Origin of the sequence: Peptoniphilus duerdenii ATCC BAA-1640 (assembly GCF_000146345.1) — a bacterium.
GTDB lineage: Bacteria > Bacillota > Clostridia > Tissierellales > Peptoniphilaceae > Peptoniphilus_B > Peptoniphilus_B duerdenii.
On record NZ_GL397071.1, the window covers coordinates 97,219 to 139,045 of the forward strand.

General features: G+C 37.4%; 15 protein-coding genes and 1 tRNA gene. 2 read left to right on the plus strand and 14 right to left on the minus strand.

The window, feature by feature from the left end; translation table 11 throughout:
- Positions 1 to 600 precede the first annotated feature (600 nt).
- From HMPREF9225_RS00445 to HMPREF9225_RS00510, 13 genes are all read right to left on the minus strand, one after another.
- Positions 601 to 1,545 carry a hypothetical protein gene (locus HMPREF9225_RS00445; protein ID WP_008900937.1) on the minus strand — a complete coding sequence of 315 codons (945 nt, stop codon included), beginning with the start codon at positions 1,543 to 1,545 and terminating at the stop codon, positions 601 to 603.
- Positions 1,546 to 1,555: 10 nt separating this feature from the next.
- Positions 1,556 to 2,959 (minus strand): MBOAT family O-acyltransferase, encoded by a 1,404-nt coding sequence (locus HMPREF9225_RS00450; protein ID WP_008900938.1) that lies wholly within the window; start codon positions 2,957 to 2,959, stop codon positions 1,556 to 1,558.
- A 460-nt stretch (positions 2,960 to 3,419) separates the two neighbouring features.
- The gene (trmB, locus tag HMPREF9225_RS00455; RefSeq protein WP_008900939.1) at positions 3,420 to 4,058 is read right to left on the minus strand and encodes a tRNA (guanosine(46)-N7)-methyltransferase TrmB; all 639 of its coding nucleotides are present in this window, start codon (positions 4,056 to 4,058) and stop codon (positions 3,420 to 3,422) included.
- A gap of 317 nt (positions 4,059 to 4,375) precedes the next feature.
- Complete coding sequence (locus HMPREF9225_RS00460) at positions 4,376 to 4,879, minus strand: type III toxin-antitoxin system ToxN/AbiQ family toxin (protein ID WP_040551238.1); 504 nt, start codon at positions 4,877 to 4,879, stop codon at positions 4,376 to 4,378.
- A 469-nt stretch (positions 4,880 to 5,348) separates the two neighbouring features.
- Entirely contained in the window at positions 5,349 to 6,200 is an 852-nt protein-coding gene (locus HMPREF9225_RS00465; RefSeq protein ID WP_008900941.1) for a class C sortase, read from the minus strand.
- Positions 6,193 to 7,077 carry a class C sortase gene (locus tag HMPREF9225_RS00470; RefSeq protein ID WP_040551239.1) on the minus strand — a complete coding sequence of 295 codons (885 nt, stop codon included), beginning with the start codon at positions 7,075 to 7,077 and terminating at the stop codon, positions 6,193 to 6,195. Before HMPREF9225_RS00470 ends, HMPREF9225_RS00465 begins: the two co-directional genes overlap by 8 nt.
- The gene (locus HMPREF9225_RS00475; protein WP_008900943.1) at positions 7,070 to 7,951 is read right to left on the minus strand and encodes a class C sortase; all 882 of its coding nucleotides are present in this window, start codon (positions 7,949 to 7,951) and stop codon (positions 7,070 to 7,072) included. The genes HMPREF9225_RS00470 and HMPREF9225_RS00475 overlap by 8 nt, the downstream gene beginning before the upstream one ends.
- Positions 7,952 to 9,610: 1,659 nt before the next feature.
- Entirely contained in the window at positions 9,611 to 10,837 is a 1,227-nt protein-coding gene (locus HMPREF9225_RS00480) for an MSCRAMM family protein (RefSeq protein ID WP_040551241.1), read from the minus strand.
- A 19-nt stretch (positions 10,838 to 10,856) separates the two neighbouring features.
- Positions 10,857 to 13,043 (minus strand): pilin N-terminal domain-containing protein, encoded by a 2,187-nt coding sequence (locus HMPREF9225_RS00485; protein ID WP_008900948.1) that lies wholly within the window; start codon positions 13,041 to 13,043, stop codon positions 10,857 to 10,859.
- 609 nt (positions 13,044 to 13,652) lie between these two features.
- The gene (locus tag HMPREF9225_RS00495) at positions 13,653 to 29,165 is read right to left on the minus strand and encodes a SpaA isopeptide-forming pilin-related protein (protein WP_008900950.1); all 15,513 of its coding nucleotides are present in this window, start codon (positions 29,163 to 29,165) and stop codon (positions 13,653 to 13,655) included.
- Positions 29,166 to 30,992: 1,827 nt separating this feature from the next.
- Positions 30,993 to 33,116 (minus strand): 5'-nucleotidase C-terminal domain-containing protein, encoded by a 2,124-nt coding sequence (locus HMPREF9225_RS00500; protein WP_008900953.1) that lies wholly within the window; start codon positions 33,114 to 33,116, stop codon positions 30,993 to 30,995.
- 168 nt (positions 33,117 to 33,284) lie between these two features.
- The gene (locus tag HMPREF9225_RS00505) at positions 33,285 to 34,622 is read right to left on the minus strand and encodes a butyryl-CoA:acetate CoA-transferase (RefSeq protein ID WP_008900954.1); all 1,338 of its coding nucleotides are present in this window, start codon (positions 34,620 to 34,622) and stop codon (positions 33,285 to 33,287) included.
- 195 nt (positions 34,623 to 34,817) lie between these two features.
- The gene (locus HMPREF9225_RS00510) at positions 34,818 to 35,759 is read right to left on the minus strand and encodes an RluA family pseudouridine synthase (RefSeq protein ID WP_008900955.1); all 942 of its coding nucleotides are present in this window, start codon (positions 35,757 to 35,759) and stop codon (positions 34,818 to 34,820) included.
- 68 nt (positions 35,760 to 35,827) lie between these two features.
- Here HMPREF9225_RS00510 and HMPREF9225_RS00515 point away from each other — a divergent pair, with 68 nt between their 5' ends.
- Positions 35,828 to 36,517: an MltG/YceG/YrrL family protein gene (locus tag HMPREF9225_RS00515; RefSeq protein ID WP_008900956.1), complete on the plus strand. Its 690-nt coding sequence runs from the start codon at positions 35,828 to 35,830 to the stop codon at positions 36,515 to 36,517.
- Positions 36,518 to 36,561: 44 nt separating this feature from the next.
- Positions 36,562 to 36,637: transfer RNA gene (locus HMPREF9225_RS00520), tRNA-Thr, on the plus strand.
- 609 nt (positions 36,638 to 37,246) lie between these two features.
- Here the strand turns inward: HMPREF9225_RS00520 and HMPREF9225_RS00525 are convergent.
- Positions 37,247 to 40,615 carry an S-layer homology domain-containing protein gene (locus HMPREF9225_RS00525; RefSeq protein ID WP_008900957.1) on the minus strand — a complete coding sequence of 1,123 codons (3,369 nt, stop codon included), beginning with the start codon at positions 40,613 to 40,615 and terminating at the stop codon, positions 37,247 to 37,249.
- Positions 40,616 to 41,827: the final 1,212 nt, after the last annotated feature.

Consider the following 41,827-nt stretch of genomic DNA (forward strand, 5'->3'; position numbering starts at 1 on the left):
AGACAGCGGAAAATTTCTTAACGCCGAAAGCAAAAATCACTTGTGGTGGCAATGGCTCTCTCTGTAGGAGGATTGTGATTAAGGATTCTATGGGTAGGTCGGAGGAAGGTATTGAATTTATTATTAAAGAAAATTTAGGAAAGATTTATTTTTGTAGCGGAAGCAATCTGCTTCCATAGCCGAGCAGTCGAGTTCTGCAAATCAGCCTTCACTTTGTTCGTCTTCTTTGGAACTTTTTGCACGAGACCTGCTACGAAATCTAAGATTTCGGCTAGGGCTTCGAGGCTCTGCATGGAATTAGTTAAGGAATGATTTGATTTTAGTGAGGTCAGTTTTTTATTAAATTATTTGCATAGACTTGACCTTCGGAGGTTATACCCATTCGACTCGCTACGCTCGCTCAGGGTGACGGTAGTTGGGTGGATATTCTCTTTAAAATTCCAGTGGAAGACAGTCATCCTTAGCGGAAGAGGCAAAGGTTCTGTAGTCAAACGGGTATAACCCTGGTGAGGCTAAACATTGATGATTGTTACACCTTACCACAAAACAAAAAAGGAAGACATGCATCTTCCTTAAATTTCTTTATTCATTATCCAATATCTAATTCTTATCCATCCACTCTACAAAAAACTTACTAAACTTCTCCGTACCTTCTACATTCAAATGCCCTGGATCATAGAAATCACTCTCGACCAATCCAATCTTATCTTTGTCGCCGTTAAAGTCGTAAAATTCCAGTCCTTTTTCCGCACACAATTTCGAAAACTCTTTTAAATTTTCGCTATACACTGTTTCATCGTAGACTGGCGTCTTTATTAGTCTCAGCTTAGCTCCATTTTTCTTACAAAGTTCGGAAATTTTTACAATCGTAGCTACTTTATCCTCCATGAATTTTCCAGAAGCAAGTTTAATCGCCTCTAGATTTTCTTTCTTCATGGTTTTGTCCTTAGAAAATGATGGCGACTGCCCGGTGAGCTTCACGTATCCATTCAAATCGTCGTGGTACATGCTGTATTTAAAATGCCAGTCCTCATCCTTTAGCTCGTCCCATCTGGAATGGTACATGAGAAGTGGAAACAAGGTGTGCAGCTTCATTTCTTTTGGCACCGCTTCGGTAATCATGCGGATCTTGCGAAGTCCAAATGGAAAATAATCCGTATAGGAATGCACCGTTGCCTCGTCGGTTTCCGTCTTGGAAAGGGCGTCGAAAATATCCAGGTACACCACCTTTGGATGAGAGATGGAAAGCGCCGAATCGATGTAGAAATAGTTCGCCTCAAGCGGTTGCTTTTGGGATGCGAGAATGTAACTCGTTATGCCCTTTTCCTTTAGCATGCTAGGCATTACGGAGCAATATGCGTGGGATGTGCCGAAAAACATGATGTCGTAATCCTTCTTTTCATTGAAGTATCCGCCGATTTTATTTCCCATATCCCAAGGTTTGTCCAAGGACTTTCTCATAAGAACCCTATTTGCAAAACTAAGAGATGCTCCAAGGACACAGATAAATATTAAAAAACATATGAAATTACGCAATCTTTTCATAAAATCATTCCTAAAATTGAAAATAGATAAACATGGACTCAGAAAAACCTACGCCGTAGATTCCAAAAATCACCACAATCATTATCAGTGCGAAGAATATGGCACCTTTAAAGATTGTCGGAGCGTGCATAAAACGATCCTTCACGTCCACAGAATTATATTTTAAAATATCCACCACAAGGAGGATCAAAACCGCCACCAAAAGTGCATAGAGATTGGCTATATTAAGCCCAGCGTCCGTGATTGTTGCACCATTTGCAGAAAACATCCTTCCGATAAATGTAAATGCGTCGGAAATGGTCTTTGCACGGAAAAATACAAACGCAAGCACCACGAGGACAAAGGTCACAAGTCTAGAAATATTCCTAGAAATTGTCCCTTCCTTGTTTTTAAAACGCGAAATGAAATGGCTGCATACATTTAAAATCCCGTGAATCAAACCCCACATAAGAAAAGTGTAGTTCGCCCCATGCCACAGACCGCTCACAAGGAATACGATCATTATATTTACGTAGTGCCTGAAGCTGCCCCTTCTGCTGCCGCCTAGCGGAATATAGAGATAATCCTTAAACCAAGTGGAAAGAGATATGTGCCATCTGCGCCAAAAATCCACTATGGACACTGCTAGAAATGGCTCGCGGAAATTATCCATAAGTTCGATTCCCATCACCTTTGCAGAACCCTTCGCCATAATCGAATAACTGTAGAAATCGCAGTAGATTTGAATAGAAAATAGTAGGGCTCCGAGCATCATAACCGTACCAGTGAAATCCATTGAGCCGAAGACCGTGTTTACGAATATGGCAGCACGATCAGCGATTACAAGTTTTAAAAAAAGTCCGTAAAAGATTAGAAGAAGACCTTCTACCAAGTTACAAACGCAGTACTCTCCATGATTTCTGATCTGCGGCAAGAGATTCTTCGACCTCTCGATAGGACCAGCCACAAGTTGCGGAAAAAATGACACGAAAAGCGCGTATGTTATGAAATTTCTCTCTGCCCTTAAATCGCCGCGATACACGTCCATTGTATATCCCAGAGCTTGGAAAGTGTAGAAAGAAATCCCAACTGGTAGTATAAATAGCGCCTCTGTAGACGTACTCCCACCAGAGATGCGATTGAAAATATCTATAAAAAATCCATAATATTTAAAAACAAATAAAATCCCGAGGTTTAGCACAAAAGAAATAGAAAGGAAGAGTTTTTTCTTTCCATAAGAATCCATGAGAATCGCCGCAAAGTATGTAATCACAGTGGATAGAAGCATAAGAGCAGCGTACTTAACGTTCCAGCAACCGTAGAAAAAATATGACGCTAGAAGCAGATGGATGTTCTTGAATTTCTTTGGAAGTGCAAAGTATAAAATAACCACAATCGGGAAGAAAATTGCATAAGAAATTGAATTAAAAACCATAAAACCTCCAACTATAAGTGTATAATATGGTCGGTTAAAAAGCTAGTTTTTTTGTTATGTGGTGGAATGTTTGGATTATCTCACTTGTATTTACTTGACCTTCTGAGGTTATACCCGTTCGACTCACTTCGTTCGCTCAGGGTGACGGCAGTTGGGAGGAACATCTACATAGAAGTCTCAAGGAAGACAGTCATCCTAATTAGGTTATATGCGGATTGTTTCACTTGTAGCGGAAGCATTTTGCTTCCACAGCCGAGAGGCTCTACAAAGGGAAACTCTTTTGATTGACAGAATTTCTAAAGGTCTGTCTCTATGTATAGTCATCCTGAGCGAAAGAGCCGTAAGGCTATGCAGTCGAAGGATCTGACACATATTTGACCAATCTTCTCCAAAAAAACTGTAAATTTTTCTTTTAACTTATCTTTTCTCCCCCAAAAAACAAAAAAGCACTTTAAAAGTGCTAATTTATCCTCTCGAAAATCCCATATAAAATTGGTTTCTCAATACTTCTCCACTTGCTCTCATACTCCGTCACAATATTGTCTGGAAAATCCTCAAGCTTCATATCAAAAGTCTTGAACACGCATTTAAAACCGCATTCGTCAAAATAATCAAGACTCGCTTCGAAGAGGTCCCTGTCGTCCACCTTTAGGTAAATCTTGCCACCAACTTTTAAAAACTTCTTGTACCTCTCAAGAAAAAGCGGATAGGTAAGCCTTCTCTTCTGTTGACGAGGCTTCGGCCACGGATTGCAGAAATTAATATAGATCGTGCTCACCGCATCCTCGTTGAAAACTTCGTCAATCTTTTCAATATCAATGGCAACCGCCCTGACATTGTTAAGTTCATTGTCCTTTATCTTTCTTGCAGCATAGATAAACGCATTGGTCTCCTTATCAAAAGCCACAAAATTCACATCAGGATGCCTAAGCGCCATCTGTCTTAAAAACTCGCCCTTGCCAGCGCCAAGTTCCACCCTGATTTCATTATTATTACCAAAAATCTCTTGCCAACGGTCCTTCAAACCCTCAGTTTCGAAAAACACATACGGGTTCTCCTTCATCTCCGGAATGGCAAAATGTTTCTTTCTAAGTCTCATATAATCACCAAGTAGATTATATAGATAATGGCAGCTAAATTCAAGAAAAAGATGGGTATTGTTATTAGAAGTAATCACGCGATGCTTGTCATCAATCCAGAAACACCCCCTCAGGCGTAGCCGTGCAACCACATAAATTTCGATTCAAACTTTGTAGCGGAAGCTATTAGCTTCCATCAACATCGATACTACATTAGCTCAACTCAGCCGTAGCCGTACTACAACATTCCAACTACATAAATCTCCAACCTTTTATCCAAACAAAAAAAACAAACCTATACTTGATTTGTGTTTTTATTAATATAATTCTTCTTAAACTATTTCATATATCTATTGGCAACATCTTCAAGTAAAGAAAAATCACAACAACGACTTTTTACCTTCAACTCAAAAGAGTTTAAAGAGCTGTCATCTTGCGTCATTTTTCTATAAAGTGAATACGCTTTGCTTGTAATATTTAATTTATTCGATCTGATCCACCTAATTTGTTTACTTAATAAAATCTGGTAATTCTTATCTTTTACGGAATTAATATCTATTTTAAAATAAGTATTATTAACTAAAGGTATCATATTATTTAAATTAATAGCTCCCAGATTTCCAGAATCAATTTTTATAAAATCAATATTATTCTTCATAGTGATATGCTTTCTTTTAGGCGAAGATAGAGGCGCAAAATAATTAATAGAACTATCAGCAGTTGATAAGCTCAAAATAATGCCCACATATGGTCTATCAATACCATGGTTAAATAGAACTTTATCATCAAAAGTTCTTAAATAGTTTAAAAATTTACTATCTACTGTAAATAAATTTAACATTCTATCCCCTTTATAAAAAAAGCGGCTTGCAATTAGCAAACCACTTTTCCTTTTTTAGTTCGCATTTTATGGCTGCGTACACCGCTTTTTTAGTTCGCATTTAATGGCTGCGTACACCGCTTTTTTAATTTCGCATTTTATGGCTGCGTACACCGCTTTTATTACAATTAAAATATACCATAGATATGTTTTTCTGTCAATAAAATGGTATCTTGTATGATGATCATGGTTTCATATTCATCCCATATCCCATTACATCAATCATTAATACATAACCACACCAGGGTTATACCCGTTCGACTCCAATGACTCAGCCTTCGCTTCGCCATTTCCGCTCAGGGTGACTGTCGTCCTTTAGACTTTTCCTGTAAATGGAAGCAGGTTGCTTCGCTACAAAAATCACCCACCCTTTCTCCTAAAAATAAAAAATACCCCTAATTATTACAAAAATTAGGGGCAAAATCATATTCTATTTTCTTCGTCTTCTCTTTCTTCTCCCACTATTACCGCCGACAAACCTTACTAGTTTCAAAACAAAAACTATCAAAAGTACTATAAGCACAGCGGTAACTGCGAGGATTCCATTTTTGAGTCCCTTCACACCTGGTGCGGCTTCCACATTATCATCCGTCACATCTGCTTTCGCCACGTCCTCTACCAATTTGCAGTTGACGAGTAGTCTCTGTTTTCTTGGTGGTGTAAGCGGATCACAAGTTAGTAGAGTGAGTATCTTCTTCCCTGGAACAGAATCCAGTTTCTCCCATTCCCAAGCCTCGATGATTTCTTTGTCCTCCACCTTGTATTCCAAGGTCTTATTCGGCCAACTTAAATACACAGAATCTCCTGCGGTTAGTTTGTCCAGATTCCAAAACATAATCGCTTGGTAGTATCCTCTGTGTCCCGCGATAACAGCCCTAGTTCCAGGCTTTTCGCTTGGCAAATCCGTTCCCTCAATATGGGCAACTCCCATGGCGAGGTGCTTCTTGGAAGCATCCAGGTACACAGGCTCAGTCACATCAATCTTCGGTATGCTTAGATACGCAAACACCTGGTCCTTGTCCTCTAAAAAAGAATAATCTGAAGCGTAGTCGTCTGTAGCGAATGGATCCACGATATTTACTTCACCATTTAAAGATTTATTATATTTTTCAATCTCGCCTAAGGTATGATTATCTAGCTCCATGCCGCTACTCATAAATTTCTTGTAGCCACTAGACCCGGCGATGATGTCCTTGGAAAGTTTAAAAAAACCATAAAGTGGAATCGAAATCCCCAAAATTATCAAAAGATACCCAAGAATAACCTTGTTTCTCTTATTCATCTTTCTTCTCCTCAATCGAATCCATGTATTCCCTGTACCTTCTAAGCGCCTTTCTATAATCAGATCTAGAGTAAAGCATAAGCACGAATAGCACCACAGAGAACGGAATCGTAAACGCAAGCATGTCCCTATATTCCAAACCTAGGGAAATAAGCGCACGCGAATCTTCCTTCACAGGAGCCACATAAGGCACGCGATGTCCCCTCACAAGAAGTCTGTGAGAGTTAATCATGTAAGGCGTACAGGTTAGTAGTGTCGCATAATCCTTGTCATCCACCACTAGCACCGGATCAAAATTGGAAGGCTCCACCGTCAAAATCTGGTCCACCTCGTAGGCAAGCACAGTCTGAATATTGTGGACATAGAAAATATCACCCTTTTGAAGTTTGTCCAGATCTCTAAAAAGTCTCGCAGAAGGAAGCCCCCTGTGTGCAGTTAAGACAGTATGAGTGGACTTACCACCAATAGGAAGACTCGTTCCTTCCAAGTGACCAACGCCCTTGTTAAGCACGTCAAAACTAGTACCGGCATAAATCGGAAGATTCGTGTCAATCTTAGGAATTTCCACAAATCCGAGCTTCTCCTTGACCTCAAGCATACGAGCATACTCGGCAATCCCTTCCTTTTCCTTTTCAGTATAAGGGTCAGCGAGCCTAGAAGGGTCCAAAACCCTATTGTAAGCTTCAGCAAGTTCAATCCTTCTTAAAATCTCATTCTGATCGAGGGACTTCGCATTCTCAGTGAACTCGAGAATCTGGTTATTCGCCTCAATTCTATAATAATAATTGGAAACCAAAGGGTACATCATGATGACAAAACCAGCGATGAAAAGAATAACAAGTGGCCAGATCTTCTTCTTACCAGTAGACTTACTCATTGCCATCACCTCTCTTGTCCTCGTGATTCTTAAGAATCAACACATACCTCTTCGTCTTCCTCTTGTAATTGTAAATCATCAAAAGCATAAGCACGATAAACGCTATATCGCCCATAAACATATACTTATACCTGAAGTGAGTCTTGTTGCTTAGAATAAACGTATCGTCAATAGCCTCATCATAAGGAACCCTATGACCCCTCACAAGAAGCCTGTGAGTATTGATCATAATCGGCGTACAAGTAAGAAGCGTCGCATAATCATGACCAGGCACGATCAAAAGATCACTGAAATTACTAGGCTCAACCACAAGAATCTGGTCCACCTCGTAGGCAATAGTCTCCTTCAAATTGTGAATGTAGAACCTTTCACCGAGCTTTACATTCTTAAGATCAGAAAAAAGCTTCGCCGTAGGAAGCCCAGAATGAGCAGTGATAACCGTATGGGTAGAATTGCCACCAATAGGCAGACTCGTACCCTCCAAGTGACCAGCCGCCACCTGAAGCACATCCTCAGAAGTACCAGCACGAATAGGAATATCCACATCAATAGAAGGGATCTGAATATGACCAATCTGCTCATGAAGCTCAAGCATGCGGGCGTACTCAGCACGACCCTGGTTGTGGCGCTCCTTGGCATAAGGATCCTCAGACACACTATTCACCAAAGAATCATTAAAAGCCTGAGCCAGATCAATCCTTCTCTTAACCTCTTCATCAGACAGTTTACTCTTTTCACTATCGAAGTTAGATACCTGTTGCGTAGACTCCACACGATAATAGAGCCTAGAAACCGTCGGATACATCAAAACTAAAAAACCTAAAATAAAAATTAACTTAAAAGGCCAAGTCCTTTTTCTCTTACTCTTAGCCATAATCCTCCTAAAATCTATACAAAATAAAAATAATTAACTATACATATTTTACCATAAAGGTCCACAATAAAACCAACATGGTGAAATAAAAAAAGGATTTTGTCGTAGATTGCGATGTTTTATTTAAAACACCCTCCCACTTGGTCATCCTGCAAAAGCGTCAACCCTCCCACTTGGTCATCCTGAGCGAAAGAGCCGCAAGGCTCTGAAGTCGAAGGATCTGAAGTCGAAGGATCTGACACATATTTAACCCATCTTAGCCAAAAAAATATTAAAAAAAACATCTAACTAATCTAATCATACATTTCTGACCCCACCAGGGTTATACCCATTCGACTACAATGACTCAGCCCAGGCTTCGTCATTTCCGCTCAGGGTGACTGTCTTCCTTTAGAATTTTTGTGAAACAATGTAATTAGGTGGTCGTCACCCTGAGCGAACGAAGTGAGTCGAACGGGTATAACCTCCGAAGACCTAACATTGGCAACTACAACCGTAGCGGAACCTTCCAGGTTCCACAGCCTAAGGCTACAATGAACTTCCCAACTGCGGTCATCCTTCAAGAGCGTACTTCTTCCCACTTGGTCACCCTGAGCGAAAGAGCCGCAAGGCTCTGAAGTCGAAGGATCTGACACATATTTAACCCATCTTAGCCAAAAAAATCATCCAAACTTGACCCCACCAGGGTTATACCCATTCGACTACAATGACTCAGCCTAAGCTTCGTCATTTTCGCTCAGGGTGACTGTCTTCCTTTAGAATTTTTATGAAACAATGTAAGTAGGTGGTCGTCACCCTGAGCGAGGAATTTATTCCGAGTCGAACGGGTATAACCTTCGAGGACCTAACATTGGCAACTACAACCGTAGCGGAACCTTCCAGGTTCCACAGCCGAGCAGTCGAGTTCTACAAATCAGACTTCGCTATGCTCATCCTCTTTGGAACTCTTTGCACAAGACCTGCTGCGAAATCAAAGATTTCGGCTAGGGCTTCGACGCTACAATGAACTTCCCAACTGCGGTCATCCTGCAAAAGCGTCAACCCTCCCACTTGGTCATCCTGAGCGAAAGAGCCGCAAGGCTCTGAAGTCGAAGGATCTGACACATATTTAACCCATCTCTGCCAAAAAAATCATCCAAACTTGACCCCACCAGGGTTATACCCGTTCGACTCCAATGACTCAGCCAATGCTTCGTCATTTTCGCTCAGGGTGACTGTTTTCCTTGAGAATTTTTGTGAAACAATGTAATTAGGTGGTCGTCACCCTGAGCGAGGAATTTATTCCGAGTCGAACGGGTATAAGCTATATTTAACCAAGTCTTCGCAAATAATTCATCCCAAACATAACCCCACCCATACTCGAGATCCTTCGACTACGACGGCTATGCCGTCTCCGCTCAGGATGACTGGTTTGGCGGTTACCCCAAAAACCAAAAAACAGCAGTCGAGTTCAACAAATCCCTTCTTCAAAAACCAAAAAAATAACAACCCCCTACATACACCAGTACATAGGGGGCAAATAACATATTGATTAAAATCCTGTGCTATTTAATTTTCCAAAACATAAACATAAATCACAATCACAAATCGCAACCGCAATCATAATCATAACCAAAAATCACAATCACAATCGTAATTCACAATCATAACCCATATTTACTATTTATTTTCCTTAACCAAAACACCGCCCCAAATAGAGCATATAACCCCGAAAATCGACATCAATATCAAACTAATGTCACCAGTCTTCGGAATCCTTCTCGGTTTCTTTGGCTTATCCTTATCTCTCGGAGGCTTCTTTGGTTTCTGTCCACCTTCAGGAGGAGGTTTCGGCTTGTCCTTTTCCGGAGGAGGTGGAATTGGCGTATTCTTAATCACCAAATCATTCACAAGAGAATTCTCATCAATAACAAAAGATTGGAGTTCGCCAAGAGGCTCATAGCCCCCAGCCGGCTTCACTTCCCACACAAAGTAGGTACCAAAAGGAAGATTGTCCACAGAGAAGTATCCGTCCTTGTCAGAAACAAGCACCAAATCCTTTCCATTAATCTTCACCCTCTCGTCGTAGCCGTTCACCCTCTTCGTAACGATGAAACGCACGCCCTCAATAGGCTCCTTCGAATCAGAATCAATCTTTCTAAACCTCTTGCCACCGTCAGAATCCTTGTAGTTCACCACCACAACCTTGGTAGTGCCACCATTGACGACGAAACGAGTCCTTGCATTTTTAATCCTGTAACCCTCCGGCGCTTGCACCTCTTCGAAAAGATACTCGCCGAGCTCGATACCTTTAATCGAAATCTTACCATTGGAATCAGTAATAAGGTTCGACTTCACCAAAGTCTCCTCGCCATTTACCACCTTGTAGAGGTTGAACACAGCCCCAGCAAGAGGCACATCATCAGCAGAAACCTTTATAAGTTCTACATGATTATCAGGAGGCGGAACCTCGTGGCGACCCTTCGGCATGATGGTCACGTCGTTCGGACTATTTTCGTCAACATAAAAGACAAAAGGAAAAATCTCAACCTTACCATTGTCGGCAACCCTAGCATAGTAGGTCCCAGATTTTAAACCCACAAGGCTCGCAACGCCATTAGCATCGGTAGTAACAGTATAAGGCTTCTTATCGATCTTATTTAGTTCATCGACGGACTTTTTATTTAAGTCCTTCACCAACTTTTCCTTAGCGTCATCAGAAGTTACGATCTCATCCTTAATCTTCCAGATGACGATCTCTCTATTAGCCACCTCATCGACCTTGCGATTATTGCCAGTTAAATCAATAGTAAGGCTCTTAGCATAAACAGCACCTGAGATAATAACCATGCTAAAAATTACACAGCCAAGAAGTAGCTTAAATATTCTATTATTCAATTTTAGCACGGCTAACCCTCTTTCTTAATTAGTTTTCTTCAGCAGTTCTCTTTCTCATAGCGATGAAAGCACCAGCCATTAGAGAAATACCAACAACAGTGAAAATAACAGTACCGATACCACCAGTTTGTGGGATAGTAACAAGTTTATTTTCGATTCTTTGAGCTTTAGTAGTGTCAGTTTTTGAAGAATCGATCATTTCATTTTCTCCTGTTAAATTTAAATTATTGTAAGAATTTGCATTTACTGTAAATGGATATTCTCTACCACCTGATGGTAATGAGTATCCTTGTGGAGCTACAATTTCGTGTAGTTTGTAGGTAGCAAAATCTAGTCCAGTTATTTCCATATAACCGTCAGTGTTTGGAACTAATACTACTAGGTTTGCAGCTAGATTATCTACTGTTCCGTAACCGTCTTTCCATTCGTATTGAATGTTTGCTTTTTGTTTTGCTTCTTTTACTTTTCCAGCTAATTCATTTATATCTTTTACTGTTTGGTTTTCAGCATCCTTTTGTTGTTCTGGAGTTAGTTTGTTGTATGCGTCAACCTTGTCTTGAAGATTCTTTTCAGCTGTTGCTAGAGCTTCTAAATCTGTTTTCTTATCAGCGTCTGATTTATAGTATAGGTATTTTCCTGCTTCATTTTTGATTAAGAACTTTCCACCAACTAGACGTTTGAATTCTGATGTGTTATCGTCTGTCTTTACGAATCTAATACCACCTGATGTTACTGTTACTTCTGGAGGTGTGATTGGGTTTGGGTTAGGGTTTTTCTTATTCTTTATAACAAGGTTTCCTTGAGTATCATGAGAATAATTAGGAACCCATCCCTTTACTTCTTGTTCTACTACTCTATATTTTTCATCTTTATTAAGTTTATCAAATTTACCTGAGGTAGTTGTTGAATTTAAAGTTAAAGTCTTGCCTGATACTTCAGACCATGTATTTGTTGCTTGATCCCATTTTTCTAGTTTAAGAGTGATAGTCATATCTGCTGGCCATGTTTCTGTTCCAGTTCCATCTCCACTAACAAATGATTTGTTTACGTTGATTTCAGTTTTACCTTTTTCTGGAATTGGGTTTTTGTCTCCTGGTTGTGGAGTATATCCTGGTTTATTTCCATAATGGAATGAAACAGTGTTTGTTTCTGGGTCTACTGGACCTGTAAGTCCGTTAAGAGTTGCAGAATATTTTAAAGTGAATTCTACTTTTTGTGCAGCTTCTTTAGCTACCTTGTTGTATACTGTAGTTCCATCAATAAGTTTTACACCGTCACCATTGTTTAGTGTTTTTTCTAATACTTTTTTGATACCATTGTCTGTTAGTTTTAATACAAAACCGTTGTCAGAATTTTCTATTGTATAATCAGCAGCTACTAATCCTAGATCAGTTTTTTGATCTCCATAAGTTGCACTTACAGCTAAATCTTTATTGTAAGTTAAACCTTCGCTCATTCTATCTGACCAAGCTAGCATAACTTCTTTAGATCCTGCTGGGATTGGAGTTTTAACAATGTATGGTACCTTTGCACCCTTGTCTAGTGTTAAAACTTTCTTGCCTGTTGAATCTGTAATTGTTACATTGTGTGATTCTGATGTTTTGTTTGCAGTATTTGCTGTTTCGTCTAATTCCTTACTTGTTGTTTTGTCTGTTAATTTGTTCTTTGGATAGATGTGTACATTATCCATTTTTTTACCATCTTTATCATAGATTGGTAATGTAATCTTGAATGGTACAGCAAGAGCTCCTGTGTGGTTTGCTGGAACTTCAGATTCTACGAAGTAGTATGTTCCGTCAGCTAAATTATTAAGTGTTACTTTTCCATCTTTGTCTGTAGCTTCAGTCTCTACTCCTTGAACACCATTAAATAGAGTGGTATTAGCATCTATTACAGCCTTTACTTGAGCAGGTGTTTGAGGTTTTGCTTCGTCAATCTTAGCAAGTTGAGCAGTGTTTACTTTGTAGTAAGTAAATTTAACTCCTGGTAGACCTGTTGGATTTTTACCATTGAAATACTCATTTAATTTTTCTTGAGTTAATTCTTTACCGTCATGGTCTTTAGCAGTTACACCTTCAAAATCATCCAATTTTAATTTATGGATAGTTAGGTTGGTTCCTGTTACTGTAGTTTCAGCTAGTGCTGTTAATGGAGCGAATGCACCTAGTATCATCACTAATGCTAGAATTAGTGACATAAGTTTTTTCTTGTTCATAATAAACTCCTTGTTTATAATTTTTTCTGGGATTGGGTCCCAGTACCCATTTTACATCTAAGACTATCGTCTTAATTAAACTGGGTTAGGGTCCCAGCACCCTTATATAAATGATCCCTAAGGACCAAATATTCCTTACATCTCGGGGAATCCCCCATTTTTCTTTCCATTTATCCAAGGAGCAGTGACGATGTTTCGCCACCGCCCTTGTTATTATTGTGTTGTGTGTTTTTCCGTTACGTTTTTTTGAGTTTATCCCTTGCAACTGCCGTCACCCTGAGCGAGCGTCAGCGAGTCGAACGGGTATAATCTATTTAACCTAGTCTAGACAAATAATTCATCCTTACTTAACCTCACCTTATTTGAGATCCTTCGACTGCGACGGCTATGCCGTCTCCGCTCAGGATGACCGAGGGGAAGGAATTTTCCGTTACGAGAATTCATCCGTACTTAACCTCACCAGGGTTATACCCATTCGACTTCGACGGTTTCGCTTCGCTTCCCCGTCTCCGCTCAGGGTGACTGTCTTCATTGAATTTGCTTCCGCTACGGAATTCTCTTCATCGAATGCTCTTTCACTATGGAGGGTACCTCTGGTTATCTTTGTAATCATTCATCGAAAACCAGCCCCCTTCTTCTCCTGTAGCTTAGATAAGCAAGACCAATAAGTGACATCCCTATACTAGTAAATATGAATGTACCCATACCACCAGTACTTGGATATTCCGCCTTCTTATTTTCAACAACTATTGGAGTTTTTGCGTCTACATATGCTCCCTTGCCTGCTGAGAAATTATTTAAATCTACAGTATAAGTTATTTCATCATATGTGGTTTGATCACTTATCATTTCAACCTTAAAGTTAGCAGGTTTTTCATCAGTGAAGGTACCAGTAACTTCAATTACTAAGGCATCTGTTACATCAATATTTGTAGACCAGTTTTGATATGGTATTTTATATAATTCTATTAAGTTTTGTTTATATAAGATATTACCTGAATTATTTGTTGAATCAAATTCTTTATAGCTTTGACCTGTTAATGAATCTATAGATTCATTTTGTTTTACAACAGCTGTCTTTACACTATTTATTGTCACATTTTTATTAAATGGATCATTTACTGATCTTATATAAAATTGAGTACCATAAGGATCCATATTGAATTTATGTCCAGGGTTTATTATTAGTCTTTGCTTAAATGTCTTCTTTGTCTTATCAACTTCTAGGACTTGACTTGTTATTAATCCCTTTGCGCCCTTTGTTAAGGATGCCTTAGATGGATCTTTTTCAAGTACTTGAACTTTTCCTTTTTCAAGTTTGAACTCTTTGATATAACCAGGGAATTTACCATAGTCTTTTGGCGCCTTAGTTTCTTTAAGAGCGTAGTATCCGTCTTTTGTAACTTCTAATTTGAACTTACCATTTTTGCCAGAAGTTACAGTCATCGGAACTTCTGTTTCTTTATCGTTTACAGTTTTCTTGACCTTAATGGTTTCGTATGTGCCATCTTCTTTCTCTTTGTATTCAACTTCAAAGACTGCACCCTCTAGCTTCTTAATATTATCATCAGCATCAATTTTTTCAAACTCAATTGGCTTGTTGTTTACAATCTCAATTGGAACTGTTCCGTCAACTTCTTCCCAGATATCGCCAGTTGTTACTGAGCTTCCAGTATTAGATACAGTGATTTTTCTGTATATCTTTCCAGATTCGTCAACCTTGAAGTAGGTAACTGCTTCTGTCGGTTTTATATATCCTGGAGGACTTGTAGTTTCAACGACCTTGTAGTAGCCTTTTTCAAGTTTTTCGTAGGCAACAAGGCCATCTTTGTCAACAGCTTTTGCATTTCCAATTGGATTCCATGTTGTGTTTGGATTTTTTGCTGTACCACCATTTTTGAAAAGTGAGAAGTAAGCGGCATCTTTTACGATACCCTTAGTATCCTTTATTACTTCGCCTTGTTCGTTTAATGCTGGTTTAATTACATTGCCATATGGGTCAACCTTCTTGAACTGAATCTTGTTAGATGGGTTAATTGCACTTATTGTTAAATCAGCAGATGCTGTATTTGTATTGTCAAAGGCATAAATCGCATCCCATCTGTATACAATTGGATAATTAGATACATGTTCTCCAATGTAATTTCCCCAATAGTCGTAATAATAGTAATACTTACTATATAGGCCAGATACTCCTTTATAGGATAGAACTTGTTTTTCAGTTCCAGTTGCTTTCATTCGACCAGTAACTTTTATTATCATTGAACCTTTAGGTCCAAGATTACCTATATTGTAAGTTACCTTTTTATTTGCTGCAACATCTTCAGGAGATGTACCACCACTCCTTACTAGATTAGAATCAGATTCATTTACAGCAAAGGACTCTGGCATAGATTGGTTGATATAATACTCAGAGTTATACCTTAACTTGTAGTAAGTCAATTGTAAATCATCAACAGCTACATTTGGAGTGTATGTGAAATACTGGTCTTTGTTATTGTATTGTCTATCTCTATTTACATAGAAGTAGTGAACAAACTCGCCTGTTTTTGTGTTATATTGTGTAATCTTTGATGCTAGGCTGACTGTAGCGTTATCGTAGGATTCTTCAATTGTATCAACAACATATTTTATATTTATGTTGTGATTTTTTGCAGAGTTTCCAACACTTAATCCAACTTGAGCATTTGGATCAGAGTTTCTTACTTTTGCTAGGCTAATATGAGCCGCTAGTTTGTTTTCGAAGTTCAATAACTTATATTGTTCAGCATATTTTGTGAATGTGTAAGTTATTGTTCCTGCTTCTTTGTTATAGTCTGCCTTGGCAATAGTACCAACTCCATCGGCAAATAGGTCTAGGTTAGAAGCGCCATCTGTTCTAACACCTTCTAGGTCCATGTTTTCAGATAGTTTTAGTACAAAGTAGTCTCCAGGTTTTATCTCGATACTTGGATCGAGTTTAAATTCATTGTCAAATTCTAAACTTTGTCCAACGTGAGGTCTGATTACCTGATTTCTTTCATAACCTGTGGCTTTTTCATCATCAGCATTTGGTCTTACAACTTTTAGTTCAGATTTTTCTATACTAATTTTGCTTGTCAAGTCTTGACCTGTCCTTGCTATGTCGCCAGCATAAGGGTCTAGGTCTTTACCGCCGACTGTGAAGTGCCATACTTGTCCAGTATTTATGTGACCAGATGGGTTTTCGATTTCTTTTAGCTCGTAGTTACCAATTGGTAGGCCATCAATTACAAGGATACCGTCTTTATCTACAGTTCCATCATATTTAGCTTCAGCTAGAGGATTACCATCTTTGTCTTTCTTACCACTTGTTCTAATAGCTTCGAATTTTGCTCCAGGAATTAATTTTCCTTCTTTATCTGTAGTTTCTCCCAAAGCCTTTCCATTTTCGTCAAGCTTCTTAATAGTAACTTTACCTTTACCAGGAGTTTCATTTAGAATCTTACCCATGTTCTTAGCAGTTGCTGAAGTTACATAGTCCACTAGAGCTCCACCTGATGAGCTGGCATTACCATATTCTGCTACATATCCGCCTGGCTTGTATTCAAGTGAGATATAACCTTGGGCTCCTGAAATAATTCTACCCATTGGTTTTTTGGTTTCGGGGTCAAGATAGTTGGCTTCTTTTAGTGGGATTTCTTTTGGATTTCCCTTATCATCATTAACCGTACTTAAGATTAGGCAAGTTTCAATGTCAAACTTTTCAGTTTTAACTAAGTCGCTAAAATTATAGACCGTGTTAGTTTTATCGCCTTTTATCTTAGCTTTTGCTGTATTAAGAGCTATTTCCTTTTCATTATTAGGGTCTACTATTGTTAAGTCTACCAAATTAACTTCTTTTTTAGTGTTTGGATTGATAATCTTTCCAGACCTTGTGTCAATTTGTTTGATTGTAAACTCTAGTAATGGGCCCTCTATAGGTTTATAACCTTGAGGAGGTGTAACTTCTAGCAGTCTATAACGACCTGGTTCTAGTCTTCTAAAACCAAAGTAACCGTTGAAGGCTGATGCTACATAGGACTCATCACGGTCATACCAGAAGGAACCTTCCTTCTTTTGTAGTTTAAATACTGCACCTTCAAGCCTATTTTTGTTGAAATCTTCTTGTGACCCGTCAGTTTTTAACTTGGCGTGCTTAGAGAAGGTGATGTTGTAAGTTTCATCTTCGTTGGTAATTGTCATTCCTTCTTGAGGCACTGTCTTGATTACATCTGAAGAATACAATTCACTGATATTTGCCTTGGTTTTTGAAGTTTGAATTGGAGTAGTATTTTTAGGATTGTTTGGATTTTCTTTGTCAGTTGCTAATACAATTCTACCTGCATCGTAGTCTTTGCCAGAAATTATTGCACCCTTTCTTAACCAAATATCATACTTCCCATTGTCAGGATTACTATAGAACCATGTCTTTGCTTTATCTGCTCCATATATACTTTCATAATACTTATAAAGAGCTTCCATACCTTGTTGGTAGGCTGCGTCTCTCTTAACTTGGTTACCATCTTTATCCACACCAATATCACTGTCATACTTCCAGCCTAGTTGGCCATTTTCATAAGTCCTTTGAGCAAAGATTCTTTCGCCTCCATAGAAGTCTAGCTTTAATTCAATATCACCAGGGTCTTTGATGTTGTCATCGTAGAAGCCTTCTATATCGATGAAATAAACTCCATCATTAGATAGGTTGATTTGGTCTTCGTCAAATCCCCAGTCAAATGGTCTCCACCTTGCTGTGTTAACTACTGATACATTTGTTTTTCTTAAGTCGTAATCTTTTAGGATTTCATCTACATGTGGATTTGCTCCTGGATTTGTAACCTTATAAGTTGTCCTGTAGGCAGTCTTTACACCACCACTGATTGTTTTTGGAGGTGCTGAAGGTGTATCCCTTTCTTCTCTCTTAGTTGTAGGAGTTATTTGTACGTTGACCTTACCATCGCATCCTCTAGTATCTATATAGATCCTTTGGACGAAGGTCTTATTGATAGGGTCAATATTCTTAATTATTGACTTGTATTTAATTTTATCATTTGAAGTAGTATTATCTCCTGCCTTTACTCCATCAGATGATAGGAATGAAGTAGCAGTGTACTTAGGACTATTTTGTGTAATGACAAGTTGTCCGCCTTTTTCTTTTACTTCAAGCCTCCAAGGAGCTGCTGGCTTCTTGTAACCTGCTGGAGATTTAGTTTCTGTCAACAAGTATTTGCCAGGTTTTAGTCTTACAGGTTTCTTTTTTTCTTTATCTTCAAAGAATCTTACATTACCTTCTGCATCAGATTCTGCGTATACTTTTGTAAAAGTTTCGTCGTCTTTAGTGTAGTCTTCGTTTGTCTTTTTAAGTTCAAAGACTGCACCTATAAGAGGTGAATCATCTGAGCTCTTCTTAAAGATCTTAAGTTCAATACCAGTTTGCTTATTAGTGATTTGTGCAAATTTTCCAGATGGTATTTCAACTTCTCCATCAGTAGGAATTGATGTTCCGTCAGAAGTAAAGCTTGCAGATACAGTAACTGCAGAGTTTGGCATTGTAAACTTGTTGTCTGTAATTGTAATAGATTCATTTGTTTCTACATTAGTAACTGTGTATGAGCCTAATTTAAATCCATCATTAGCTACAGGTGTAAGATTAACAGTATCTCCTGGTTGTGCAACTACCTTATCTGTCTCTACATAACCATATTTTGTATCGGCTATTTTTACTTCATAGGATCCTGATTGAACTTCTTTAGTTGTAGTGTAGACTTTAACATCTGATCCTGGCATTATGAAGTAGCCAGTTCTTGGCCCAGTCTTTACAAAGTCAACTTCTTGTTCACTAGAATTCCTTACCCCAATTCTCTCTAGAGCATAGGAAGAGTTTTCCATTGTTACACTTACTTCGACTCTTTCGCCAGCCTTAGCTTTTGAAGGTTCCACTTTGACAGATCTTTCCGGTTTATTATCCTCAATATAAACATTAAATTCGTCAGTTTGTGAAGTTTTAACCTTAAAGAATGCTTTTAGGTAAACATCTTGGTCTGGCATTGTAAAGCTAGGGTTGTCTTTATAAAGAGTTGCTAGTGGAGTTCCAGTTCTATTTTGAACTTCAATTTTTTCAAGTTCATATCTACTATCAGGATTTACTGTTATTGTTACCTTATCTCCTGTTTTTGCAGAAGAAGCAGATGCTGTTATAGAGCCATGATCTGAGTTAGGAACAACGTTTATACTAAATGTTTTATCTTTCCAGATTGCTTTAACTGTAGTATTTGCATTAACAGTAATAGATGATTCTGGTTGATATTCTGTTCCATTTACTTCCCAAGCTTTAAATTCCTTGTTGGCTGGAGCTGTAAATCCGCAAGCAGGCAATACATAAGCCTTGCCCTTTTCAACAGGTTGGTCTGCCATGTTTCCAGTTCCGCCGTTCTTGTCAAAGGAAACTATTACAGTTTCAACAGGTTTATCCTTCCAAGTTGCATAAACTATTGAATCCCCTCTTACTGTTATTGTGTCACCAGGATCGTAATAGTTATCAATGTACCACCAAGCTCTAAATATTTTGCCTGCTGGAGCTTTAAATTCGTTTTGTGGCAACTTGAAGTTGTTGTAATAACGTAGATCAGCTTCAAAAGGTCCCATGGCTCCTGATCCGCCCCACTCATCAAAGCTTACTATGGCTTTGTTTGGATCCCTTTCAAATGTAGCCGTTACATTGGCATCGGACCTACCCATGGTTAAAGTTAACTTTCCATTTTGAACATAATTGTTCCACCAACCATTGTTTACATAGATGTTCTGTAACTTATAGCCTAGGTCTGGTTCTATTTCTAAAGTAAATGCTTCATTTTCTTTTGCTTGTTTTTTAACACTTGTAACCTTACCATTTTTGATATTAGGATCAATGTTTATATTGTAAGATGGAATTTTCTTAAATGTCGCAACTATATTTACATTTCCTTCTGGCATAGTAAAGTGATAACTTGGATAGCTAGGATTATACTTGCTTATATCATTAAATTTAATATCAGCTAATTCATAACCATCATTTGGTTGAGGATATATTGCAACTTGTTCTCCAGCTTTTATACCTTTAGTTTTGCCAACTTGGCCTCCAACTTCTACTTTAAGATTACCATTGTTGTCAGTAGTAGATGTAGTTATTGTGTAGGTTTGATTTAGGTTTTTGTAGTTAATGTCAGCGTCACTGTTATAGGTTTGGCCTATCTTCATATTCTTAGGATATGTCCCGCCGTCTCCTAATGGGAAGATAGTTGCTCCTATACCTACAAGTGAACCAGGAGTATAAGATTTTTCTATTTCTACTACAATAGGTGTAGTAATAGTTCCGTTGTTTTGGATGATCATATTGATGATCTTACCACCATTATAATTATTTGAAGCATCACTATATTTCAAATTTCTAGGAGTACCTACAATATTATCAATAGTAGATCCATTTCCTACTGCTTGAACTCTTAAATAGCTAAAATCACCTTTTACTAGGCTTGATTTTCCAGGGTATGAATGGAATTTTAAAACCTGTTTAGTAGTAACATCTGGGTTTACGTTAATCAAAAATCTCTGTATAAACTTATGGTTAGTTTTGTCTATAGATATTATCTTTGTTTGAGATATTTGTTTGTTGTCGGAATAATTAAATCTTTCTTCGTAATTTGTCGGAGAATTTGATCTTGCAGGATCAACATCTTCCCAACCGCCAGCTCTTACTGGTGCGCCTACTATTTCATTTCCTATTTCTAGGTTTTCAGGACTATCTTTACCTAGTACTGTTTCTGCTAAGCTTCGTTTCAATTGACTAGAAGATAAATTGTTGTATAAATTGGTATTTAATTCTTCTATTGAACTTACCATTGCAACACTACTATCTTTTACTATGGATAGTTTCGTATTTGCTTCTACGCTTTCAGGTTCAGCAGATCTTGAAGCTGTTCCTTCTTCGTTATTTGTATTAGTAGGTTTAGCTACTACTTTGATGAAAACTTTACCTTTGTCTGTTATTCTAACTTCCCAATCCTTGTTAGCTATTTCATAGCCTGGAGCTGCATTTGTTTCTTCTAACTTATAGGTACCTGGCTTTAGTTTGTCGAAAGATATCATTCCGTCAGAACCTGTTGTCATAAATCTTTCTTCTTGTTTACTACCATCGCTTTTTTTAGGTCCTGTTAGTTTAAATTCTGCTCCTTTGATAGCTTGTCCAATATTATCTTCTTTGACTTTCTTTAATTTGAAACCAAAAGTTTTTTCTTCGTTGGTTACGTCTAGGGAGTTATCTGATATATAAGCTCCTTGGATACCTGTAGCTTGATCTAGTACAGGACCAGCTTCTTTTATAATATTAACTCTTTCGTAGTAGTCGGACTTCCAATAAGTTACACCATTTTCAGTCCAGTCCATTCCTGTACCTACTCCACCAGTGGAATCTGTGTATTGAATTTTAACATCCACTACTATTGGAGTTTCTGTAGCTGGGAAGTCTAGGCTTAATCTATTTGGTTCACCGTATCTACCTGCTACTGATTTTGCAGAGTCTTTAACAGAATCTGTTATGTCTACTGCTCCGTATTCAGCAAGTCTGATATCAGAGATTTCGCCTGTGACAGCTTTGTTAAGTTTAAATACTTGGTAGTCTGTTCCTGCTACGGCATTTCCCTTGTACCAATCCATGTTTTGGTATTCTGTTTTTTCTCTGTGGATTGTTCCATTAGTAGAATCAATACTATTAGCTTCTGGGTTTAGGACATATCTTTGAATGACGTATTTTTCACTTGTGTTGATACCAACTATTCTTGTTCCCATTTTAAATGGTGTTGGGAAGTTGCCTGTCCAGTCTGTTCGTCTATTGTCATATAGGTTCCAACCTTCTAGGCTTCTGTCTCTTACGTTAACCCAGTTAACATTATTTTTTTCTAGGATTGAATTAATTGTAGTAGTTGAACTAGATGGATCTCTATGGTTATAAACTTTTTTAACAAGGTTACCATCTTTATCTTTAGAAATAACTAGAACCCACTCTTTATCAAGTTTCCTATAACCTGTTGGTGCTTCAGTTTCTTCTATAACATAGGTTCCTTCTGTAAGACTCTTATCAAAGTTTACAACACCTTTTGGGTCGGACACTTTTTCATCGGTATATCCTTGTTCGCCCTCTTTAACTTGTTTTGTAATTTTAAACTTAGCACCTTGAAGTGGTGTACCGTCAGATTTTTTCTTATATACTTTGAATTCTTCTCCAATTGGCTTGTTAGTTACAGGTATTATTATTGTGTTTTTGCCCGAAAGCTCAGCACCAGATCCACCAATTTCTCTTATAACTACATTTCCATCGTCATAGACAGCAACTTGCCACCTTCTATTTGATTTGGTGAAATTTTTTGGAGCTTGGATTTCTTCAAGGGTATATATGCCTGGCTCCAAGTTGTTAAATTCAACTATCCCATCAGCACCACTATATCTTTTAATGGTCGCTGTGCCATCTGTGTCCCTTAGTTCAAAAATAGCATCTGCTAAAGGTTTGTTATCTGCTTCATTTGTTTTATTGATTTTAAATGAGCCTGGTTTGTACTTTTTATTTATAAGTTTAATCTTTTGAGAGTAGAAAGTAGGAATTTCTTTTCCTGTTTCTGAACCTAGGGCCCAGTTGTAGTTACCCTTTTGGTAAGAACCTGTGTGTCTACTTCCATTGGATAGGTAGTAACCAGACCATAAGTCTTTAAATCTCTGTTCATCAGTAACTTTAAAGGTTTGAACTATTACATAGCCTTCTTTACCTGATACTCTAGGTACTTGAATTTCTAGAGGGTGTCTTTCATGACCATAGTCCATAAGTCCTTCGTGGGATTTTAAGTATTCTGGTCTATAGGTAACCCTTACATCTCCGCCAGACTCTGAGAATCCCATAGCAGGATTTACATTTGATTTTGAATAAACTCTAGAGTAGTTTGAAGTGTCTTGCTCTGGTCTAATACCGTAGGATAATGGCATTAGTTCTTGTTTTCTTGCTTGGTCTCCATATACCTTGTAGACTTTTAAGTCTTCAAATCCAAAGGCTGGATATCCATCTGCTTTGTAGTATTCCAAACCTGGTCTTGGCTTTTTCATTGAAAGCCAATCTAGTCTAATTGTTCTTTGACCGCTAGACATATTGGTTGGGTTGTAATAAGAAACAGCCCTTAGGTAGATGTTTCCATCATCGCCCTTGTAAATGTCTGTAATATATTCACTTGTTAGTGGTCCAGATCCACCTTGGGAGTCGTAAGCATAATAGTCAGTCTTTACATTGAATTTTAATGTCTTATTTGTAGTACTAGCATCTGAAGCATCTGGGTCTACTACTATCTTAAAGTCATAACCATTAGTCTTGTTTGTTTGAGTAGCATAGTACTTGTCTGGAATAATACCTACTATATTAATTGAAGCGTTTACGTTAGAGTAATTATCTTCAAAAACATAAGTTAAAAGATTGGTGTCATAGTTAAAGTATGGTTTTGCTATTAAATTTCCATATCCATCTTTTAGGTCAGGTATTTCATATACATATCTCTTGAAGTCAAGGTTACGGTCAAATTGAATTTTAAACTTTCCACCCTTGACGGCGTTTTGGATATTATAAGTACCGCTATACCTATAGGATTCTATACCATAGGCTTCCCAAATGCCTTCTTGCCAACCAATACGGCCATCGTCTGGTTGACTTTGTTTTTCTTGGAGGGTCATGGATTGGTTAACAACTGTAGTTTGTGCTTTATCCTGGTCTTGTCCAATTTCCACATCTTCTAAGATATAGTCCACACCATTTATAGGTGTACCATTGCCATCTTTAAATTTAGCCTTATAAGTTACCTTGCCATCATCTGTTACAGTTGCTTCAAATATAACATTGGACCTCTTGTAACCTTGAGGGGCTTTCTTTTCTTCTATAATATACTTGCCTGGTGCTTGCTTTCCAAAGGACGCAAGACCTTTTTTACCTTCTTCATTAGAAGCATGAACATCTATTATAGGATTATTGTCGGCATCCTTTAGGGTAAATGTAGCTCCAGATAGTCCATCTATTCCATTTTCATCAACTTTTGTAACTTCAATATCTGCTTTTTCGAATTCTTCGTTGCTAATATTTAAAGTTACTCCATCATTTGTAGGATTTGTTGATGCAGGATCTGATGACTTTGTTGATAAGCCAATTGTTTCTTGAATTTTTGCTTCGTTTGCAACGCTTTGGTTATCTGTCAACCAGTCATAGGAAACTGTACTTGTGTTAGTTCCACCTGTTGCCTTAACTTTTACTAGGAATCCCCAGTCATTATTAAATCTTGCTGTTGGAAATTTAACTTGGTAGCCAGTTTTGCCTGTGAATGGATCTGTTACATCGGCTTTACCTGTAATATCATTAGTTACATTTTTATTTTGTACATCTGAGCCTGATATACTACTTGCAGTTTGGTTTTGCATAGCAGTAACTACATTCGCTCTTAGATTGTAATTTTTATAATTAGAATTTGGAGCTACGTCTATAACTTCTACAGATGTAATTTTCCCTCCACCTGCTAGGTTAAGGTCTAATCTTGTATCTTTATTTGTGCTTCCATCAGATCTATTTGCTTCTGGTTTTAGGTAGATATAAAATTCTACATTTCCATTTTGGTCAATGCTACCATAGTGCATTGCATTCATATAAGATGGATATGATGGGTAGTAGTTGTGTCTGGCTAGAACGGTTGCAACTTTACCACCTTGCATAGAAATGTTATTTCCTTCTACTGACACTTTACCATCTGAGGATACAGTGATTTGTTTTGCAGTTTGATCTAATTTGTATCCTTTAGGCGCTTCGTTTTCTATAAGGGTGTAAGTGCCTGGACTTATGTTTTTAAAACTTGCTTTTCCACTTGCATCTGTTTGTAAAGTGATAGTTTCCTTTGGACTTTGGAGTGTGAATTTCGCTCCAGAAAGTTTCTTTGTAGGGTCCTTGCTATCAGTTTTTATAATTGTAAAGTCAGCATCCTTTTCATCTGTAGATTCTGTCATTACGTTATAGATGTGATAAGCCCCATCTTGTAGTGAATAATAGTTGTACTTTTCCTTATAGGAGTAAGTCTTTCCACCAATAGTTGGTCCTTTAGGGAAGGTTTGTACTATATTTGGAGTTATTTTAACTTCTTTTATTTCTTCCTTTTGCGTTTCTGGGTTTATTTCTTTTATTATTTCCCATTTCTTAACAGCTGGAAGGTCGAATTCTCTACTAGCTTGGCCTTTTGTTCCTTCGCTAACTGCAATTGGATGTGCTAGAGCATTTCCATTAGCATCTTTAACTTCTATTTTTTGCTCTGGCATCTTTCCATTGCCATCTATACCAGACCATGTTTGTTTTATTTTTATTGGTTGATATTTGCTGATGTTTACGCCAGAAAGTGAATAGCCTGCTTCTGAGTCAGTTATATCTGTATTGAATTCATAAACTGCAATTCTACCTGGAAGTTGTTGACCTGATGGATTAGCTTCCTTTTTTGGAATTGATGTTATTTTAGACTCTTGTGCATCAACAGATTGTTTTATAACCATCTTACCGTCTGCTTCGTTTAGACCATAAACTGCCATCTTTGCTGATGTTAGTTCTTGGTCCCCTGTTAATTCTCTCTTAGCAATTGGAAGACCGTTGTTTTTGTCTCCTGTGGACACTTGGTCTGTTACAGTCCATCTAGCTGTTGTATCTGATGAAAATTCACCTAGGATTGTTGTCCTGTTGTTTATACCAGCGCGTTTAGAAGTTGTATCTTCCATATATGACTTGTTGTCTTTTGCGTCAAAGATTAATCTTACTGCTCCTGTTTTCTTCTTATTATTAAGAGCAACAGATAGGTCTAGGGCATATTTTTCTTGAGGATTGGTTATTTTTGTTTCAAATGTATAACGAACCTCTTTTGTAGATTCTTTTATTGTATGGTTTTTGGAGGCTACTATGCCAAACTGGCCTTCAATTTCATTTGTTGATAAACCCGTTGTAATTTCTTTACCATTTAAAAGTAGGTTGCTAAGCTCTCCTAGACCAGATCCCTTTACGGTAGTAGCGTTAGAAGATAGGCCTAAAGCTAATAAGTCTTTGGTTGATGTAAATGTAACTGACCATTTTACTGCTACAAGTTTTCCATCTTTTACAACTGGAGTTCCATGAGCATCCATGTAAACCTTGTAGTCGCTACCTGGTTCAACTATTTGTAGAACTTGGTGGCCGTCTGGCTCTGTTATTCCATTTACAACGTCTCCATTATTATTAACTATTACTTCTGGAAGTTTTACAGGTCTTACGACGCCTAGTCCAGAAATAGAGTTGTTAATTGGATGAGTATTTTTATTTCCATCTAATTCTTGTATCTTAGCAGTGTTGTAATCAACGTCTATAGCTAAAGGAATTTGTAGGTTTTTAGCTATTGGATTTTTAACTGTATATTTAATTGAATTTGTGCCTTCAATATATTCTGGTGTTGCTAAAACTGCTCCGTCGTTTACTATATTTGGAAGAGTTGTTCCTTGCTTTACAATAAGTCTTGGGTCCAACTTGATTTCAAAGAATTGTCCTGATTGTATTGGTCCAGTTATAGTTGAGGTATCAAGTCTAGTTCTGATTGTAAATTTCTTATTATCAAGATTTAAAGGACTTGCGCCTACTGGTTTTTCTGCTCCTACTGCTTGTGGATCTTTTTCTTCAGAAAAGTCTAGGCTTTCTTCCATGTGCCAGCTATCGTCCGCTAGAGGTTCTGCATTAATTGCAATTTCTACTCCGCCTAGGGTTAATTCTTTTTTAGCTTCCGGTTGATTTTCATCTTTATTAATCGCAGTGTCATAAATGTATGCTGCAATGGTTCCTACTGGTTGGTCTGCTACTTGGTATGTTTCTTGAGCTTCGGTTGCTCTTATAGTTTCTTCTGCAGCTTTATCTTCTACCATTTGACCATCAGAGTTTAATTTGTATACTGCTATTTGAGTACCTGTTTGTACTTGGTCGCCACCGATAGTTCTTTGTTCTAATGGTAGAATTTCATTGTTGTCGCCTGTTGATACTGCGTCTGTTACCGTCCATTTAGCTCCATCTATTATAGGGAATTCGCCTAGGATTGTAGTTCTGTTGTTCATACCTACTCTACTTGTAGTTGCAACAGCAATATCATCTAGGTTGTAGCCTTCGTCTGCTATGCATCTCTTAGCTCCGACTTTATTTTGTGCGGTAAGTGCTAGTGAGAAGTCAACCATGTATGCTGATTGTTTATCTGTTACTTCTGTGTAGAAGGTGTAGGTAATGCCTTGTGCTTCTGATTCAAGGGCGTGATGTTTAGAGTCTACTATACCAAGTGCGTTTTCAAGTTGGTCAGTAAGTTCTGCGTCTTGTCCGTTTATCTTGACATTTTTTATTTCTCCAAGTCCAGAGCCTTTTACTGTTGTGAAGTTTGCTCTGTAACCTAGTGAGTTAAGATCTGTGTCAGATGTAACTGTAAAGGTCCAATTAAATCCTACTAGATTCTTATCTTCGATTACTGGTGTTGACCATTCTTCTAGGTAGACTTTGTGTTCTTTGTCACCTGATTCTATTATTTCTGTAACTTCTTTTCTTCCTGGTTCTGTAATTTGGTTTGTTACGTTTCCGAATTTATTTACTTTTTTAGGGTTAAAGTCTTTTGGATTTATTACTCCTAGACCACTTACCTTATTGGTTACTACAAAGTTTCCATTTTCGTCTGGTGTAATATTTTGAGGGTTATAATCTACTGGAATATTTACAGGTACGCTGATATCTTCGTTGATATCTGTGATTAATTTGTAAGTGATAGTATTATCAGCTGCATTATATTTAGCTGTAGCGATTACTTGTCCGTTATGTCTAAGTGGTTGTAGGCTAAACTGATCTTTTAAAGTAAGTTTGTCATCTAGCTTGATCTTGAAGTATTGACCTGCCCTAATTGGTCCATTTGCTACTTTTGTTTGGAAGTTGGTCCTTATGTTGAACTTCTTTCCATCTAATTGTAAAACATTTTGTGGGCCTTCATTATTTCCTGCTCCTACTGCTTGTGGTGCAAATTCATCAGACATGTCTAGTCCTAGGTCTTCTTTAAGATTTTCATCTCCTATTAGTCCTGTTGATTGATATGCTGATCTTGCGAACACTGGGCTTACAGGTGCTTCGTTTAAAGTAGGAAGTTCTACTTTTGTAAGTCCTGCTTCTAGTTCTTCTTCTGTTAGTTCTCTATCTTCTTTATTTAGTCCAAGTGCTTTTAGTGGGTCGAATGCTGGTAGTCCTGATTGATTTCCTTCTGTTTCTTTTCCTGCTACTTGGTCTAGTATATTTCCTTTAAGTTCGTCGTCTTCTTCTTTCTTTTGTTTATCTATTTCTTTTTCTGGAGAGTTTTGTTCGTTTCCTTCTATTATATTGGTCTTTTTATCGTTTGGATTTTCTGCTACTACAAGTTCGTCGTTTTCTTCATTTGCTTGTGGGTCTATTGCTGGCACAAGTTCATCATTTGAGTTCGCTCCTTGTAGCTGGTCAGCGGAATCATTTACTACGATGTTTACAGTGATTGGGTTTAGGTTTGGTCCTACTAATGTGACAGATCCCTTACCAGGTTGTAGGTTGATCTTATTGCCTACGTTTTCGATTACGTCGAAATTTGTATCTTTTAATAATTGAACATAGGAAAAAGTAGCTACTGATCCGTCTGTCTTAGTAACTCTTACTGATAGTTTGGATAGGTCTAGTATGTCACCTTTTGAGTAGGTGGTCTTACCAGGGTTTACCAATGTCCATGATTTATATAATTGGTTTGGTGTTGTTTTGTTTTGGGCTGGTTTTTGAGATGAGTTTTGTGATGGTTTTGAAGCCGGGTCTTGCACAGGCACGAGAGTATCCTCTTCGGGATTTGTCTGTGGTGTTGCCGGAATTAAGATTTCATTATTTTGAGAGTTAGTTTCCGAATCTGGTTCTTCGTCCAATACTTTTACATTGTTCTGTGGTGAATTTGAACTTGCTACTACCGCTACTGGTGCAAATACGTCCATGATCATTAATACTGCCAATATTAAACTGATGGCTCTTTTCGATAAACTTTTCATTTTTTCTCTCCTAATTTCTTTATGTATTTTTTTATTTTAAAGTGAATTTTTCGTGTATTATTTTTGATTTTTTATTCTTATTGCTATTATAAACCTTTAGCTATCTAATATCAATACCTTTTCAGTAAAGATTAAGTCAATTATCTGATATTGCTTGTGTTTTTTTGGAGGGGAAAATAGTTATTATTTTATCATAAATATTTTTCTATGCTAATTGATAATGTTTTCTATTTTACATCGGCTGAAACAATTGATTTACCTATATCCTTTTTCGTGATATTGCATTATTTTTGTATAAAGATACTTTGGTGTTTTTTTATTTTTTTATGAATATTGGGTGAAATTTATTTTTTGTTTTTATTTTTTTGTTTTTTTATTTTTTTGTTTTTTGGGGAGGGATTTTTTTATTTTTTTGAAATTATTTAATTTGCATAGACTTGACCATCGGAGGTTATACCCGTTCGACTCACTTCGTTCGCTCAGGGTGACTGTAGTTGGGAAAAGAATTTTTATATTTTTTGGAATAGATGGGTTAAATATAGGTCAGATCCTTCGACTCACTTCGTTCGCTCAGGGTGACTGTAGTTGGGAAGATTTTGTAGCCTTCGGCTGTGGAACCTAGAAGGTTCCGCTACGGGAATAAATTAAAGGTTTAGTTATAACACGCCTGACGGCTGAGGGAAAAGAGTTTAGTGTCAGGGTTTATGGAAGCTGATAGCTTCCGCTACAAAAACAAATCTTTTATAAGTTTTCTCTAAAAATAAATTTAGAACCTTCCGTCTACCTATTCCATAGAATCCTTAATCACTATCCTGGTATAGACACAACCTAAGCCTCCACAAGTGATTTTTGCTTTCGGCATTAAGAAATTTTCCACTGTCTGAGCGAAGCGAGTTTGGAAAATTTTAGCCGAATAAGAAAATCACTACCAAAACCTCCCCAATGCGAGGTGGGTAGAAGGAGCTCGAGGGAGAAGGGAGGAAACTGCGAGTCTCGAAGAGAAAACCGTAGGTTTTTTCGAGAGACGTTAATTGCGTTAAAGCCCTAGCCGAAATCTTTGATTTCGTCGCAGGTCTTATGCAAAGTGTTCCAAAGAAGCGTAGGATATTTATTTATATTTATTTTTTAAAATCTTTGAAATTTTTCACTTGTCTTGACTTGGTTAAATATCGCTTATACCCGTTCGACTACGACGGCAAAGCCGTCTCCGCTCAGGGTGACTATCTTCCTTAAGATTTTCTCAGTAGAGCCTTCGGCTGTGGAACCTAGAAGGTTCCGCTACGGAGTTACATAGTAAGAATAATTGTCGTACGGCTTCGCCTGAGGGAAAAGAGTTTAGTGTCAGAGTTGATGGAAGCAGATTGCTTCCGCTACAATGTAGTTGCAGAGATGGGTTAAATATCGCTTATACCCGTTCGAAGCCCTAGCCGAAATCTCTGATTTCGTAGCAGGTCTCGTGCATAGTTCCAAAGAAGCCGAATGAAATGAAGGCTGATTTGCAGAATTCGGCTACCTCTCAGGGTGACTGTAGTTGGGAAAAGAATTTTTATATTTTTTGGAATAGATGGGTTAAATATAGGTCAGATCCTTCGACTCACTTCGTTCGCTCAGGATGACCAGGTGGGAGGGATTTCGCTACAGGAAATTTATAAGTGTATGCCCCACCATGGTTATACCCGTTCGACTCCAGAGCCTTCGGCTCTTTCGCTCAGGGTGACTGTAATTGGGAAGATTTTGTAGCCTTCGGCTGTGGAAGCAAGATGCTTCCGCTACAAAAATAATCGCATTAAAAAAAGGAGCGTGTGCTCCTTTTTCATTAATTTTATTCTATTTTGCGTGGTCTATGTTGTAGAATATGGTTGCTAGTTGGGCTCTTGATGCGTATCCTGTTGGGTCATAGAACATTGTGCCGTCGTTTTTATCTTTGTCTTTGAATCCTTTTATGATTCCTAGTTTTACGCAGTCATAGATGTCTGTTTTTGCCCATGCTGGTAGTTTTGCTTCGTCTGAGAATGCTTGTGCTTCGCCTTTTACTTCCATCTTCTTGTAGTCTCTTAGGTATCTTGTCATGATGGATGCTAGTTCTGCTCTTGTGATTTCTTTGTTTGGTTTGAAGCTTCCGTCTTCGTATCCTGCTACGATTTTGTTATCTTTTGCCCATTTTAGATATTGTGCGTAGTATTCTGTGCCTGTTACGTCTGTGAATTCTACTTTTTCTTCTGTTTTTTCTACTTTTTCATATCTTCCTAGTACTGCTACTACCATTGCTCTTGTTACTGAGTTATTTGGTCCAAATTTGGTCATGGTTAGTCCTGAGAAGTATCCTTTTTCTACTGCGTATTTTATGAATTCTTCTGCCCACATTCCTTTGATGTCTTCGAATCCTTTTGCTTCTTCTGCTTTTGCGTCTTTTTTAGCTACTGTGATTCTTCCTTCTACTTGTGCGTTTACTTCTTTTTTAGCTGCGATATATTTTGCTAGTGTTTCTGATAGTAGTTCGTATTGTCCTGTTACTGTTTTGCCTTTGAATACATCGTATTGGTCTCCGCCGCCTGCGATGAAGTCGTTGGTTGCTACTTTGTATGTTTTTTCTAGGTCGATTGGTTTTCCTGCTACCATTACGTCGAATACTCTTTCGCCTGCTTTTTGTGTGTCGTCGTATTTAAATGTTAGTCCTGATACTTGGCAGAATGCTCCTGCTAGTTCTGGGGCTGCTTTTACTCCGTTTTCTAGTGCTGCTATTACTTCTTTTCCTGTTAGGTCTACTGTTACTGTGAAGTTTGTGAATGGGAATGAGGTTAGTACTTCTCCCATGGTTACGTCGCCTTTTGCGATGGTTTCTCTGATTCCTCCACCGTTTGTGATGGCGATGTCTGCTTTACTTACTTCTCTCATTGCGTCTGTTACTAGGTTTCCTAGGTTGGTTTCTTGTTTTCTGTTGAATTCTCTTCTTCCTTCTAGTTCTACTAGTGTTTTGCCGACGATTTTTTCTAGGAATGGTTTGTTAGTTTCGTCTACTTCTTTTTCGATTGCTTCGATTTTTTCATCTGGTTTTACTAGGCTCATTGCTTCGTATGAGATTAGTTCTGCTTTTTTGTCTTCGATTTTGTTTCCGTCAAAGGTTAGGGTTACTTTTCCTAGGTTGTTTGAGTGTGCTCCTGTTTGTACTAGTAGTGATGATCCTACTATTTTGCCTGTTGGGATTGCTGTGTGTGAGTGTCCGTCGATGAATAGGTCGATTCCTGGTACTGCTTTTAGTACGCCTTCTGATCTTTCTGATTCTTTGGTTGATTCATCGATTCCTAGGTGTCCGATTCCTATTATGAAGTCTGCTCCTTTTGCTTTTAGGGCTGCTACTTCTTGTTTTGCTACTTCGATTGGTTCTGCTATTACTATTCCTTTTGTGTTTGATGGGTGTGATTTGTAGTATGTTTCTGGTGTGCTTAGTCCGAAGAATCCAATCTTTACTCCGTCTACTTCTTTGATATCATTTTCTAAGAAGTCTCTCTTGCCTTGTTCTGTTACTACGTTTGATGCTAGTGTTTTGAATTTACCTTGTTTAGTTAGTTCTACTAGTCTTTGGTATCCATAGTTGAAGTCGTGGTTTCCTGGTGCCATGTAGTCATATCCTACTTCGTTTAGTAGTTTTACTATGCTGTCGCCTCTAGAGATGGTTGCAAATGTGGTTCCGTGGAATGTGTCTCCTGCGTCTAGCATTAGGACTGTTTTGCCTTCTTTTACTAGTTCGTCCTTATAGGCTTTGATCTTTCCATAGCCCATTGCTTTTTCTCTTTCGTCTGCTCTTACTCTCGCATGCACGTCGTTTGTGTGTAGTACGATGATTTCATGCTTCTTTGGTGCTGCTTTTTCTTCTGCTGCTACTGGAAATGATGCGAATACTGTTGTAAGCATCATTACTAGTGCTAGTAGTAGTGATAATTTCTTTTTCATGATTACCTCCTTGTTATATCTCTATTGTAATGTATATGGATTAAAATTTCCACTTGGCTTGTAGAAGATTTTGTCTATTTTTTATATTTCTACGATTATTTTTTATATTTTTCTAATGCTTTTTTAATTTATTCATTTAAAAAAGTGCCGCTTCTGCGACACTTATTTTTATCTGTTGGATCTTCTCCATATATTCATTTTTTCTGCTTCTTTTATTAGTTCGTCTCTAAATTCTGGTGCTGCTAGGTTTATGATTCCTTCTGCTCTTTCCCAGGTTGATTTTCCTTTTACGTTGAACTTACCATGTTCTGTTACGATCCAGTGGGTGTTTGGTCTTGCTGCTGTGATTGCTGATCCTGCATCGAAGTTTGGTAGGATTCTTGAGTGTACTTCACCAGCTTTGTCTGTGTATGTTGAGGATAGACAGATGAAGCTCTTGCCACCCTTTGATAGGTATGCGCCTAGTACGAAGTCTAGTTGTCCGCCTGCTCCTGAGATATGTCTTAGACCTGCTGATTCTGATGATACTTGTCCCCATAGGTCTACGTTTACTGCGTTGTTGATGGAGATGAAGTTATCTAGTTGTGAGATGATCCTTGCATCGTTGGTATAGTCTACTGGTGTTGCCATACATTGTGGGTTGTTGTCGATGAAGTCGTACATTTCTTGTGATCCTGCTGCGAAGGCATATACTTGTCTAAATCTGTCGATGCTCTTCTTTGCTCCGGTGATCTTTCCATTTTTATACATGTCTACGAATCCGTCTACGAACATTTCTGTATGAACGCCTAGGTCTTTTAGGTCTGATTCTGCTATTAATGATCCTACTGCGTTAGGCATGCCACCGATTCCTAGTTGTAGACATGCTCCGTTTGGTATTTCTTCTACGATTAATTTGGCTACTTTTCTGTCTACGTCTCCGAATGATCCCTTTGGTAGGGTTGCTAGTGCTGGATTGTCTCCTTCTACTACATAGTCTACTTGGTCGATGTGTACTACGTTTTCTACTCCGCCTAGTGCTATTGGCATCTTTTCGTTTACTTCGATTACTACTGTCTTAGCTTTTTCGATTACTGCCATTAAGTGGGATGCGCTTAGTCCGAAGTTGAAGTATCCGTGTTTATCCATTGGTGAGCATGTGATGTAGGCGATGTCTACTTCACAGTTTTCTCTGTAGTATCTTGGTAGTTCTGAATATCTAATAGGTCCGTAGAATGCTGCATCTGTTGAATTGATTCTGCCTCTGTCCGGTCCGCCTGAGTGCCATGATGTCCAGATGAATGTTTCTCCTTCTGGGTCTGCTTTAAATATTTCTGGTACCCATAGTAGTACTCCGCCACGTACTTTTACGTCCTTTAATTCTTTTGCACGTTTTGCTAGTTCTCTATCGATTGATACCGGGGTGTTGGTACACCATGCATAATCTACGTAGTCACCGCTTTTTACTAATGATGCTGCTTTAGCTGCGGTGATTAATTTTTCCTTATAAGATTTTGTGTAATCCATAATTCCTCCTATTTTGAAAACATTTACATTTTCTATTATACCCTAGATTTCAACTTTATAACTGTAACATCTTGATTTTCTTCTATAGTTATTTTTTTGTCGGTCTTTAATTTTTCTTTAAATCTGTAAGCCTTAGTGCGTTCATTACTACAAAGATGGAGCTCATGCTCATTGCAAAGGCTGCAATCATCAAATTTATTTTTCTTTTCTAAGCTCCTTTAAGATATCGTTTAGTTCGTCTTCCATTTCTAGAGTAAACTCTTTGCCATTTAGGTAATCGAGATTCTTAAGTCCGCCGAAAATAATCTTGTAATTGTGGAGGAATTGACTGTTAAGGCCAAAACTTCTCCTGCCCTTGTACTTTAAATCTCCAACGATGCTTCTGTTGTATTTTTTTAAAGTCGCACGAATTTGGTGAGTCCTGCCGGTTATGAGGTTTATGTCCACCAAGGTATACTCGCCTAATTTCTCCATCGGGCGGATGATAGTTTCGATTTCTTTTCCGTCTCCTCTCTCATTTAAACTTACCTTGTTCTTTTCTCTGTCCTTTTCCAAGTAGCTTATGTCGTGGATCTCTTCGTCAATGCTTCCGTCAACAAGCGCCATGTAATGTTTTTCGATTTCCCTTCGCTTGATTGCATCGTTAATCTCCCTTAGAGCCTGAGCATTCTTGCATCCGATTAAAATTCCAGAAGTATTTCTGTCTAGGCGGTTGCAAAAAGAAGGTCTAAAAGATTTCTCAACCCTCGGCACATATTCACCTTTGTGAATCATGTAGCTTACGAACATATCGAGGGCGTTCTTTTCGTAATCCTTCTTGTCGTTGTGGGTGAGAAGTCCCCTCGGTTTCTTTACGAGAGCTATGTTTTCGTCTTCGTAAATAATATCAGGGAAGTCCCTCTTCACATGATTTTTAATCTTCGTAAATTTTTCGATGGTCTCATCACTGAAATAAATCTCTACCCTATCATTTTCTTTTAAAATATATTCAGGTGCAGATTTTTTGTTATTTACGGTTATATTCTTTTTTCTAATAGACTTCATGATCAGGGATTTTTTGGCATTTTGCAAGTATTTTCCCATGAATCTGTCCAGTCTTTGATCTTTGTCATTTGAATTAATAATAATTTCTTTCATCTATTTAATTATACCATTGTTTAAAAATCTTTCCAATTCTGGTATACTAGCAACTAGGAGTTGATTTGATGAATATATTTCACAAAATGCAAGACAGTATTTTAACTGTACTTAAATACATCCTACTAGTAATATTTCTACTTGTGGTTGCATTTATAATTAAATGGAGAATCGACAATATTAACCAAGCGGCTAAGAAAAATGTCAATGTTTCTCTATCAATAAAGGACGAAATAAATATACTTAAGAAACAATATATGTCTCTAACAGAAAAAGAAGGAGTTAAGCTAGAACTTCCAAAGGTGGAACTTACAGAAGATCCACTAGATAACACCATCACTGTAGAGATAAAAGACGGAGAAAATCTCGATGAAATAGGAGAGACTCTTAAAAATCTAGATCTTATAAAAGATGTAAATGCATTTAAGAAAATCTGTTATGATATGGCTATCGAAAATAGTTTCAAAGCCGGATCTTACAAAATTGAAAAGAGAGAAACCGTTAGAGAAACTCTACTTGAAATAGTTGGGATAAGCCCTAAGACATGTGAAATCACAGTAACAGAAGCGATGGGCGCAAGAGACGTTGCGGATCTATTAAAAGAAAGAGAAGTAATACAAGATACCGATGCATTCGTAGACGCAGCAGATAAGATGGGTAAATTGGAAGATTTTAAACCGGGAAAATATGAAATCAATCTTCCACTTAGAGTATCTAAGATGATTGAAATCTTAACCACTGAACCAAGTAAAAATTAAAAACATTGACAAATATATTGTAAGTCCCTATAATATATTTGTATGCTATCGTAGCTCAGTCGGTAGAGCACTACATTGGTAATGTAGAGGTCGCGGGTTCAATTCCCGCCGTTAGCTCCATGTCCCCAGGACCATTGTCTTGGGGATTTTTTTGTTTTTGTGCGGGATTTGTAGCGGAAACAATCTGCTTTCATTAACTTAGGCATTAAATTCTCTACCTTCAGGCGAAGCTGTAAAATAAAATAAATTACGGTTTACTTTTGTAGCGGAAGCTACCAGCTTCCATTAAACTTGGTACTACATTATCTTTATTCAGCCGTAAGGCGTACAGCAATAATTCCTACAATTTATTTCGTAGCGGAAGCAAGGAGTTTCCACAGCCGAAGGCTCTACTTAGAAAATCTTAAGGAAGATAGTCACCCTGATAGGCTACAAAATCTTCCCAACTACAGTCACCCTGAGCGAACGAAGTGAGTCGAACGGGTATAACCTCCGAAGGTCAAGTCTTGTCAAGTGAAATCATCCAAACCTAGCCTCACCAAGGTTATACCCGTTCGACTCCAATGACTCAGCCTTTGGCTTCGCCATTTTCGCTCAGGGTGACTGTATTCATTAATTTTTTCCCATTATTTATGTCCGTAAGTAGTTTCTATGAATTGTAGGAAGTATAAGGAACACCTATAATTAACAAAGTTCAAATAAAAAAGACGGCTTCCCGTCTTCTTCTCATTAATAGTATCTGTAATAAATATTCCTCGTTATTATGCCTCCTGTTTCACTTGCTTCATCTGTATAGAAATATTCCAAAGAAATTTTACTACTTTCTAAATTCTCTGCAATTATTGTTGAATATTTATTTGGTCTTCTGAATGTTCCATGATAGGACTCTGTAATTTCTCTATAATTATCACCACCACCAAGCAAGGATTGCAGCTCCATACTATCCATGATTCCTCTATTATCTATATATTTACTATTCCTTATTGTGTGAACCATAAAACTTTTCAATTCTTTTAATGATTTAGATTCTCCAAGCTTTCCCCCTGTTAGGAAATTTGTAAGAACTATGTCATACCCGTAGCCTTTTGCGAGATAAGATATATTATAATTTCTAATTGCAAATTTATGTTCTACCAAATAGTATTTATTATTATACGAAACTCTATATACCTTATTTTCGTTTTCTACAATTTTAGAAGTATCCTTCATATTATTTACAAAATCAGTTTCTATTTGATTTAATTTTTCTTCTGCCATTTGGCTTAAGAATATTATTTCATAGTTAAGTTCAATATGTTCATCTCCAACTACTAATTTAATATTAGAGTTTGGTTTTGTGACTTCTAATTTTTCTAAAATTTGTGCATCTGTTAAATCGTGATTTTCTTTAAGCCCTGCAATTTTAAGGATATCTTCTCTTATAAAGCCTAAGATTGTTTCATCTGACTTATAATTTTTTCCATCCAATAGCTCTCTATTTGTTTCTCCAATGGTATAACTTTTTATTTTGTTATTTTTAATTGTATTAAGAATAGAAGTTTTTAAATTATCTTTCTCAATCGCTATTTTATTTGATTCCTTGGTAAATAGAAGATAATATTTGTTGTGTAGGTTATCTATGCCAAGTTTTATATACCCTAAGCTCTTATAAACTTCTACCAATGAGTTTTTAATACTTGTCTTGATTTTATTTTCTTTTTCAAAATCTGCTTTTGAAATAACCTTTAGTGTAAGAGAAATATTTCCAGTTATTGCTTCTTTGTCACCTCTTTTGATTTTTATTTTTGTATTGTTTTCTGATTCTGTGAGTTGTTTATTATTTTTTGGTTCTGTTGTAATTCCATTTGCTGCAAAGTCTTTAAATGCTACGTTTTTCGTCAAGCCTTGGTTGTCTGTTAAGGTTACTTCTAGTCCTGCTAGGTTTAGTTTTTCTCCTTCTGTGTAGCTTAAGTTTGTTGGTTGTGTTTTTACTACCATTTTTTCTACATGGTCTGGGTCAAATACTTTTGCCTTTACTGTTAATTGATTTGTTTGCGCTGTTAATGAACCTTTTGTTAATTCTACAGCTCTTCCATTGTTTGCAGCTACTGTTAATGCTGTTTCATTTGCTGGTGCTGCTTCTATTCCGTTTGCTTCAAAGTCTGCAAATGCTACGTCTTTGGTTAGTCCTTGGTTGTCTGTTAATGTTACTTCTAGTCCTGCTAGGTTTAGTTTTTCTCCTTCTGTGTAGATTAAGTTTGTTGGTTGTGTTTTTACTACCATTTTTTCTACATGAGCTGGATCAAATACTTTTGCACTTACTGTTAAGGCTTCTGTTTCTGCTGTTAGGTTTCCTTTTGTAAGCTTAACTTTGCTTCCATTGTCTGCTAATTTTAGTTCTGTATCATTTGCTGGTTCTGCTGTGATTCCATTTGCTTCAAAGTCTGCAAATGCTACGTCTTTTGTTAAACCTTGGTTGTCTGTTAAGGTTACTTCTAGTCCTGCTAGTGCTAGTTTTTCTCCTTCTGTGTAGGTTAAGTTTGTTGGTTGTGTTTTTACTACCATTTTTTCTACATGAGCTGGATCAAACACTTTTGCATTTACTGTTAAGGCATTTGTTTGCGCTGTTAATGAACCTTTTGTTAATTCTACAGCTTTTCCATTGTTTGCAGCTACTGTTAATGCTGTATCATTTGCTGGTGTTGCTGTAATTCCATTATCTGCAAAGTCTTTAAATGCTACGTCTTTGGTTAGTCCTTGGTTGTCTGTTAATGTTACTTCTAGTCCTGCTAGATTTAGTTTTTCTCCGTCAGTATAAACTAATTTTTTTGGTTGTTCTTTTACTACCATTTTTTCTACATGAGCTGGGTCAAATACTTTTGCATTTACTTTTAATGGAGCAGTTTCTACTTTTTCCACACCATTTAGTTTGATTTTTATGGTTGTGCCATTTTCATTTACGGATAATCCTGTTTCATTTGCTGGGTCTGTTGCGATTCCGTATTCACTAAAATCTTCTAAGCCTGCTTCTTTTACTATTCCTTGTGTGTCTGTTAACTTCAATTTTATGCCGGATAGATCTAGCTTTTCTCCTTCGGTATATTCTCGTTTTGAAGGTTGACTTACTATTTCTATTTTATCTATCTTTGTTTTGTCGAATTCTTTTGGCGTTTCTGGTTCAGATGGTGATTCCGGTTCTGTTCCTGGGTCTGACGGATTTTCTTTCCCCGGTTCTGTTGGGTTTTCTGGTTCTGTTCCTGGCTCTGACGGATTTTCTTTCCCTGGTTCTGTTGGGTTTTCTTCTCCTGGTGTTTCTGGTTGTGTCCCGGGTTCTGATGGATTTTCTTTTTCTGGTGTTCCTGGTTCTTCATGTTTATCCGGAACAGGTTTTACATCAGGATTCGGTTTAACCTCTGGTTTTTCCTCTACAATTGGTCTAAATCCATAACCAAGCCAATAAGGATAGAACCCATTCCAGGTGGAGTTTTCCCTTTTAACATCTTTTTCTTCTTTTATTTTTGAAACTTTTTCAGACTTAGTTTGATTTTCCACAAATTTTATAAAATTGTAGGTCATTTCAAAAGTTTTTTCTCTAATTGCAGGGCTTTTGTAGCTTCCATCGATACTTATATCATCGAGGATTCCATTATCCTTTGCAAAGTTTATAAAACCTTCTGCCCAGTTTGTAGATTTTGCTTCAATTTTTCTATAGTTTGGATGAATTCTCGACAAAATAGAAATCATTTCTTCGTATGTAATCTCGCCTTCCGGCCTGAAGTTACCATCTGGATAACCGCTAATATATCCCTTTTGTTTGGCGTAGACGATGAATTTTTCTGCCCAATGAGTATTAGGAACATCTTTGAAGTCCACCTTCGATGTCGAATCTTTTGCAAGATTTTCTTCGCCTTTTATAACGAGAATCATCCTCGTAAATTCTGCTCTAGTTATGGTGTCTTCTAGTTTTAAATCTTTCGTCTTGCCTCTTCCTGCTACGAAATCGTTTTCTAGTAACCAGTTAATCTTCTTGTTTTCTGTGGTAGGTTTTTCTGTAGCTACCACAGGTTCAAATGATGATAGTAGCATTATTGCTGCTAGAATAATAGCCGATTTTTTCAAAATAATCCTCCCCTTTTTAAAAATTTAAATTTTCTTCTTATATAAAATTATAACAAAAGCACTTTAAATGACAACCATTTCATAAATTTTTGGAATTATAAAATAAGCATAAAAAAAGGAACAGATTTTATAAATAAATTTCTGTTCCTTTTAATAGGCACCCATCCGTTCTGTTTTAGGTTCTATCACTGTTTTCCTCTTTTCAATTTGTGAATTAAATTTATTTTTAAAATAAATTTTGCGATGAGTTTAATATTTTATCTTACTGCCAGACAACTTAGGTTTTAAAATGCTCAAACTTTTTACATCTGTAGCTTGTGACCAAGGTGTCCTCTAAGCTTTCTATTAGCTGTAATCTCACTATTGATTTTATATGAACATTTGCATGGATTACATAAAACCCGCTTGACATCTCAAGTCGTGATTTCCTATTGCAAATGGACTTATGAATTTAAAATTCTGTTGAAATTAAATTTATGTTATCAATAGGATGAGTGCCACCCAATTTCTTGGTAGTATATTAATACCCTGCTGTGATAAATTTAAACGTGTTTTTTAAAAAATTTTTTATTTTTTATTTTTTTGATGTTTTAATTTGTTTTTTGTAATTTGAGTCAAGTTTAGATTTTATTTTTTTAATAAACTACTCTTTATATAAAATAAAATGCCCAAAAGGAGATTCCGTCTGAAAGAAACTCTTTAAAATTCAAGCCTAAGGAGACCGGCTATAAATCGCACTGTTTGAGCGTAGCGAGCCTAGATTTGTAGGTCGACGTGGCTTAGAATTTTTGAGTTTCTGTAATCGGAATCGACTTTGGGCTTTTATTTTTGGGATAACTAATTTGTTTATACTAGGTCAAATATAGGTCAGATCCTTCGACTCGGAAATAAATTTCCTCGCTCAGGATGACCGTATAGAAGGATAGACATCACCACATTTTTATAATCAATTAATTTTTTCTACGCAGAGCCTCTCGGCTGTGGAAGCAAGATGCTTCCGCTACGGGGATAAATAAAAGCATATATTTTTTACGGCTTTGCCTGAGGGAAAAGAATTTAGTATCAAAGCTTATGGAAGCTAGTAGCTTCCGCTACAAATGTAAATCATTTATAAGATATCTTTAATTCCAAATTCAGAACATTCCTCCGACCTATCACATAGAATCCTTAATCACAAGCCTTATACCAGAGAAAGCCATTGCCACCACAAGT

Coding starts and splice junctions, on each gene's coding strand:
- HMPREF9225_RS00450 (WP_008900938.1), bottom strand. CDS start 2,959: ATGGTTTTTAATTCAATTTCTTATGCAATTTTCTTCCCGATTGTGGTT.
- HMPREF9225_RS00505 (WP_008900954.1), bottom strand. CDS start 34,622: ATGGATTACACAAAATCTTATAAGGAAAAATTAATCACCGCAGCTAAA.
- HMPREF9225_RS00475 (WP_008900943.1), bottom strand. CDS start 7,951: ATGGCTAAGAGTAAGAGAAAAAGGACTTGGCCTTTTAAGTTAATTTTT.
- HMPREF9225_RS00485 (WP_008900948.1), bottom strand. CDS start 13,043: ATGAACAAGAAAAAACTTATGTCACTAATTCTAGCATTAGTGATGATA.
- HMPREF9225_RS00510 (WP_008900955.1), bottom strand. CDS start 35,759: ATGAAAGAAATTATTATTAATTCAAATGACAAAGATCAAAGACTGGAC.
- HMPREF9225_RS00500 (WP_008900953.1), bottom strand. CDS start 33,116: ATGAAAAAGAAATTATCACTACTACTAGCACTAGTAATGATGCTTACA.
- HMPREF9225_RS00465 (WP_008900941.1), bottom strand. CDS start 6,200: ATGAATAAGAGAAACAAGGTTATTCTTGGGTATCTTTTGATAATTTTG.
- trmB (WP_008900939.1), bottom strand. CDS start 4,058: ATGAGACTTAGAAAGAAACATTTTGCCATTCCGGAGATGAAGGAGAAC.
- HMPREF9225_RS00495 (WP_008900950.1), bottom strand. CDS start 29,165: ATGAAAAGTTTATCGAAAAGAGCCATCAGTTTAATATTGGCAGTATTA.
- HMPREF9225_RS00445 (WP_008900937.1), bottom strand. CDS start 1,545: ATGAAAAGATTGCGTAATTTCATATGTTTTTTAATATTTATCTGTGTC.
- HMPREF9225_RS00515 (WP_008900956.1), top strand. CDS start 35,828: ATGAATATATTTCACAAAATGCAAGACAGTATTTTAACTGTACTTAAA.
- HMPREF9225_RS00460 (WP_040551238.1), bottom strand. CDS start 4,879: ATGTTAAATTTATTTACAGTAGATAGTAAATTTTTAAACTATTTAAGA.
- HMPREF9225_RS00470 (WP_040551239.1), bottom strand. CDS start 7,077: ATGAGTAAGTCTACTGGTAAGAAGAAGATCTGGCCACTTGTTATTCTT.